General features: G+C 60.5%; 55 protein-coding genes (2 of these 55 only partly in view). 22 read left to right on the forward strand and 33 right to left on the reverse strand.

What is annotated here, in order from left to right:
- Positions 1–985, forward strand: the 3' portion of a protein-coding gene (locus tag DKB71_RS25920) for a sensor histidine kinase (RefSeq protein WP_408598287.1). The gene continues 5 nt to the left of window position 1, outside the view; only the last 985 of its 990 coding nucleotides appear in the window; the start codon falls outside the window, past its left edge; the stop codon is at positions 983–985.
- Between the two features lie 190 nt (positions 986–1,175).
- Here the strand turns inward: DKB71_RS25920 and DKB71_RS25925 are convergent, their stop codons facing one another.
- From DKB71_RS25925 to DKB71_RS25965, 9 genes are all read right to left on the reverse strand, one after another.
- The gene (locus DKB71_RS25925; protein WP_274072933.1) at positions 1,176–2,228 is read right to left on the reverse strand and encodes an AI-2E family transporter; all 1,053 of its coding nucleotides are present in this window, start codon (positions 2,226–2,228) and stop codon (positions 1,176–1,178) included.
- Between the two features lie 70 nt (positions 2,229–2,298).
- Positions 2,299–3,105 (reverse strand): DUF4892 domain-containing protein, encoded by an 807-nt coding sequence (locus DKB71_RS25930; protein WP_408598290.1) that lies wholly within the window; start codon positions 3,103–3,105, stop codon positions 2,299–2,301.
- 118 nt (positions 3,106–3,223) lie between these two features.
- Positions 3,224–4,078, reverse strand: coding sequence for an alpha/beta hydrolase (locus tag DKB71_RS25935; RefSeq protein WP_408598292.1), 855 nt, complete (start codon positions 4,076–4,078; stop codon positions 3,224–3,226).
- Positions 4,075–4,881 (reverse strand): alpha/beta fold hydrolase, encoded by an 807-nt coding sequence (locus DKB71_RS25940; RefSeq protein WP_274072930.1) that lies wholly within the window; start codon positions 4,879–4,881, stop codon positions 4,075–4,077. Before DKB71_RS25940 ends, DKB71_RS25935 begins: the two co-directional genes overlap by 4 nt.
- Positions 4,882–4,994: 113 nt before the next feature.
- A complete protein-coding gene (locus DKB71_RS25945) occupies positions 4,995–5,438 on the reverse strand; it encodes a hotdog fold thioesterase (protein WP_274072929.1) in 444 nt (147 codons plus the stop codon).
- Between the two features lie 32 nt (positions 5,439–5,470).
- Positions 5,471–7,126 (reverse strand): AMP-binding protein, encoded by a 1,656-nt coding sequence (locus DKB71_RS25950; RefSeq protein WP_408598295.1) that lies wholly within the window; start codon positions 7,124–7,126, stop codon positions 5,471–5,473.
- A gap of 134 nt (positions 7,127–7,260) precedes the next feature.
- Positions 7,261–7,716, reverse strand: a complete 456-nt coding sequence (gene sixA / locus DKB71_RS25955) for a phosphohistidine phosphatase SixA (protein ID WP_274072927.1) — start codon at positions 7,714–7,716, stop codon at positions 7,261–7,263.
- Positions 7,713–8,060 carry a DUF4389 domain-containing protein gene (locus DKB71_RS25960; RefSeq protein ID WP_323628078.1) on the reverse strand — a complete coding sequence of 116 codons (348 nt, stop codon included), beginning with the start codon at positions 8,058–8,060 and terminating at the stop codon, positions 7,713–7,715. Before DKB71_RS25960 ends, sixA begins: the two co-directional genes overlap by 4 nt.
- A 29-nt stretch (positions 8,061–8,089) precedes the next feature.
- Positions 8,090–9,115, reverse strand: a complete 1,026-nt coding sequence (locus tag DKB71_RS25965; protein WP_274072925.1) for an NAD(P)H-dependent glycerol-3-phosphate dehydrogenase — start codon at positions 9,113–9,115, stop codon at positions 8,090–8,092.
- Between the two features lie 261 nt (positions 9,116–9,376).
- On the opposite strand from DKB71_RS25965, the gene DKB71_RS25970 reads away from it, so the two are divergent.
- The 5 genes from DKB71_RS25970 (at position 9,377) to DKB71_RS25990 (ending at position 14,790) form a co-directional block, all read left to right on the forward strand.
- Positions 9,377–10,309 (forward strand): ABC transporter substrate-binding protein, encoded by a 933-nt coding sequence (locus DKB71_RS25970; protein WP_408598298.1) that lies wholly within the window; start codon positions 9,377–9,379, stop codon positions 10,307–10,309.
- A complete protein-coding gene (locus DKB71_RS25975; RefSeq protein WP_408598300.1) occupies positions 10,306–12,207 on the forward strand; it encodes an ATP-binding protein in 1,902 nt (633 codons plus the stop codon). Before DKB71_RS25970 ends, DKB71_RS25975 begins: the two co-directional genes overlap by 4 nt.
- Before the next feature lie 247 nt (positions 12,208–12,454).
- Positions 12,455–12,970 (forward strand): 3-hydroxyacyl-[acyl-carrier-protein] dehydratase FabA, encoded by a 516-nt coding sequence (gene fabA, locus DKB71_RS25980; RefSeq protein WP_003179264.1) that lies wholly within the window; start codon positions 12,455–12,457, stop codon positions 12,968–12,970.
- 11 nt (positions 12,971–12,981) lie between these two features.
- Positions 12,982–14,202, forward strand: coding sequence for a beta-ketoacyl-ACP synthase I (gene fabB / locus DKB71_RS25985; protein WP_015096439.1), 1,221 nt, complete (start codon positions 12,982–12,984; stop codon positions 14,200–14,202).
- 399 nt (positions 14,203–14,601) lie between these two features.
- Positions 14,602–14,790: a hypothetical protein gene (locus DKB71_RS25990; RefSeq protein WP_274072922.1), complete on the forward strand. Its 189-nt coding sequence runs from the start codon at positions 14,602–14,604 to the stop codon at positions 14,788–14,790.
- A 109-nt stretch (positions 14,791–14,899) separates the two neighbouring features.
- Here the strand turns inward: DKB71_RS25990 and DKB71_RS25995 are convergent, their stop codons facing one another.
- The 8 genes from DKB71_RS25995 to DKB71_RS26030 all read right to left on the reverse strand — a co-directional run bounded on the left by DKB71_RS25995 (position 14,900) and on the right by DKB71_RS26030 (position 24,435).
- Complete coding sequence (locus tag DKB71_RS25995; protein ID WP_274072921.1) at positions 14,900–15,442, reverse strand: DUF2058 domain-containing protein; 543 nt, start codon at positions 15,440–15,442, stop codon at positions 14,900–14,902.
- A gap of 28 nt (positions 15,443–15,470) precedes the next feature.
- Positions 15,471–16,304, reverse strand: a complete 834-nt coding sequence (mazG, locus tag DKB71_RS26000; protein WP_274072920.1) for a nucleoside triphosphate pyrophosphohydrolase — start codon at positions 16,302–16,304, stop codon at positions 15,471–15,473.
- Positions 16,305–16,436: 132 nt separating this feature from the next.
- The gene (relA, locus tag DKB71_RS26005; RefSeq protein WP_274072919.1) at positions 16,437–18,680 is read right to left on the reverse strand and encodes a GTP diphosphokinase; all 2,244 of its coding nucleotides are present in this window, start codon (positions 18,678–18,680) and stop codon (positions 16,437–16,439) included.
- A gap of 121 nt (positions 18,681–18,801) precedes the next feature.
- Entirely contained in the window at positions 18,802–20,154 is a 1,353-nt protein-coding gene (gene rlmD / locus DKB71_RS26010) for a 23S rRNA (uracil(1939)-C(5))-methyltransferase RlmD (protein WP_408598304.1), read from the reverse strand.
- Positions 20,154–21,056 (reverse strand): cysteine synthase CysM, encoded by a 903-nt coding sequence (cysM, locus tag DKB71_RS26015; protein ID WP_274072917.1) that lies wholly within the window; start codon positions 21,054–21,056, stop codon positions 20,154–20,156. The genes rlmD and cysM overlap by 1 nt, the downstream gene beginning before the upstream one ends.
- Before the next feature lie 103 nt (positions 21,057–21,159).
- Complete coding sequence (locus DKB71_RS26020; RefSeq protein WP_408598306.1) at positions 21,160–22,206, reverse strand: YhcG family protein; 1,047 nt, start codon at positions 22,204–22,206, stop codon at positions 21,160–21,162.
- 116 nt (positions 22,207–22,322) lie between these two features.
- Positions 22,323–23,726, reverse strand: coding sequence for a histidine kinase sensor domain-containing protein (locus tag DKB71_RS26025; RefSeq protein WP_408598308.1), 1,404 nt, complete (start codon positions 23,724–23,726; stop codon positions 22,323–22,325).
- Positions 23,716–24,435, reverse strand: coding sequence for a response regulator transcription factor (locus tag DKB71_RS26030; RefSeq protein WP_323628090.1), 720 nt, complete (start codon positions 24,433–24,435; stop codon positions 23,716–23,718). Before DKB71_RS26030 ends, DKB71_RS26025 begins: the two co-directional genes overlap by 11 nt.
- A gap of 214 nt (positions 24,436–24,649) precedes the next feature.
- Between DKB71_RS26030 and DKB71_RS26035 the strand changes: the two genes are divergently transcribed.
- The 4 genes from DKB71_RS26035 to DKB71_RS26050 all read left to right on the forward strand — a co-directional run bounded on the left by DKB71_RS26035 (position 24,650) and on the right by DKB71_RS26050 (position 29,333).
- Positions 24,650–27,403: a response regulator gene (locus tag DKB71_RS26035; RefSeq protein WP_408598311.1), complete on the forward strand. Its 2,754-nt coding sequence runs from the start codon at positions 24,650–24,652 to the stop codon at positions 27,401–27,403.
- A 21-nt stretch (positions 27,404–27,424) separates the two neighbouring features.
- The gene (locus DKB71_RS26040; RefSeq protein ID WP_408598313.1) at positions 27,425–28,417 is read left to right on the forward strand and encodes a 2-hydroxyacid dehydrogenase; all 993 of its coding nucleotides are present in this window, start codon (positions 27,425–27,427) and stop codon (positions 28,415–28,417) included.
- 77 nt (positions 28,418–28,494) lie between these two features.
- On the forward strand, positions 28,495–28,929 hold the full coding sequence (locus DKB71_RS26045) for a hypothetical protein (RefSeq protein ID WP_408598315.1): 435 nt from the start codon (positions 28,495–28,497) through the stop codon (positions 28,927–28,929).
- Positions 28,929–29,333, forward strand: coding sequence for an META domain-containing protein (locus DKB71_RS26050; RefSeq protein WP_274072911.1), 405 nt, complete (start codon positions 28,929–28,931; stop codon positions 29,331–29,333). The genes DKB71_RS26045 and DKB71_RS26050 overlap by 1 nt, the downstream gene beginning before the upstream one ends.
- A gap of 119 nt (positions 29,334–29,452) precedes the next feature.
- Here DKB71_RS26050 and DKB71_RS26055 read toward each other — a convergent pair whose 3' ends face one another.
- Positions 29,453–29,920, reverse strand: a complete 468-nt coding sequence (locus tag DKB71_RS26055; RefSeq protein WP_274072910.1) for a TlpA disulfide reductase family protein — start codon at positions 29,918–29,920, stop codon at positions 29,453–29,455.
- 114 nt (positions 29,921–30,034) lie between these two features.
- Here DKB71_RS26055 and arsC point away from each other — a divergent pair, with 114 nt between their 5' ends.
- Genes arsC through DKB71_RS26070 form a run of 3 tightly spaced genes read left to right on the forward strand, consistent with a single transcriptional unit; the run spans position 30,035 to position 31,409 of the window.
- Positions 30,035–30,388 carry an arsenate reductase (glutaredoxin) gene (gene arsC, locus DKB71_RS26060; protein WP_274072909.1) on the forward strand — a complete coding sequence of 118 codons (354 nt, stop codon included), beginning with the start codon at positions 30,035–30,037 and terminating at the stop codon, positions 30,386–30,388.
- A complete protein-coding gene (gene wrbA, locus DKB71_RS26065) occupies positions 30,385–30,981 on the forward strand; it encodes an NAD(P)H:quinone oxidoreductase (RefSeq protein WP_273919074.1) in 597 nt (198 codons plus the stop codon). Before arsC ends, wrbA begins: the two co-directional genes overlap by 4 nt.
- Before the next feature lie 2 nt (positions 30,982–30,983).
- Entirely contained in the window at positions 30,984–31,409 is a 426-nt protein-coding gene (locus DKB71_RS26070; protein WP_408598318.1) for a DUF2069 domain-containing protein, read from the forward strand.
- Positions 31,410–31,508: 99 nt separating this feature from the next.
- Here DKB71_RS26070 and DKB71_RS26075 read toward each other — a convergent pair whose 3' ends face one another.
- Both DKB71_RS26075 and ttcA read right to left on the reverse strand, forming a co-directional pair.
- Positions 31,509–32,183: a DNA-3-methyladenine glycosylase I gene (locus tag DKB71_RS26075; protein WP_323608132.1), complete on the reverse strand. Its 675-nt coding sequence runs from the start codon at positions 32,181–32,183 to the stop codon at positions 31,509–31,511.
- A gap of 135 nt (positions 32,184–32,318) precedes the next feature.
- The gene (gene ttcA / locus DKB71_RS26080; protein WP_090324525.1) at positions 32,319–33,143 is read right to left on the reverse strand and encodes a tRNA 2-thiocytidine(32) synthetase TtcA; all 825 of its coding nucleotides are present in this window, start codon (positions 33,141–33,143) and stop codon (positions 32,319–32,321) included.
- A 280-nt stretch (positions 33,144–33,423) separates the two neighbouring features.
- Here ttcA and DKB71_RS26085 point away from each other — a divergent pair, with 280 nt between their 5' ends.
- Positions 33,424–34,026, forward strand: coding sequence for a Yip1 family protein (locus DKB71_RS26085; protein ID WP_046817737.1), 603 nt, complete (start codon positions 33,424–33,426; stop codon positions 34,024–34,026).
- 157 nt (positions 34,027–34,183) lie between these two features.
- Positions 34,184–34,678, forward strand: coding sequence for a SprT family zinc-dependent metalloprotease (locus tag DKB71_RS26090; protein WP_274072906.1), 495 nt, complete (start codon positions 34,184–34,186; stop codon positions 34,676–34,678).
- Positions 34,679–34,784: 106 nt separating this feature from the next.
- Here the strand turns inward: DKB71_RS26090 and DKB71_RS26095 are convergent, their stop codons facing one another.
- Together DKB71_RS26095 and DKB71_RS26100 are read right to left on the reverse strand one after the other, a co-directional pair.
- Entirely contained in the window at positions 34,785–35,966 is a 1,182-nt protein-coding gene (locus DKB71_RS26095) for a CaiB/BaiF CoA transferase family protein (RefSeq protein WP_408598321.1), read from the reverse strand.
- A gap of 142 nt (positions 35,967–36,108) precedes the next feature.
- On the reverse strand, positions 36,109–37,443 hold the full coding sequence (locus DKB71_RS26100) for a dicarboxylate/amino acid:cation symporter (protein ID WP_274072904.1): 1,335 nt from the start codon (positions 37,441–37,443) through the stop codon (positions 36,109–36,111).
- A 337-nt stretch (positions 37,444–37,780) separates the two neighbouring features.
- Here DKB71_RS26100 and DKB71_RS26105 point away from each other — a divergent pair, with 337 nt between their 5' ends.
- On the forward strand, positions 37,781–38,779 hold the full coding sequence (locus DKB71_RS26105; protein ID WP_408598324.1) for an AraC family transcriptional regulator ligand-binding domain-containing protein: 999 nt from the start codon (positions 37,781–37,783) through the stop codon (positions 38,777–38,779).
- 64 nt (positions 38,780–38,843) lie between these two features.
- Here DKB71_RS26105 and DKB71_RS26110 read toward each other — a convergent pair whose 3' ends face one another.
- From DKB71_RS26110 to DKB71_RS26120, 3 genes are all read right to left on the reverse strand, one after another.
- Positions 38,844–40,187 (reverse strand): ATP-binding protein, encoded by a 1,344-nt coding sequence (locus tag DKB71_RS26110; protein ID WP_274072902.1) that lies wholly within the window; start codon positions 40,185–40,187, stop codon positions 38,844–38,846.
- A complete protein-coding gene (locus DKB71_RS26115; protein ID WP_274072901.1) occupies positions 40,184–40,861 on the reverse strand; it encodes a response regulator transcription factor in 678 nt (225 codons plus the stop codon). Before DKB71_RS26115 ends, DKB71_RS26110 begins: the two co-directional genes overlap by 4 nt.
- 118 nt (positions 40,862–40,979) lie before the next feature.
- Positions 40,980–41,582, reverse strand: coding sequence for a hypothetical protein (locus tag DKB71_RS26120; RefSeq protein WP_274072900.1), 603 nt, complete (start codon positions 41,580–41,582; stop codon positions 40,980–40,982).
- Between the two features lie 199 nt (positions 41,583–41,781).
- On the opposite strand from DKB71_RS26120, the gene DKB71_RS26125 reads away from it, so the two are divergent.
- Complete coding sequence (locus DKB71_RS26125) at positions 41,782–42,507, forward strand: 4'-phosphopantetheinyl transferase (RefSeq protein ID WP_408598327.1); 726 nt, start codon at positions 41,782–41,784, stop codon at positions 42,505–42,507.
- A 72-nt stretch (positions 42,508–42,579) separates the two neighbouring features.
- Here DKB71_RS26125 and DKB71_RS26130 read toward each other — a convergent pair whose 3' ends face one another.
- Positions 42,580–44,190 carry an ATP-binding protein gene (locus DKB71_RS26130; RefSeq protein ID WP_274072898.1) on the reverse strand — a complete coding sequence of 537 codons (1,611 nt, stop codon included), beginning with the start codon at positions 44,188–44,190 and terminating at the stop codon, positions 42,580–42,582.
- Positions 44,187–44,909: a response regulator gene (locus DKB71_RS26135; protein WP_274072897.1), complete on the reverse strand. Its 723-nt coding sequence runs from the start codon at positions 44,907–44,909 to the stop codon at positions 44,187–44,189. Before DKB71_RS26135 ends, DKB71_RS26130 begins: the two co-directional genes overlap by 4 nt.
- A 729-nt stretch (positions 44,910–45,638) precedes the next feature.
- On the opposite strand from DKB71_RS26135, the gene DKB71_RS26140 reads away from it, so the two are divergent.
- Positions 45,639–48,533, forward strand: coding sequence for a ribonucleoside-diphosphate reductase subunit alpha (locus tag DKB71_RS26140; RefSeq protein WP_408598330.1), 2,895 nt, complete (start codon positions 45,639–45,641; stop codon positions 48,531–48,533).
- A gap of 186 nt (positions 48,534–48,719) precedes the next feature.
- Here DKB71_RS26140 and flgE read toward each other — a convergent pair whose 3' ends face one another.
- The 6 genes from flgE to DKB71_RS26170 all read right to left on the reverse strand — a co-directional run bounded on the left by flgE (position 48,720) and on the right by DKB71_RS26170 (position 53,826).
- Positions 48,720–50,030: a flagellar hook protein FlgE gene (gene flgE / locus DKB71_RS26145; RefSeq protein WP_323608125.1), complete on the reverse strand. Its 1,311-nt coding sequence runs from the start codon at positions 50,028–50,030 to the stop codon at positions 48,720–48,722.
- 31 nt (positions 50,031–50,061) lie between these two features.
- Complete coding sequence (gene flgD / locus DKB71_RS26150) at positions 50,062–50,781, reverse strand: flagellar hook assembly protein FlgD (protein ID WP_408598332.1); 720 nt, start codon at positions 50,779–50,781, stop codon at positions 50,062–50,064.
- A gap of 15 nt (positions 50,782–50,796) precedes the next feature.
- The gene (flgC, locus tag DKB71_RS26155) at positions 50,797–51,240 is read right to left on the reverse strand and encodes a flagellar basal body rod protein FlgC (RefSeq protein ID WP_042607186.1); all 444 of its coding nucleotides are present in this window, start codon (positions 51,238–51,240) and stop codon (positions 50,797–50,799) included.
- A 3-nt stretch (positions 51,241–51,243) separates the two neighbouring features.
- Positions 51,244–51,651, reverse strand: a complete 408-nt coding sequence (flgB, locus tag DKB71_RS26160; RefSeq protein ID WP_274078104.1) for a flagellar basal body rod protein FlgB — start codon at positions 51,649–51,651, stop codon at positions 51,244–51,246.
- 369 nt (positions 51,652–52,020) lie between these two features.
- Positions 52,021–52,848, reverse strand: coding sequence for a protein-glutamate O-methyltransferase CheR (gene cheR / locus DKB71_RS26165; protein WP_046817752.1), 828 nt, complete (start codon positions 52,846–52,848; stop codon positions 52,021–52,023).
- A 45-nt stretch (positions 52,849–52,893) separates the two neighbouring features.
- Positions 52,894–53,826, reverse strand: a complete 933-nt coding sequence (locus tag DKB71_RS26170; protein ID WP_274078105.1) for a chemotaxis protein CheV — start codon at positions 53,824–53,826, stop codon at positions 52,894–52,896.
- 81 nt (positions 53,827–53,907) lie between these two features.
- Here DKB71_RS26170 and flgA point away from each other — a divergent pair, with 81 nt between their 5' ends.
- The 4 genes from flgA to DKB71_RS26190 form a co-directional block, all read left to right on the forward strand.
- Positions 53,908–54,669: a flagellar basal body P-ring formation chaperone FlgA gene (gene flgA, locus DKB71_RS26175; RefSeq protein WP_408598336.1), complete on the forward strand. Its 762-nt coding sequence runs from the start codon at positions 53,908–53,910 to the stop codon at positions 54,667–54,669.
- A 168-nt stretch (positions 54,670–54,837) separates the two neighbouring features.
- Positions 54,838–55,161, forward strand: a complete 324-nt coding sequence (gene flgM / locus DKB71_RS26180) for a flagellar biosynthesis anti-sigma factor FlgM (protein ID WP_323628103.1) — start codon at positions 54,838–54,840, stop codon at positions 55,159–55,161.
- 48 nt (positions 55,162–55,209) lie between these two features.
- Positions 55,210–55,677 (forward strand): flagellar protein FlgN, encoded by a 468-nt coding sequence (locus DKB71_RS26185; protein ID WP_323628104.1) that lies wholly within the window; start codon positions 55,210–55,212, stop codon positions 55,675–55,677.
- 91 nt (positions 55,678–55,768) lie between these two features.
- Positions 55,769–56,408, forward strand: partial view of a flagellar brake protein gene (locus DKB71_RS26190; RefSeq protein ID WP_274078109.1) — the 5' portion only. 107 nt of this gene lie beyond the right edge of the window; only the first 640 of its 747 coding nucleotides appear in the window; its start codon is at positions 55,769–55,771; its stop codon lies beyond the right edge, outside the window.

Raw genomic sequence — 56,408 nt, forward strand, 5'->3', positions numbered from 1 at the left:
GGCGCGCTTCGATACGTTGTTCGGCCGCCTGTTTGGCGTGCTGCTGATCGCGATTGTCCTGGCGCACCTGCTGGCATTTGCCTGGTTTCACTATTACGGTCCGCCGCCTCCACCGCCCAATCGCCCTCCCCGGCCATGGTTCGGCGGACCGCTGGTGCCGCTGTCGTTTCAGCTGATCTCGCTGATCATTGCCGCCTGGTACGGTGCCAAATTGCTCAGCCGGCCGATTCAGCGCCTGAGCGATGCGGCCGAGCGCTTGAGTGAAGACCTCGACAGTGCGCCGCTGGAGGAGTCCGGCCCGCGGGAAGCGCGGCAAGCGGCGCACACGTTCAATAAAATGCAACGACGCATCATCGAGCAGGTCAAGCAGCGCTCGCGCATGCTCGGCGCGGTATCCCACGACCTGCGCACGCCGTTGTCGCGGCTCAAACTGCGGCTGGAACAGATCGACGACAACAAGCTGCAAGGCCAGATGCGCCAGGATCTGGACGACATGATCAACATGCTCGATGCCACCCTCGGCTACCTGCACGAACAGCGCACCAGCGAGGCGTCACAGTGGATGGATGTGCAGGCGCTGGTCGAGTCCCTGAGCGAAAACGCCCAGGACCAGGGGGCCGACGTCCAGGCCAGCGGTCATTGCGCGCCGCTGCAAGTCCAGCCGATGGCGTTGCGCTCCTGCATCAACAACCTGCTGGACAACGCCTTGCGTTATGCCGGGCCTGCCCGGATCACCCTGCAAGACCATCGCGAACAGCTGGTGATCCGGATCATCGACCATGGCCCAGGTATCGCGGCGGATAAACGTGAAGCGGTATTCGAACCGTTCTATCGCCTGGAAGGGTCACGCAACCGCAACTCCGGTGGCGTCGGTCTGGGCATGACCATCGCTCGCGAGGCGGCGCAACGGCTGGGCGGACAGCTAAGCCTGGAAGAAACGCCCGGCGGCGGGCTGACGGCGATCATCCGCCTGCCCAGAACCTGAATGTTCCACGGCCGACTTGTTGTTTGTTGACCGCTTACATATCCGTTGCTGCGATATCGGCCACTTATGGTTTTGCCCTTACTGTAGGAGCGAGCTTGCTCGCGAAGGACGACAATGATGACGCGGGCTGTCTGAGTGACCACGTTGTCCAGACGTTTTTCGCGAGCAAGCTCGCTCCTACAGATTGAATTCAGCGACGGTCATCGACCCGCGCCTGGCTCTTGCTCCAATCGGTCAACAGGCTATAAGCCACGGCCAGCAAGGTCGGGCCGATAAACAGGCCAATGAAGCCGAACGCGATCAAGCCGCCAAACACCCCAAGCAACACGATCACCAGCGGTAGATTCCCGCCCCGGCTGATCAGGTAAGGCTTGAGCACGTTGTCCACGCCACTGATGATGAACATGCCCCAGATGCCGAGGAACACCGCCATTCCGTAGTCGCCCTTCCAAACCAGCCAGGCAGTGGCCGGAATCCATACCAGCGGCGGCCCCATGGGAATCAGGCTGAGCATGAAGGTCACGATACCGAGCACCAACGCCCCGGGAACACCGGCAATCAGGAAGCCGATCAGCGCCAGCACGGCCTGGGCCGCGGCGGTGCCGATCACACCGTTCACCACCCGTTGCACCGTGCCCGCCACCAGCTCGATGTAATACCCGGCACGGTGGCCGATCAGGCGCTCCAGCAAACCATGGACAAAGGCCGCCAACCGCGGGCCGTCGCGGTAGAAAAAAAACACGAAGACAATGCTCAGGGTCAGCTCGAGAATGCCGCTGCCAATCTGCGCGCTACGCGCCAGCAACCAGTTGCCGACCTGGCCCAGATAAGGCTTGAGCGACACCATCATCGCCGCACCCTGCTGATCGATACTGTTCCAGATGACTACCAGCCGCTCGCCCACCAGGGGAATGCTGCCCAGCCAGGTTGGCGCTTCAGGCAGGCCGTCGACCTGCACATCCTTGATGAACGCCGTGGCGTCGCGCACATGGTCCGCCAGGTTGAACCCGAGCCACACCAGGGGTGCCGCCACCAGCACCATCCAGCCCACGGTCAGCAAGGCTGCCGCCAGGGATTCGCGGCCATTGAGCCAGCGGGTCAGCAGGCGCATCAGTGGCCAACTGGCAAAGGCCAGTACTGCGCCCCAGAACAGGGCCGACCAGAACGGCGCCATCACCCAGAAGCTCGCGCCAAACAGCACCAGGAGCAGGATCTGCACCAACAGCCGATCGTTATTGATCATCACAGTCTCGAAAAAATCATGTCAGCAAAAAGAGTAGGCGAACACGCCCCGCGTGTTCGCCGTATAACGCCTAGCGCAGCAGTTTGATATGCAGGCCGGAACCGTCGACAGCACCGGTTTCCATCCGTGCCGCACGTACGCCCTGCTCGATCAGCGACTGACGCCAGGCTTCGGCATTGGGGCCGGAGACACTGACCCGCAAGGTGGTGTCCAGGTTCAGTCCCCGGGAGATCAAACGCAGCCAGGTGTCATCGGGTGTTTCAGTGAGCTTGGGGAAGTCGAGTTCGCCGGTGCTCTTGAGCTCGCGCAGCAAGGTCGCGGAGGTCGGCAGCAAATCCCCCAGCGGGGCGACGGCGTCGAATTGTTCGACGTGCAGATAGGCTTTGCGATTACCCCGGGTGATGCTGTAAAGCGCCACCAGCGTGTTTTCCCGAGGAGCGGCCAGGCGTAACAGCAGGTACGCCTGCTCATTATCGGCGCCATAGAGCTTGGCGTTGCTGAACACTTCGTTGGCCCACAGGCTGCTTTCGCCGCAATCGCGAGCCTGGCACCAGAACAGCAACTGCGCGTCCTGCTGCTGCAGCGCTTCGCGCGCTGCGGTGAAGGCCTCGGTCGACGAATGCTCCGCCGGCAACTCGTAGGTCACCGACGTGACATTCCCACGGGCACTGACCTGGCTGTCAAAGCGCAACTGGCCGCTGATCTTGCGAATCGAGCCGAGTGGGTAGATCCGCTCCAGCTCTGCCGCAGGGCGATAGTCGACGATCTGCGCATCGGTCATGCGCGGCACGATCGGCAGGTCCTGACTGCCGGGCAGATCGGCGGCTAACGATAGAGGACTGAAACAACAGAGCATCAGCAAACTGAATGAGCGCATGGATAGACTCATCGGATCAGCACGACCTTGTGGCCAATCGGGGGCGCAGCGGTGTAGAGGTCTATCATGGTTGTCTCCCTTTTCAACCCGCCCAGCCTCGACAGTTGCCCCGCGCAAGTCAAGGAATGACGAAGAACCGATTGAAACAGTCTGCGACAAGATCCGCGCCGGGTTCATCATTCAGGTGCAAATGATGGCCGCCTGGCAGCTGTTCACGGCTAAAGGGTAGACGCTCCAGCAACTCATGGTGCTTGGCGAGCATGCCGTCCGCGGCGACCACCAGCTTCGCCGGGCAGGCGATCCGCTGGACGAAGGCCATGGCCTGCTCGGTGGTCAGGCGCAGCGGCGACGGCAGCGTGAGGCGATTGTCGGTGCGCCAGGTGTAGCCGCCCGGCACCGGCATCAGGCCACGCTGGGCCAGCAGCTCGGCGGCTTCGCGACTGACCGCCACCAGGCCTTTCATACGTGCTTCGATGGCGCGGTCGAGGGTGCTGTAGACCGGCTTGCGCTTTTCCCGCAGGTCCAGCTGCGCCTGCAGGGCCATGCCCATGCGTTCGGCAGCGTTTTCGCCTTTGTCCGTGGGAGGAATGACGCCGTCAATCAACGCCAGGTGGGTGACACGCTCCGGAAACGAGCCGGCAATGATCAACGATGCGATGGCGCCCATCGAATGCCCAAGCAACGCAAACCGCTTCAGCCCAAGCTGTTCTGCCACTTGCAGCACATCGTGGGCATAGTCCCACATGGCGTAACCGGCGCCCGGCGGGCGGTGCCCCGAGTGCCCGTGACCGGCCATGTCCAGGGCGATGATGCGCAGGCCTTTGAGCTTCGGTGCCAGGCGGGCGAAGCTGTTGGCGTTGTCCAGCCAGCCATGCAGGGCAATCACCGGCAAACCGTCTTCGGGACCAAACAAGTGCGCCGCCAGCTCGATATGCGGCAGGCTCAGGCGGACTTCTTCGACGGCATGGCTCATGCGCAATCCTGCTGTTGGCGACCGTCCCAGCGGCTGAACAGGTTTTTCAGCAGCGTGGCCGTGTCCTGCGGGCGTTCCAGGGGAAACATGTGACCGCCAGGCATGCACAGTGATTCGCCCTGGGGCATGCGCCCGACCGAACTGGCATGATGGCGCATCACCACACGACTGTTACGCCCGCGCACCACCGCCAGTGGCACTTTCAGCTGCCGGGTGCTGCCAGGACTCGTGTGCGGCACGCCACGGTAGATGCTGATTTCCGTGGCCGGGTCGAAACGCAGGCGCAGCTTGTCGCCAACCTTGTGCAAACCGTGTTGCAGATAAGCGTCGAAGCATTCCGGGTCGAAGCTGCGAAACAGGGTTTTGCCGGCGAAATAACGGCGGGCGCTGTCGAGGTCGGCGAATTCTTCACGACGTCCCAGGGTGCGACCGGCAGGGGTCAGGCGGTCGATGAAACCGAAACGCTTGGCCGCGCGGATGACCCATTGATCGGTGCGGGTCAGCACCGGCGAATCGAGCATCACCACACCGCGATACAACTCCGGGCAACGCAACGCCGCGTGCAAATGCAGTACGCCGCCGAAGGAATGACCGACGCCCCACACCGGCTCCGGCTGTTGCTGCAGGTGGTGGATCAGTTCATCCACCAGGTTGTACCAGTTGTCGTCCGCCGGGAAACGCGGGTCGTGGGCGTGCTGCTCCAGATGCGTCACCTGATATTCGGGCGCCAGCGCCGCGAACAATTTGCCATAGGTACCCGAAGGAAACCCGTTGGCGTGGGCGAAAAATATCTGTTGCGACATACGAGTCGATCCATCAACGAAAACAGAGGTCGATTGTCCGCAAGACCACGTCCCGCAGCAATGACCGTAACTGACAGGAATGATGACAGTCCGGTCAAAGCCATGGTTCTCGATCAACGCGCTGGCGGATTCTCGCCCAAAGGCACCACCGCCATGGTCAGCCGCGACACGCAACTGGCCTTGCCTTCATCACTGGTCAAGCGGATATCCCAGACATGGGTCGTACGCCCGATGTGAATCGCCTTGGCCACCGCCGTCACCCGCCCGCTGCGCAGACCGCGCAAATGGTTGGCGTTGATTTCCAGGCCCACACAATAGAATTTGCTGGTATCGATGCACAGGTAGCTGGCCATGGAACCGACGGATTCAGCCAGCACGACGGAAGCGCCGCCATGCAGCAAGCCATAAGGCTGGTGGGTGCGATGATCGACGACCATGCTCGCCGTCAGGGACTCTTCATCGAAGGCTTCGAAACGAATGTCCAGCACTTCGCCGATGGTGTTTTTCTGGATGGCATTCAACTGTTCGATGTTCGGAGCGGTACGCCACAGACTCATAGCAGATTTTCCTTGTTGATTTTGTTCGTGACTCAATCCTGCCACAGCACCGCTTCGCTGTGCTCGCTCCATTCTTCGAAGCGGGCGCCGTAAGCGGCTTCGATCACGTTGCGCTTGATCTTCAGGGTCGGCGTGAGAAAGCCGTTTTCCACCGCCCAGCTGTCCTTGACCACTACCAGTCGGCGCAAGCGTTCGTGCTTGTCGAGGGCGTTGTTGACCTCTTCCAGTAGTCTTTCCAGGCTTGAATGCAATCCGGCCCGCGCCTCCTGTTGCCCGACGGCCGAGAGCACGCACAGGCCCAGCGGCGCACTCAAGCCATCACCGACCACGCACACCTGCTCGATGCGCGAATGCACCGCCAGGCGGTTTTCGATGGGGGCCGGGGCCACGTACTTGCCTTTGCTGGTCTTGAAGATCTCCTTCAGGCGCCCGGTCAGGCGCAGGTTGCCTTCGGCGTCTTCCTCGCCCTTGTCGCCGGTGCGCAGGAAGCCGTCCTCGGTGAGGGTGTCGGCGGTTTTCTGCGGCTCCTTGAAATAGCCGAGCATGGTCGCGCCGCTACGCACCATGACCTCACCCGATTCGTCGATGCGCACCTCGACGCCCGGGCAAGGCTTGCCGATCCAGCCCGGTTTGTTCTGTCCCGGCAGGCAAATATGCGAGTAACCGCAGCTTTCCGTCATGCCGTAGACCTCCAGCACGTCCAGTCCGAGTTTGCGGTACCACAGCAGCAAGCTCAGCGGCACCGGGGCGGCACCGGACAGGGCTACGCGCAAGGCATCGAGCCCCAACCCGGCGAGGACTTTGTGCCCGACCCGCTTGCCGATAATCGGCAAGCCGAGCAGGAAATCCAGGCGCTTTGCCGGAATCTTGCTGTACACGCCCATCTGGAATTTGGTCCAGATGCGCGGCACGCCAAACAGCGCCGTTGGCCGCGCACGCCGAAGATCAGTCAGGAAGGTATCGAGACTTTCGGCAAAAAAAACGCTTTGCCCCGTATAGATCGAAGCCAATTCAACGAACATCCGTTCGGCAACGTGGCACAACGGCAAATACGACAACAATCGATCCGACTCATTCAGGCCGAACAGTTGCGTGCCGCGCGTGGTGGCGAACCCCAGATTGCCGAAGCTATGCATCACGCCCTTGGGCATGCCGGTGGTACCAGACGTGTAGATGATGGTCGCCAGTTGATCAGCGGCGGGCTTGGGATCGTCCTGGATCGGCGAGCTGCGTTGCAGGTCGGCCCAACTGAAATCGAAGCTGCCAGGCGGGTGCAGCGGCAGGCTGATGGTCGGCAGATCGGGATTGACGCCCCGCGACATGCAAGGCCAGTCGTCGAGCTTGCCGATGAAAGCCAGCGTCGCTTCAGAGTGTTCGAGCACCTGGGCCAACGATTCGGCGGTGAGGTTGGGGTACAACGGCACCGAGACATGCCCGGCCATCCAGATCGCCAGGTCGGCAATGATCCAGTGTGCGCAATTTTTTGAGATCAGGGCGATGTGACTGCCTTGGGGCAGTTCCCGCGACCGCAGCCAATGGGCCGCGCAGCGAGCCTGGTGACCGACGTCCTCCCAGGTCAGGGTCTCGACCTGCCCACCGCCCACTGGCTGGACAAGAAAGCGCTGGCGGGGATGACGGGCCTCGCGCTCGTAGAAGATGTCCAGGGGCAAACGAGAAGCAGCAGGCATGGGACTCGCTCCTTTATTTTGGTCTGGAGCAAGCGTAGTCAACCAAGCAAGTGCTTGGTTAACTTTTTTAGAGAATCAATAGCAAAAGATCGCAGCCGGCGGCAGCTCCTGCAAAAGGCTGCGATCCATTGCTTTTACGGGTGCTTGATACCGTTGAGCTTCATGGAGCCGACCAACAGTTCATCGCCCTTGAGTTCCGCCAGACCGGCAGTGCCGACTCTCTCCGGCGGGTGCCCGGCACCATGTTGCAGGTAACTCAGCAGATTCCCCACCAAGGGGTTGTGACTGACCAGCAGCACGTCGCTGACCGCGACCATCTGTTCGGCCACTTTGTCCGGTTCCGTGTCAGGTGTCAGCCATTCAACAGTGCGGATTTCCGGTTCGAAACCCAACGCGTCTCGCACCAGTTGCGCGGTTTGCTGCGCTCGCAGGTACGGACTGGCGTAGATGGCGGTCAGCGGCTGGCCGATCAAATTTGCAGCGGTGCGCAGCACTTCCTCACGTCCGTGCTCCGTCAATTCCCGCTCCGAATCGTGGGGTTTGGAACCGTGTGGCACGGCTTCCCCATGACGCAATACCCAGAGTTTCATAGTTTGGGTTCCTCATCCCGGGCCGGATGTGGCGCAGGCGCCACGGCGTGGGGCGCTTCACCTTCCGGCGTACGCGGCGTCGGCCAATCGGCGAACGGCCAGGGTTTCTGGTCGCTGTGAAAAGTGCCGAAACGACCGATCTGTGCCAGGAACTGGCTCAGACTGTCGCCGAAGTTCATCAGGCTGGCGCTCGGGGCGCCATAAATCAAACGATAGATCAACTGCACCAGCACCACAGCGCCAAGCATGAACTGCGCCACCTGCCACACCAGCAGGAACACCACCATCCACAGCACTCGAAGCAGAATGGACTCGTATCTGGCTTCTACTTTTTGATCACTCATGTCTCGCTCCGTTCCTGTGAAGTAGTTTTTCAGTTGAAGCCGCTGGTAGAGATAAAGTCGACATCGGTCTTCGGCTCGCCGCGCATCAGCAGCCCGATCACCTGCTCCAGCGTGCGCCCTTCGAACAGAATGGCGTGCAGCCCGGCGACCAACGGCATGTACACGCCAACCTCCTGGGACTTGGCCTTGAGCACCTTGAGCGTGTTCACGCCTTCGGCGACTTCGCCCAGGCGATTGACCGCCTCGTCGAGGCTCAAGCCCTGGCCGAGGGCGAACCCGACCTGATAGTTGCGGCTTTTTGGCGACGAGCAGGTCACGATCAGGTCACCCACGCCCGCAAGGCCCAGAAACGTCATCGGGTTGGCGCCCTGATTCACCGCGAAGCGCGTCATTTCCGCCAGCGCCCGGGTAATCAGCATGCTCTTGGTGTTTTCGCCCATGCCCATCGCCACCGCCATGCCGGCGATGATCGCGTAGACGTTTTTCAACGCCCCACCCAGTTCCACGCCAAAACGGTCGGCGCTGGCATACACACGAAAGGTGCGGCCGTGCAACACCTCCTGGACCTCCTGGCAGAGTTCTTCGTCTTCGCTGGCGACCACCGTGGCGGTCAACGCGTGCTCGGCGATTTCACGGGCCAGGTTCGGACCGGACAACACACCAATGCGTGCCAGTGGCGCAATTTCTTCGAGAATCTGGCTCATCAGCTTGAACGTGTGGGCTTCGATGCCCTTGGTCAGGCTCACCAGCATCTTGCCGCTCAAGCGATCGGCGTGCGGGGCCAGCACCGAGCGCAACGCGCTGGAAGGGAGTGCAACGAAACTCAGCTCGCAGGCCTCCAGGGTGGCCAGCAGATCGTTGACCGGTGTCACGCCGGGCAGAATCTTGATGCCTTTGAGGTAACGCGGGTTCTCGCGATTGACCCGGATGGCCTCGGCCTGTTCGGGGTCCCGCATCCATTGCAGGACTTGATGACCATTTTCTGCCAGCAGGTTAGCCACGGCGGTACCAAAACTTCCGCCTCCCAAGACCGCGATCGGGCGCTGTTCAGTCATATGCAATCCATTAATCCAATACCAGTGGCGATGCCGGCATTATACGGCGCGCCCCCGTGTCGACCAGTCCCTGCTTCAATTACCGACGTGCAGGGGAAGAAGTCCGGCAAAACCGAAGAAAATGCCTACATCGCGACTGGAAAACTCATCGGGCTCGGTTAACATGCGCGCCATCATTCGTTAACAAGAATGCGGCAATTATCAACAATAACTATAAAGAGCGTCGGATGATGTATTTCAGCGCAGAGCTGGCGTTTTAACATGCCCCATCGTCCGTCACGGAAGACGCCAACCCTTGGCCATCTGCTGGCCATGGTCTGCCTGATATTCGGTGGCTGGCTCAACAGCCTGTCGGCCCACGCCGCGGACATTCTCCTGATCGGTGTCGACGACAGCCCCGGCATGCACTCTTTTGCCCAGGCCCTAAGGCAATTGCGACCGGCCGACAGCGTGCGCTTCCAGCCGCTGGCCAGCCTGCCGCCACCGGGCAAGCTGCCAGCGGACACCCGCTTGATCCTGCTCGACCTGCCCAGCCTCGACTGGCGCCTGCAGGACAGCCGCGGCCCGGCGACACTGGTGCTGTGCATCAGCCGCGTGCAGGCACGGCAACATCTGGGGCACGCCCTGCCCGCGCACCTCAGCCTGCTTTGGAGTGATCCGCCACTGGACCGGCAATTGCGCCTCACCCGCGTGCTGCTGCCCCAGGCCAAACGGATTGGCGTGCTGTACGACGGCCATAGCGAGTTCCTGTTGCGGGAACTGCGCCAGGCCGCCCATCCCCTCGGGCTTGAGGTAGTCACCGAGCGCTGGGACAACACCGAGGACAGTCGACCTTTGCAGGCTTTGCTGGACAACAGCGATGCATTACTGGGTCTGGACGACCCTGGCCTGTACAACTCGAAAACCGCGAAGAACCTGTTGCTCAGCAGCTATGCTCGACAACGGGCCTTGATCGGCCCGAATGCAGGGTTCGTCAAGGCCGGGAGCCTGGCCAGTACCTACAGCGATCACGGCGACTGGCTGGCGACTCTCGATGAACTGCTCGACCAGCCGCCCGCCACGTGGCCCCGCTCGCAGTACCCACAGCGCTTCAAAGTCGCGAGCAATGCGCAGGTGTCTCGTTCCCTGGATCTTGAACAGGTCAACGATGCGTCTGTCGCAATGCTGCTGGCAGAAGGAGAACGCCATCCATGACCTTCCGTCGCCGCTGGGACATCAGTACCCGCACCCAGATCATCAGCCTCGGCCCTGCCCTGCTGCTGACGTTGCTGTTGATCAGCTTCTTCACCTTCGTGCGGATCCAGGACCTGCGCCAGGAGCTCAACCATACCGGCCAGTTGATTGCCAACCAATTGGCACCGGCCACCGAATACGGGGTGATTTCGGGCAATAACGAGGTCCTCGAAAGCCTGCTCAAGGCCACACTGGCCACGCCCAACGTGCGGTTCCTGGAGGTGCAGGACAGCGCCAACCGGATTCTGGTGTACGTCGAACAACCCTCGGCCAGCTACCAGCAGCCGCATCAGGTCGAAGTGTTCCAGGCCCCCGTGCGGCTGCAACGCATCGCCCTGCACAATGATTTTTTCCAGGACCGCAAAGCGGCCCCAACGACCCCCGCCGAGGATTACCTGGGCCGGGTGATCGTCGGCCTGTCCAATGATGCATTCAGCCAGCGCCAGCAGGAGATCCTGCTCAAGGCCGGCATCCTGGCGCTGTTCGCCTTGCTGTTTACCTTCCTGGTCGCCCGACGCCTGGCCTCGAGCCTGTCGCAACCGCTGCGCGATATCGGCAATGCAGTCAAGGCGATCCAGGCCGGCGACTATAAAACGCCGCTGCCTATCGTCGACGACACTGAACTCGGCGCCCTGTCGCAACACATCAACAACCTTGCCAGGGGCCTTGAGCAAGCCAGTCACGAACAACATCAGGCCATGGCGCAGCTGATCCAGACCCGCGAGGAAGCGGAAAAAGCCAACAACGCCAAGTCGGACTTCCTCGCCATGATGAGCCACGAACTGCGCACGCCGATGAATGGTGTGCTGGGCATGCTGCAGTTGCTGGAAACCACCGAGATGACCGAAGAGCAGTTCGAATACGCCGCGCTGGCTTCGGAATCCACCGAGCACCTGCTTAAAGTCATCAATGACATTCTGGATTTTTCCCGTATCGAACGCTCGGAACTGGAACTGGAACATATTCCCTTCAACCTCGCGGACCTGATCGCCAGTTGCGCCCAGGCATTCCAGCACAGCGCCGTGCAACGCGGGCTCGATCTGCAGTTGCAGATTCCGTCGGACATGCGCGCGCTGCAGGTTCAGGGCGATCCGACGCGCATCCGGCAAATACTGGTCAATCTGGTCGGCAATGCACTGAAGTTTACCGAGCAGGGCCGGGTCTCCATCGAGCCGCAGTGGCAGTCCCTGGATCACGAACTGCTGTGGTTCACCTGCACGGTACGCGACAGCGGCATTGGCATTCCCCCCGAGAGCCTGGAATTGATGTTCGACGCGTTTCAGCAAGCCGACAGTTCCATTTCAAGACGCTACGGTGGCACTGGCCTTGGCCTGCCGATTGCGCGAACACTCGCCGAACGCATGGGCGGCACCTTGCGCGCCCAGAGCGAACAAGGCCGTGGTTCGATGTTCACCCTGGAAATTCCGCTGGCGTTGTCTCAACAGGCCTTGCCGGCGCGGGTACCGCGCGTATCGACCCACAAGGGCGACGGCGAAGGGCGCAATGTGCTGCTGGTCGAGGACAATCCGGTCAACCAGACGGTGATCGAAGCCATGTTGCGTAGCCTGGGCTTTACTGTCAGCGTCGCCGCCGATGGCGCACAGGCAGTGCGCAGTGCCGAGAGCCTGATTTTCGAAGCCATATTGATGGACTGTCGATTGCCGATCATCGACGGCTATGAGGCCACCCGCCAGATCCGTGAACTGCCCGGCTGCACCGACTTGCCGATCATTGCCCTGACCGCCAACGCCTTGCAGGGGGATCGCGAAGCCTGCTTGTCGGCAGGAATGAACGATTACCTGGCCAAGCCCTTCAAACGAACTGATCTTCAGCAAATTCTGCAGCGATGGGTGCAGTAGTACAGGCCTTTCGAGCATCTGCGACTGGCGTGAAAGGCGAAAGTGCGGCAGTCTTAGGCACCCGTACAAGTCCGAAATTGGGCTTGATTAAAAATTTCAGTGCACAAGTGTACATTCATGTCCTTGGTACTGTGACTTTCACTACAACGCAATAGTCTATGAGTAGGCTGCCGGTTCGAGGCATGAATGCTTCGATCGGCCGGGAAGATTTGCCCCACCTGCCGCATGGGACTATTGAGGAGCTCGCATGACCAAACAAAACGCCTTTACCCGGGAAGACCTGCTGCGCTGCAGTCGCGGTGAGCTGTTCGGCCCAGGTAACGCGCAACTGCCCGCCCCGAACATGCTGATGGTCGATCGCATCACCCTGATCAGCGAAGAAGGTGGCAAGTACGGCAAAGGTGAATTGGTCGCCGAGCTGGATATCACTCCGGACCTGTGGTTCTTCGCCTGCCACTTCGAAGGCGATCCGGTGATGCCGGGCTGCCTGGGCCTCGACGCCATGTGGCAACTGGTCGGCTTCTTCCTGGGCTGGCAAGGCCTGCCGGGCCGCGGTCGCGCCCTGGGATCGGGCGAAGTGAAATTCTTCGGCCAGGTCCTGCCGACCGCCAAGAAAGTCACCTATAACATTCATATCAAGCGTGTCCTCAAAGGCAAGCTGAACCTGGCCATCGCCGACGGTTCGGTGACTGTCGACGGTCGCGAAATCTATACCGCCGAAGGCCTCCGGGTCGGCGTGTTCACCTCCACTGACAACTTCTAAGGGTTATCCGCATGCGCCGCGTCGTTATCACTGGTCTGGGCATTGTTTCGTGCCTGGGCAATGACAAAGAGACCGTCTCCGCTAACCTGCGTGCAAGCCGCCCTGGCATCCGGTTCAACCCGGAATATGCCGAAATGGGTCTGCGTAGCCAGGTTTCCGGCTCCATTGACCTCAACCTTGAAGAACTGATCGATCGCAAGATCTATCGCTTCGTCGGCCACGCGGCAGCTTATGCCTACCTGGCCATGAAAGACGCCATCACTGACTCCGGCCTGACCGAAGAGCAGGTGTCCAACCCGCGTACCGGCCTGATCGCCGGTTCCGGTGGCGCATCGACCCTGAACCAGATGGAAGCGCTGGACATCCTGCGCGAGAAAGGCGTCAAGCGCGTCGGCCCATACCGCGTAACGCGGACCATGAGCAGCACCGTTTCCGCCTGCCTGGCCACGCCGTTCAAGATCAAGGGCCTGAACTACTCCATCGCGTCTGCCTGCGCCACCAGTGCTCACTGCATCGGTACCGCCATGGAACAGATCCAGATGGGCAAGCAGGACATCGTTTTCGCCGGCGGCGGTGAAGAAGAACACTGGAGCCAGTCGTTCCTGTTCGACGCCATGGGCGCCCTGTCCAGCAAGCGCAACGACACCCCGGAACAAGCCTCCCGCGCCTACGACGCCGACCGTGACGGTTTTGTCATCGCTGGCGGTGGCGGCATGGTCGTGGTTGAAGAGCTGGAACACGCCCTGGCCCGCGGCGCAAAAATCTACGCGGAAATCGTTGGCTACGGCGCGACCTCCGACGGCTACGACATGGTTGCCCCAAGCGGCGAAGGCGCGATCCGCTGCATGCAGCAGGCGCTGTCCACCGTCGACACCCCGATCGACTACCTGAACACCCACGGCACTTCGACTCCGGTCGGCGACGTCGCGGAAATGAAAGGTGTGCGTGAAGTGTTCGGCGACAAGGCTCCGGCCATCAGCTCCACCAAGAGCCTGTCGGGTCACTCCCTGGGCGCCGCCGGCGTTCACGAAGCGATCTACTGCATGCTGATGATGGAAGGCAACTTCATTGCCGGCTCCGCCAACATCGACGAGCTGGACCCTGAAGTGGCTGACCTGCCGGTGCTGACCAAGACCCGCGAAAACGCCACCATCAACACCGTGATGAGCAACAGCTTCGGTTTCGGCGGCACCAACGCCACGCTGGTACTGAAGCGCTGGGAAGGCAAGTAATTCCCCGCTGCTGAGCCGCACATGAAAACGCCCCGACTGGTTCGGGGCGTTTTTTTTGCCTTAGGTAAATGGAGCAACTCTGCGCCCTGTGGGAGCGCGCTTGCTCGCGAAGGCGGCGGCACATTCAACATTAATGGCGCCTGACACTCCGTCTTCGCGAGCAAGCCCGCTCCCACAGGGTCAGCGTTTTGCCCACAAGGCTTGGGCATGGAGATGAAGCTTTTGTCATGAAACTTAAGGCCCTGCGACTGAATGTCGCGGTTTCCGTGGGCTGCAGGACTGTTGCTGTTTTTGCAAGAAACCCTTTCCAAACTCAGTCGTTTACTTAGCAAGCTACCAAACTCTATAACAGAGTCCTGCACATGCCTTGCTGCAGATAACAGAGATTGGAGCTAGCAGATGACTGTAAAAGTAACTGAACGCGACGATTCACGTATGTCCCACGAAGGCGTAGCCGCCGGTGTGCGGATCTGGGATGTGTACCAACAAGACCTGCTGGTCGGGATGTTCCACTCCGAAACTGACGCCCACAGTTACAAGGCCGAACTGGAAACCCTGGAGCAGCAACGAGAACTACGCTCCGCCTGAGCAATTGTAGGAGCGAGCTTGCTCGCGATGGACTAAAGAGCGCCGCGTTTAGCCAGTAAACACGCGTTATCGTTAACGACCATCGCGAGCAAGCTCGCTCCCACATCGCTTACCACATCAGATCGTCAGGGATCTGATAGGCCGCGTACGGATCGTCCTCGGCGGCGACTTCTTCGGTCTGCACATTCAGCTGCACGATACGTTGCGGATCGCGCTCCTGGATCTTCAGGGCCGCTTCCCGGGGGATCACTTCATAACCGCCGGCGTGATGCACGATGGCCAGCGAACCGTTGCTCAGCTTGTTGCGCATCAGGCTGTTGACCGAGAGACGCTTGACCTTCTTGTCGTCGACGAAGTTGTAGTAGTCCTCGGTCGTCAGTTTCGGCAGGCGCGTGGCTTCGATCAATTGCTTGACCTGTGCTACGCGGGCTTTCGCCTCGGCCTTTTCCTGCTGCTGACGGTTGAGCTCCTGGTCGCGCTTGACCTTCTCGGCCATCGCTTCCTGAGCCGCACGCTGCTGGGAGTCGTCCAGTTCGATCTGGCCTTTGTGGGCCAGGCGTTGCTGCTTCTGTTTGTCTTTGCTGACCTGCTTGGCCTGCTTCTGGTTGACCAGCCCTGCTTTGAGCAACTGGTCGCGAAGGGAAATGCTCATGGTGCTTATTACTCACTTAGGCAACTGCTCAACCGCAGCTGGGCACATTCTTTTCCTGGCGTTTGGCTTCACCCCACAGGGCGTCCAACTCTTCGAGGGTGCAATCTTCCATGGGACGGTGGGTGTCGCGCAATGCCTGTTCGATAAAACGGAAGCGTCGTTCGAACTTGCCATTGGCGCCACGCAGCGCGGTTTCCGGGTCGACCTTGAGATGCCTGGCCAGATTGACCACGGAAAACAGCAGGTCGCCAATCTCGTCGGCCACGGCCTCTGGATCGTTTTCCGACATGGCCTCGAGGACTTCATCGAGTTCTTCACGGACTTTATCAAGCACCGGCAATGCATCGGGCCAGTCGAAACCGACTTGCCCTGCTCGCTTCTGCAATTTTGCCGAGCGGGACAACGCCGGCAATGCTGCCGGGACATCATCGAGCAAGGACAGCTGTTGCGGTGCACTGGAGCTCTCTGCGCGCTCCTCGGCCTTGATCTCTTCCCAGCGCTGCTTGACCTGTTCCTCACTCAGGCGCGGGACATCCATAGGCGCGTACAGATCACCCGTGGGGAATACGTGTGGATGACGGCGAATCAACTTGCGCGTGATGCCATCGACCACGCCAGCGAACTCGAAGCGTCCTTCCTCCCGGGCCAGCTGGCTGTAATAAACCACCTGGAACAGCAGATCGCCCAACTCACCCTGCAGGTGATCGAAGTCACCGCGCTCGATGGCGTCGGCGACTTCATAGGCTTCCTCGAGGGTGTGCGGGACGATGGTGGCGTAGGTTTGCCTGATGTCCCACGGGCAACCATACTGCGGGTCACGCAGGCGGTTCATCAGGTGCAATAAATCTTCAAGGCTGTACATCAATCCCTCTCATGATAAAGCTCCCCTGTGGGAGCGGGCTTGCTCGCGAAGAGGCCGGCACATTCAAAATTGATGCGTATGGCAAATCGCTTTCGCGAGCAAGCCCGCTCCCACATTGGATTGGCGCTGATCTCAAGGGGTTCGGTTACGCCGGGTTTCGATGATGTTCGGCAGCTGGGAAATCCGCCCAAGCAACCGCCCAAGCGCGTCCAGCCCCGGAATCTCGATGGTCAGGGACATCAGCGCGGTGTTGTCCTCCTTGTTCGAGCGGGTATTGACCGCCAGCACGTTGATCCGCTCGTTGAGCAGCACCTGCGAGACGTCACGCAGCAATCCGGAACGGTCGTAGGCACGGATGACGATGTCCACCGGATAGGTGAGCACCGGTACCGGCCCCCAGCTGACCTGAATGATCCGCTCCGGCTCGCGCCCGCCTAACTGCAGCACCGAGGCACAGTCCTGACGGTGGATGCTCACGCCGCGGCCCTGGGTGATGTAGCCGACGATTGCATCCCCCGGCAGCGGCTGGCAGCAACCGGCCATCTGGGTCATCAGGTTGCCCACGCCCTGGATCTGAATGTCGCCACGCTTGCCTGGCTTGTAGCCGGTAGCCTTGCGTGGAATCAGTTCCAGCTGTTCGTTGCCGCGTTCCGGCTCGACCAGTTGCTGCGCCAGGTTGACCAGTTGCGCCAGGCGCAAATCGCCGGCACCGAGGGCAGCGAACATGTCCTCGGCGGTCTTCATGTTGGCCTTGTCGGCCAGCTTGTCGAAGTCCACCTGCGGCAGGCCGAGGCGATTGAGTTCGCGCTCGAGCAGGGTTTTACCGGCGGCGACGTTCTGGTCGCGCGCCTGCAGCTTGAACCAGTGAACGATCTTCGCCCGCGCCCGCGAGGTGGTGATGTAACCCAGGTTCGGGTTCAGCCAGTCGCGGCTCGGCGTGCCGTGCTTGCTGGTGATGATCTCGACCTGTTCACCGGTTTGCAGGCTGTAGTTGAGCGGCACGATGCGCCCGTTGATCTTGGCGCCGCGGCAGTTGTGACCGATCTCGGTGTGGACGCGGTAGGCGAAGTCCAGTGGCGTCGCGCCCTTGGGCAAATCGATGGCGTGACCGTCCGGGGTAAAGATGTAGACCCGGTCGGGTTCGATATCGACCCGCAGCTGTTCGGCCAACCCGCCAATGTCGCCCAGCTCTTCGTGCCACTCGAGCACCTGACGCAGCCAGGAGATTTTCTCTTCGTAGTGATTGGAGCCGGACTTGACGTCGGTGCCCTTGTAGCGCCAGTGCGCGCATACGCCGAGCTCGGCTTCTTCATGCATGGCGTGGGTGCGGATCTGCACCTCCAGCACCTTGCCCTCGGGCCCGATCACCGCGGTATGCAATGAGCGATAGCCGTTCTCTTTCGGGTTGGCGATGTAGTCGTCGAACTCTTTCGGGATGTGCCGCCACAGGGTGTGGACAATGCCGAGCGCGGTGTAGCAGTCGCGCATTTCCGGCACGAGTACCCGCACGGCGCGCACGTCGTAGATCTGGCTGAACTCCAGGCCCTTGCGCTGCATTTTGCGCCAGATCGAATAGATGTGCTTGGCCCGACCGCTGATGTCGGCATCGACGCCGGTGGCCTGCAATTCGTTCTTCAGCTGACTCATCACGTCGCTGATGAAGCGCTCGCGATCCAGACGCCGCTCGTGCAGCAACTTGGCGATCTGCTTGTATTGGTCAGGCTCGAGGTAACGGAAGGACAAGTCCTCCAGCTCCCACTTGATGTGGCCGATACCCAGGCGGTGGGCCAGTGGCGCGTAGATGTCGAACACCTCGCGAGCCACGCGGTTGCGCTTCTCGTCGTCGGCGGTCTTCACCGCACGGATCGCGCAGGTGCGCTCGGCCAGTTTGATCAGGGCCACGCGCACGTCGTCGACCATGGCCACGAGCATCTTGCGCAGGTTTTCCACCTGGCCCTGGGTGCCCATCACCATGGATTTGCGCGGGCTCAAGCTGTCACTGATCGCCGCCATGCGCTGCACGCCGTCGATCAGTTTGGCGACCACCGGGCCGAAGCGCTGGCTGACCGTGGGCAACGGGATCTGGCCTTCGCGTACGCCCCGGTACAAGACCGCGGCCACCAGCGAATCCTGATCGAGCTTGAGGTCGGCGAGGATCTCGGCGATCTCCAGGCCCGTGCGGAAACTCGAGTTGCCTTCGGTCCACAGATTCTTAGCCGCATTGGCTTGTTGTTCGGCCTCGCGTGCGAACTCGCAGGCTTCTTTCAAGGCTTCGCGATCCAGTGCCAGATCGACACTGACCGCGTGATCGAGCCAAGCCTCGAGATTGATACTGCCGTCGGTGTTGATCGGCTGGTGTGCTCTCACCTGTACCATCTTGCTTACCTTCCCTACGACGCAGATTCAATGCGTCAAATCGCTGACCTTCGTTGCCCATGAGCCCACATCGGGCTGGTACGCGGCTGCACGGGCGGGCCAGTCGGACCAGACGAGCGTCCTAGCTCGCTTCAAATAACGCCATGGCCTCGACATGTGCCGTCTGAGGAAACATATCGAGAATCCCGGCACGTTTTAACCGGTAGCCCTGCTTGATCAATTCGACCGTGTCGCGCGCCAGGGTCGCAGGGTTGCACGACACATACACCAACCGCTCGGCCCCCAGGGACTTGAGCTTGCGCACGACCTCGAAAGCGCCGTCACGCGGTGGGTCCAAGAGTACCGCACAAAAGCCTTCGCCGGCCCATTCGGCATCGGTCAAAGGCTGGGATAAATCGGCCTGAAAAAATTTCGCGTTATGCAGATTGTTGCTGATCGCATTCGCGGCGGCGCGATCGACCATCACCTGCACACCCTCCACCGCCACGACTTCGCGAACGGCTTTGGCCAACGGCAAGGCAAAGTTACCCAAACCACAGAATAGATCGAGAACGCGCTCATCGGCTTGCGGTTTCAACCAGTCCAGCGCCTGGGCGACCATCGCTTCGTTGACCCCGGCATTGACCTGGATGAAATCCCCCGGCCGGTACGCCAGATTCAGATCCCACTGTTCAAGACGATAGCCCAGGGACTGATCGGCCTCGGCCGGATGCGGCTCGCCGTCACCGTGCAACCACAACTGGGCGTGATGGAACGCGCAGAAATCCTTGAGGATGGTCATGTCGCTGTCGGACAACGGCGCCATGTGGCGCAGCAATACCGCCAACGATGAACCGCTGAACAATTCCACGTGACCCAGGGCTTGAGGCTTGCTCAAGCGCCGCAGCATTTCCGGCAAGCGGGCCATGATCGGTTGCAAGGGCTGTACCAGCACCGGGCAATCATCGATGCCGACAATGTCCTGGCTGCCAGCGGCACGGAAACCGACTTCGAGTTTTTTCGCCTTCATGTCCCAACGCACCGCCACCCGGGCGCGACGGCGGTAAGCGAATTCCGGACCGCTCAATGGCGCGGCCCACTCTTCGGGCTCGACGCCTGCGACCTTGGACAATTGCTCGGCGAGCATGCGCTGTTTCAGGGCGAGTTGTTCGTTATGGGGCAGATGCTGCACGCTGCAGCCGCCGCAACGGCCGGCATGGGCACAGGGTGCGGGGCGACGCAGTTCGCTGGCCTTGAACACCCGCTCGGTACGCGCTTCGACCACTTTGCCGTGGGCGCCGAGCACCCGCGCCTCGACCTCTTCACCGGCCAGTGCGCCGATGACGAACCAGGTACGACCCTCGAAAAACGCGATACCACGACCGTCATTGGCCAGGCGCTCGATGCTCAGGCGCTGCTTTTTGCCGGTCGGGACTTGCGGGGCCTTGCTGCCGCCGGTGGGCTGGAAGCGCAGGCCTCTCTCGTGCTTGGCCATCAGTTGGGCGCGTCGAAAATGCCGGTCGACAGATAACGGTCGCCACGGTCGCAGATGATCGCGACGATCACCGCGTTTTCAACTTCTTTGGACAGGCGCAGCATCGCTGCCACCGCCCCGCCCGAGGACACGCCACAGAAGATGCCTTCTTCGCGGGCCAGGCGCCGGGTGACGTCTTCGGCTTCGCTTTGCGCCATGTCGACGATACGGTCGACGCGCTCGGCTTGATAAATTTTCGGCAGGTATTCCTGCGGCCAACGGCGGATGCCGGGAATGGCTGAGCCTTCCATCGGTTGCAGGCCGATGATCTGCACGCTGTCGCTCTGCTCTTTCAAGTAGCGCGAGACGCCCATGATCGTGCCGGTGGTGCCCATGGAGCTGACGAAATGGGTGATGGTGCCTTGGGTCTGGCGCCAGATTTCCGGACCGGTGGTGGTGTAGTGCGCCTCGGGGTTGTCACCGTTGGCGAACTGATCCAGCACCTTGCCACGGCCTTCGGCCTCCATCCGCTGGGCGAGGTCGCGGGCACCTTCCATGCCCTCTTCCTGGCTGACCAGGATAAGCTCGGCGCCATAGGCAGTCATCGCCGCCTTGCGTTCGGCGCTGGAGTTGTCCGGCATGATCAAGATCATCTTGTAACCCTTGATCGCGGCGGCCATGGCCAGCGCAATCCCGGTATTACCGGAAGTCGCTTCGATCAGCGTATCGCCGGCATGAATCTGCCCGCGCAACTCGGCGCGGGTGATCATCGACAGCGCCGGACGGTCCTTGACCGAACCCGCCGGGTTATTCCCTTCGAGCTTGAGCAAAAGGGTATTGCTGGTGGCGCCGGGCAGGCGCTGCAAACGGACCAGCGGAGTGTTGCCGACGCAATCGGCGATGGTTGGGTACTGCAAGGTCATGGCGTATTCGCAATCCAGACTGCGGGGGCGCCTATCATACCGGCAAACCATCCAAGGCCATATCACGCAAAGTGCGGTGCTTATGGCTTGTGGGAATAAGGGTTCACAAAGCAGGACTTGAAGCCGCTTCTTCGCCCTCCCCATGCGCCGTATTCAGTGCATAAAACTCATGCAATTTGGCCTGCAACAACTGTTTATCCGGTAGTTGTACCTGGTACTCGGCGATCAGCGCTGGCGACAGGCTGCGGTTAAGGGCGTATTCGACGACTTCGTCCTCTTTACTGGCGCAGAGCAATACCGCGATTGCAGGGTTTTCATGAGGTTTGCGTTCTTCGCGATCCAGCGCCTCCAGGTAGAAGCCCAACTTGCCCAGATACTCCGGCTCGAAACGGCCGACCTTGAGCTCGATGGCCACCAGGCAGTTGAGACCGCGGTGAAAGAACAACAGGTCCAGTGCGAAATCACGCCCGCCGACTTGTAAGGGATATTCGGAGCCGACAAAGCAGAAATCGCGGCCAAGCTCACTCAAGAACTGCTTGAGGCGCCCCAGCAAGCCCCGATGCAGATCGGTTTCGGCGTGGGCGCCGGGCAAGTCGAGAAATTCGACCATGTAGGCGTCGCGGAATATCTCAAACGCAGAGGGGTGGGTTTGTTTCAAAACTGCGGAGACTTTGGCCGGCTGGGTCACGCTGCGTTCAAACAGCGCTGTCTTGAACTGACGCTCCAGCTCGCGCTTTGACCATTTTTCCTGAACGGCCATTCGCAGGTAAAACTCGCGCTCTTCCGGGTGTTTACTCTGGCCGAAGATGATCACGTTGTGGGACCAGGACAATTGTCGCGCCAGTGGTGCGACTTTTTCTTCTGCGCAGTAAATCTCATAGAACTGGCGCATGCGGAACAAATTCGAGCGAGTGAAGCCACGCAAACCGGGCTGAGTCTGAGCCAGATGCACAGCCAGTTGACCGACCACGGAATCACCCCATTCGGCATTCTCCAGCTTGCGGCTGATATAGGCACCCACCTGCCAGTACAACTCGATCAGTTGAGTGTTCACCGCCTGCACGGCCTGGCGCCTGGCACTTTGAATCAGTGCAAGCACTTCATTGAAACGATCGTCGGTTTTGCTTGCGGGAGCGAAGGGTACGGTCATGCCTGGGTCCTTGTACACGAGTAAAAGCATGAGCTTAAACCGCCAGGGATGCTTGAAATGACCGGTGATGCCCTTTGGGAAATGTCGTACAGAAACTCGGGAACGCTCCCGCAAAATCAGAGCGTTGTAGGAAGGGAGAGCCTGCTCGCGTAGGAGTCATCACTGACAGCTCCATCATCCGCCACCAAGCGCATATTAATCCGCAACCCGCTCCCGGTGTTCTGCGCCCAGAGCTTTCCGCCCTGACGCCGCACCGCATTCCGGGCAATACTCAAGCCCAGGCCAAATCCACCGTCCCCCGGCCGCGAGCCGTCGAGCCGGGTGAAGGGCAGGAAGATTCGCTCTAGATCAGCCTCCGCTACGCCGCCGCCCTGATCCTCCAGCCACAGGTGCCAGTAGTCGCCATCGCGCTGCCCGCCAAGATGGACAATGCCACCCTTGGGCGAATGTCGAATCGCATTACGCAGCATGTTTTCCAGGGCCTGGGCCAGGGTATTGAGGTGGCCGCGCACCCAGCAGGAGGCGTCCACCGAACATTGCAATTGCCCATCTGGCCAGCAACTTTCGTAGCAGGCGTTTTCCGTGAGCATTTCCCACAAGGCCTGGACCTGAATCGCTTCGTCAGGCAATCGCGTGCGTTCCGTGTCGAGCCAGGCCAATTGCAGCGTGTCTTCCACCAGCCGTTGCATGCCGTCGACCTCGCGGCCGATGCGCTCGCGCAACTGCTCCAGGCCCTGCTCGCTTTCACTGGCCACCCGCAGGCGGCTCAACGGCGTGCGCAATTCATGGGACAGGTCGCGTAATAGTTGTTGCTGCAGCGCCACGGTGCTTTGCAGACGTTCGGACATGTGATCGAACGCCCTGCCCAGTTCTCCCAGTTCGTCGGCGCGATTGGTGGTGCGGCGCGACAGTCGCACGTTGAGCTGATCGGCACGCCAGGCGTTGGCTTGTTCGCGCAGGTGATTGAGCGGCACCACCAGCAAGCGGTACAGGCCGACGCACAACAGCAAGGTGAACAACCCGGGAATCACGCCGTTGGTGATCACCCGCCAGAACACCCGATAGCGTCCCGGCACAAAGCGTTGGGGCAGTTCGATCACCAGGCTGCCGACGGAAGGGTCGCCGGGAAACGGCACCCGCATCCACGGCCGGCCTTTCTTGTGGATAGGCCAATCCAGGCCGCGCAGAAACGTCAGGTGTTCAATTTCATCGTCCGTCAGCGCAAAGCTGCTCAAGGACTGCAGGTCACCGCCGATGACGCCAACCCAACTCTTTTCCCTTTGATGCATGGTCTGCAGCCAGTCATCGACCCCCTCGGTCCGGCGCTGTTGCCACGCCTGTTCCGCCTCGGCGGCATAACGCGTCAAGGTGCCTCGGGCCTCGTCCGAGAGGAACTGGTTGCGCTGCTCCATGTAGCGGCCCCAGGACCAGCTCAACCAGATCATCAGCAGACAGAACGCCACCAACAAGCAGGCCAGTTTCCAGAACAGCGAATGCCGGCCCGGCAAGTTACATTTCATCGCCGGCACTCAGGATGTAGCCCTTGCCCCAGACCGTGCGCACCTCGCGCTCGGTATAGCCGATGGCCTTGAGTTTGCGGCGAATCTGGCTGATGTGCATGTCCAGGCTGCGATCGTGGGCGGCATAACCGCGTTGCAGGACCTGCTGATAAAGGAAGGCCTTGCTCAACACTTCATCGACGCTGCGGCTCAGGGTTTCCAGCAGGCGATATTCGCTGCGGGTCAGGCCGGCAGGCTGCTGCCGATAAAATACGTCGCAGCGTTCGTCGTCGAAACGCAGGCTGTCCACCTCGGCCACCAGCGCCACCGGCGTCGGCCGGCGATCGAGCGCTACCCGGCGCAGGATGGCTTCGATACGCACGCGCAACTCGGCCATGCTGAAGGGTTTGGGCAGGTAATCATCGGCCCCCAGTTGAAAGCCGCTGATGCGATCGGCCTCGGCGCCGAGTGCCGACATCAGCAACACCGGGGTGGAATGGCTGCGGCGCAGTTGCGTCAGCGCCGCCAGCCCGTCCAGCCCCGGCAACAGGATGTCCATCAACACCACATCGAAGGCTTGCTCGCGGGCCATGTCCAGGCCTTCCTGGCCATTCTGGCACCAGGTTACCTGAAAGCCGCTACGGCCCAGATGTTCATGGACATAGGCACCGAGTACGAGATCGTCTTCGATGGCGAGGATACGGGGATGGCCAGCGCTGATGGTCGTCATTATTATCTGCAAATAATTCTCAGTTGTTAATTATTCAAGATTGCCTCGCCCGGGGCAACCCGAGGGCTTGCGCAAGACGCAAAAGCCCACGAACAACCGACGAGTGACGACATCAATTACCGAGGATCGCCCGCGTGCAAATCGCTACACTGCGCAAGTGGCGCGTGCCGGACGCATGCGCTGCCCTATAAATAGCCGGTTGCAGGAGAGAGGCGTGCTGACGAAACTGGGAATCAAAGGCCGCGTGCTGTTGCTGACGCTGCTGCCGACCAGCCTGATGGCATTGGTCCTGGGCGGCTATTTCACCTGGATGCAGCAATCGGACCTGCAGACCCAACTCCTGCAGCGCGGCGAAATGATCGCCGAGCAACTGGCGCCGCTGGTGGCGCCCGCCATGGGCCACAACAACAACGAACTGCTGGAACGTATCGCCACCCAGTCCCTGGAACAGCCGGACGTGCGCGCCGTGACCTTCCTTGCCCCGGACCGCACGCCGCTGGCCCACGCCGGGCCGATCATGCTGACCCAGGCGCCCAAGGGCGAAGGTTCGCAAATGCTGCGCCGCAGTGGCAGTGAAGCCACGCGTTACCTGCTGCCGGTGTTCGGCAAACACCGCAACCTGGCCGGCGACGTGATTCCCGATGAAGCCGACCGCCTGCTGGGCTGGGTCGAACTCGAGCTGTCCCACAATGGCATGCTGTTGCGTGGCTACCGCAGCCTGTTCGCCAGCCTGCTGATGATCGGCGCCGGCCTCGGGGGCGCGGCGCTACTGGCCTTGCGCATGGGCCGCACGATCAATCGGCCGCTGACCCAGATCAAACAGGCCGTGGCCCAACTCAAGGACGGTCACCTGGAAACCCGCCTGCCGCCCCTGGGCAGCCAGGAGCTGGATGAATTGGCCTCCGGCATCAATCGCATGGCCGGCACCCTGCAGAATGCCCAGGAAGAACTGCAACACAGCATCGACCAGGCCACCGAGGACGTGCGCCAGAACCTCGAGACCATCGAGATCCAGAACATCGAACTCGACCTGGCGCGCATGGAAGCCCTGGAGGCGAGCCGGATCAAGTCCGAGTTCCTGGCCAACATGAGCCATGAAATTCGCACGCCGCTCAACGGCATCCTCGGCTTCACCCATCTGCTGCAGAAAAGTGAACTGACCCCGCGCCAGCTCGATTACCTGGGCACCATCGAAAAATCTGCCGACAGCCTGCTGGGCATCATCAACGAGATCCTCGACTTTTCGAAGATCGAGGCCGGCAAGCTGGTGCTCGACCATATTCCGTTCAATCTGCGCGACCTGCTGCAGGACACATTGACCATTCTCGCCCCCGCAGCCCACGCCAAACAGCTGGAGCTGATCAGCCTGGTGTATCGCGACACGCCCCTGTCGCTGGTGGGCGATCCGTTGCGGCTCAAGCAGATCCTGACCAACCTGGTCAGCAACGCGATCAAGTTCACCCGCGAGGGCACCATCGTCGCCCGGGCCATGCTCGAGGAAGAACACGAAGACAGCGTGCAACTGCGCATCAGCATCCAGGACACCGGCATCGGCCTGTCGAGCCAGGATGTGCGCGCGTTGTTCCAGGCCTTCAGCCAGGCCGATAACTCGCTATCGCGGCAACCCGGCGGCACCGGCCTGGGGCTGGTGATCTCCAAGCGCCTGATCGAACAAATGGGGGGCGAGATTGGTGTCGATAGCACCCCGGGCGAGGGATCGGAGTTCTGGATCAGCCTGAACCTGCCCAAGGCCCGCGACGATGCCGAAGACCTGCCGAGCGCGCCGCTGCTCGGTCGGCGGATTGCCGTGCTGGAAAACCATGAGCTGGCGCGCCAGGCGTTGCAGCATCAACTGGAAGACTGCGGCCTGGACGTCACCCCGTTCACTACCCTGGAGAGCCTGGCGAACGGCGTCACCGGCGCGCATCAGACCGATCAGGCGATCGAACTCGCGGTGCTCGGGATCACCAGCAACGATATGCCACCGGAACGCCTCAACCAGCACATCTGGGACCTCGAGCACCTGGGCTGCAAAGTGCTGGTGTTGTGCCCCACCACCGAACAGACGCTGTTCCACCTGTCGGTGCCGAACCCCCACAGCCAGCTCCAGGCCAAACCGGCTTGCACCCGCAAACTGCGGCGCGCGCTGTCCGACCTGGTCAACCCGCGGCAGTTGCGCAGCGAAGCCAGCGAGCCGGTGTCCAGCCGCGCGCCGAAGGTGCTGTGCGTCGACGACAACCCGGCCAATCTGCTGCTGGTGCAAACCCTGCTCGAAGACATGGGCGCCAAGGTGCTCGCCGTGGAAAGTGGTTATGCGGCGATCAAGGCGGTGCAGAACGAGACGTTCGACCTGGTGCTGATGGACGTGCAGATGCCCGGCATGGATGGGCGCCAAAGTACCGAGGCGATCCGCCAATGGGAAAGCGAGCGGCATTGCACGCCGCTGCCGATCGTGGCCCTCACGGCGCATGCCATGGCCAACGAAAAACGCGCGTTACTGCAAAGCGGCATGGACGATTACCTGACCAAGCCGATCAGCGAGCGGCAGCTGGCGCAGGTGGTCCTCAAATGGAGCGGGCTGGCACTGCGCAACCACACACCGGACCGCGCAGGCGACAGCCACGGCAGCACCTACGAGTTGCAGGTGCTCGATCACGAAGAAGGCTTGCGCCTCGCCGCCGGCAAGGCCGATCTGGCCGCCGACATGCTGGCAATGCTGCTGGCGTCGCTGGAAGCCGACCGTGAAGCCATCCGCCAGGCCCAGCAAAGCAACGACCACAACGCCCTGATCGAGCGGGTTCATCGCCTGCACGGCGCGACCCGTTATTGCGGCGTACCGCAACTGCGCGCCGCCTGCCAACGCAGTGAAACCCTGCTCAAGCAGAAAGACCCGAAGGCCTTTGGCGCACTTGAAGACCTCGACCGGGCGATCAATCGCCTGGCAGCCCAGGCGCGCATCAACGCCTGATGCACATTCCAGGAGGACCACATGCGCACGATACTTTTCAGCAGCCAGACCTTCGACCGCGACAGCTTTCTAGCCGCCCACCTGCCGCCCGGTATCGAGCTGCACTTTCAGCCGGCACGCCTGAGCCTCGACACCGTGGCGCTGGCAGAGCATCACGAGGTGGTCTGCGCCTTCATCAATGATGACCTCGGCGCCCCGGTGCTCGAACGCCTGGCCGCAGGCGGCACACGCCTGATCGCCCTGCGCTCGGCCGGCTACAACCATGTCGACCTCGCGGCGGCGAAGCGCCTGGGGCTGGCGATCGTGCGCGTCCCGGCCTATTCGCCCCACGCCGTGGCCGAGCATGCCGTCGCCCTGATCCTGGCACTCAACCGCCGCCTGCACCGCGCCTACAACCGCACCCGCGAAGGCGATTTCAGCCTGCACGGGCTGACGGGGTTCGACCTGGTGGGCAAGACCGTCGGCGTGGTCGGCACCGGGCAGATCGGCGCGACTTTCGCGAAAATCATGAACGGGTTCGGCTGCCAGTTGCTGGCCTACGACCCGTTCCCCAATCCCCAGGTCGAAGCCCTTGGCGCCCGCTACCTGGACTTACCGCAGTTGCTGGCCGAGTCGCAGATCATCAGCCTGCACTGTCCGCTCAATGCCCAGAGCAAGCATTTGATCAACCGCCAGACCCTGGCGCACATGCAGCCAGGCGCCATGTTGATCAATACCGGCCGCGGCGGCCTGGTCGACACCCCGGCGCTGATCGATGCCTTGAAGAGCGGCCAACTGGGTTATTTGGGACTGGATGTGTATGAAGAGGAAGCCCAACTGTTCTTCGAAGACCGTTCCGACCTGCCGTTGCAAGACGATGTACTGGCGCGGTTGCTGACCTTCCCCAACGTGATCGTCACGGCCCACCAGGCCTTCCTGACCCGTGAAGCCCTGGGGGCGATTGCCGCGACCACCTTGCAGAACATCGCGGCGTGGTCGGCCGGGTCGCCAGAGAATCAGGTCGAGGGTGATTGAACCTGATCGAAGGTCATATGCCCGCGCCATGCTGCGCTTATGCCCGTGCTAGCATATTGCGCATATTTGGAGGACCCATGGTCGAACACGATTTCCGCTACACCCTGATGAACCCGCAACACACCCTCACCGAATGCCGCGCCCTGGTGCCGGGGCGTTATCAGGTCACCGGCAACGGCGGCTCGATTCGTAATAATGACGTGCTGGTCGTGACCCTCAAGGGCGCCAAGGACTTGTCCATGCGCCTGACCGTCGAAACGGTTCGCCACCTGATCAACCCACCGGGCCAATGGGTCGCGGTGGCCAGTGGCCCGGTGTTCGGCCAACTGGCGATCCATACCTGGCAGGTGAATTGCGACAGCTGCGCCAAAGAACTGAGTTTCGAGTTCGCCGTGGACGCCAAGCTTGGCAACAAGGCTGAAAAGCCTGCCGCCACCGCGCGGATTGCCGAGTTGGGATGGACCACCGTTGGCGAAAAGCACCTGTGCCCCAAATGCCAGGAGCCTGCGTGATGAAACGCCTCGCCCTGACCGCGATGGTCGGTGCCAGCCTGGTGGGCTGCGCCGCCGAACCAGTGCAACTTGAACAAAACCGCAGCTACATCCTGGAGTGGATCGGCGAACGTCCGTTGATGGATTACAGCCACCTGACCATCACCCTGGGTGAAGACGGTCGCGCCTACGGTAACGGCGGCTGCAACCACTGGTTCGCGCCGTACACCCTGGAAGGCCACAAGCTGAGCTTCGGCAAGATCGGCAGCACCCGCAAACTCTGTGCGCCGGCCCTGATGGAGCAGGAAAAGCGCTTCCTCCAGGCACTGGAAGGCGTGCAGCGCTGGGACGTCTCGTCGATCGACCAGATGCGTTTCTGGCCTGCCGAAGGCAAGCCGCTGCGCTGGTGGCTGGAAGAGGGTTGATCCCCCTCTAAACCTGTAGGAGCCGGCTTGCTGGCGATGGCGTCTTTGACCATTTCGCTGGACTGTCGGGCCTCTTCGCTGGCAAGCCAGCTCCTACACGGTTTGTCGTTGCTACCCGCCTAATTTTTCGCCTGTAATGCTTCGAGCTTGGCCACCACCCCCGCGGCCGTCTGCTCGCCCATCAACTGCTCCCGCACCTTGCCCTTGTTATCGATGATGTAGGTCACCGGCAACGCCTCGCTGCGCGGCAATTCGAACAACTCGGAAGGGTCCTGCGCCAGCACGGTGAACTTGATCCCGAGTTTCTCGCTGGCACTTTTCAGCTCTTCGCCCTGCACGTTGTCGAAGTTGACCCCGAACACGCCGATCTTCCTGTCCTTGAGCTGCTCGGCCAGGGTGTTCAGCTCCGGAATCTCGGTGCGGCACGGGCCGCACCATTCTGCCCAGTAATTGATCACCAGCCATTTGCCGTCCAGACGCTCGGCGGCGACCTTCTGTCCGTTCTGATCGATCCCGTAGTCGTTACCGCAGCCCCCCAGCATCAACGCCCCGATAATCGTCAATGCCGCTGCCAGTCGCCTTGTCATGTCGTGTTCCTTGTCAAAAATTGAAAGCGCCTGCGACCCGTCGCCTGCCAAGGTTCAGGATTAGGCGCTGCCCAGTTAGAATAGCCGCCACCTTACGCAAGATGCGACCCGCTCATGACCGATCTGACGCTTTATCACAACCCGCGCTGCTCGAAATCCCGCGGTGCGCTCGAACTGCTGCAAGCCCGCGGCCTGACCCCGACGGTGGTCCGCTACCTGGAAACGCCGCTGGACGCCGCGCAAATCCAGAGCCTGCTGGGCAAACTCGGGATCAGTGCGCGGCAACTGCTGCGCACCGGCGAAGACGAATACAAGACCCTGAACCTGGCCGACAGCAGCCTGAGCGAGGCGCAGTTGATCGCCGCCATCGCCGCCCACCCGAAACTGATGGAGCGACCGATCCTCGAAGTCGGCGACAAGGCCATCATCGGCCGTCCGCCAGAGCAGGTCCTGGAGCTGTTGCCGTGAGTGCGCCGTACATTCTGGTGCTGTATTACAGCCGCAGCGGTTCGACCAATGAAATGGCCCGGCAGATTGCCCGTGGCGTCGAACAGGCCGGCCTTGAAGCCCGACTGCGCACGGTACCGGCGATTTCCACCGAATGCGAAGCCGTGTCCCCGGATATCCCGGACGAAGGCGCGCTCTACGCCAGCCTCGATGACCTGAAGAACTGCGCAGGCCTGGCGCTGGGCAGTCCGACCCGCTTCGGCAACATGGCGGCGCCGCTCAAGTACTTCCTCGACGGCACCAGCAACCTGTGGCTGACCGGCGCCCTGGTCGGCAAGCCTGCCGGTGTGTTCACCTCCACCGCAAGCCTGCATGGCGGGCAGGAAACCACCCTGCTGTCGATGATGCTGCCGTTGTTGCACCACGGCATGCTGATCACCGGCCTGCCCTACAGCGAGTCGGCACTCCTGGAAACCCAGGGCGGCGGCACGCCGTACGGCGCCAGCCATCACGCCGGTGCCGATGGCAAAAGCGGCCTGGATACCCACGAAGTGGCGTTGTGTCGCGCACTCGGTATGCGCTTGGCCAAGACCGCTCAGAAACTGGAGGGTTGAGGGTGGCCAAGAAGCCGAAGGTCCTGCCCGCTATCGAATGGCTTGAACCACGGGTTCGGGTCATGCGCGTCATCAGCCTGCTGTGTTTCCTTGGCCTGGTGGGATTGCTCTGCGTTTATTACCTGATGATCGCCGACCTGCACGGTGCGCGGCCGTGGGTGATTCTGCTGATCGAGCTGGTGCCGTTGTTGCTGCTCGCGCCGGGGATGATTGTCGGCAATGCCCGGGGGCATTCATGGATGTGCTTTGTGGTGAACCTGTATTTCATCAAGGGCGCATTGGCCGCCTATGACCCGAACCGGCAGGTCTTCGGTGTGCTGGAGATGGCCGCAAGCCTGGCGGTGTTCTGTTCGGCACTGTTGTATGTGCGGTGGCGGTATCAGTTGAACCGCAAGTTGGCTGGCGAGGGCGAGATTTCCGTCGCCTGACAGAATGCAATTGCCAGCAGGCTGGCTCCCACAGGGGACTTGTGTCCTGCACAGATCCAATGTGGGAGCCAGCCTGCTGGCGATTGGACCGACTCGGTCTCAATGATTGACGGTGTAAGCCAGCATCATCGAGATCTGGCTCATCGGCCGCCCGCCACTTTCCTCATGCCACTGGTTGAACACTTCCTGCACCAACGCCAGGTCGCGCAAGCTGGTCGGCACCTTGTCGACGATCTTCTGCGCATTCAACGCCGCCACCACGTCATAGCTCGGCACAAAGGTGTCTTTGCCGACCATGCGCAAGAATCGCGGCGCTGACAGGCCGCCCAACTGATGGCCGCGTTTTTTCAGGAAGGTCCAGAGCCCGACGATATCGGTCACTGGCCAATCGGCAATCAGCGCGCCGAAGCTGCCCTTTTCATGGGCCACGTCCAGAATGAACTGCGCATTGCGCGGCACGCTCTTGAGCTTGCCCAGATGACGGATGATCCGCGTGTCCTGCATCAGCCGCTCCAGGTGTTCGGCGCTCATCAGCACGACTTTTTCCGGGTCGAATCTGAAAAACACTTCTTCGAAGGCTGGCCACTTGGCGTCCACCAGGCTGTGCTTGAGCCCGGCGCGGAAGACGCGCAATGCCATGGTCGAGAGGTAGCGGTCATCGCTGATCTTGCGCAATTGCGCCGGGGTCTTGGGCAGGGGCAGATGGGCTTCCAGTTCAGCGGCCGAACCGAAGCGGTTCAGACAGTATTCGTTCAGCCACTTGTAATCGCGCATGCCCTCTCCTGAGGATTAAAACGAAGCAAAAAACCTGTGGGAGCCCAGGGCTTGCTCGCGAATGCGGTGCGTCATTCAACATTGTTGTCGACTGGCACAGCGCCTTCGCGAGCAAGCCCGCTCCCACAATTGTGTTTAGAGGTTGACCACATTGACGAAACGCGAAGCGGCGCTTTCGTCGATCTTGAGGCTGGTGAAGTCAAACAGGTTGCGGTCCGCCAGTTGCGACGGGATCACGTTCTGCAGGCTGCGGAAAATGCTTTCGGTACGGCCGGGGGTCTTGCGCTCCCAATCCTGCAGCATTTCCTTGACCACCTGGCGCTGCAGGTTTTCCTGGGAGCCACAGAGGTTGCACGGGATGATCGGGAACTGCTTGAGGTCCGAGTAGGCCTGAATGTCCTTCTCGTTACAGTAGGCCAACGGGCGGATCACCACGTTGCGCCCGTCATCGGCGCGCAATTTCGGCGGCATGGCCTTGAGCGAACCGTTGAAGAACATATTCAGGAAGAACGTCTCGACGATGTCGTCGCGGTGATGGCCGAGAGCCATCTTGGTCGCGCCGATTTCGTCGGCAAAGGTGTAGAGTGTACCGCGACGCAGGCGCGAGCACAGGGAGCAGGTGGTCTTGCCTTCCGGGATCAGCTCCTTGACCACCGAGTAGGTGTCTTTCTCGACGATGTGGTATTCGATCCCCAGTTCCTTGAGGTAGGCCGGCAGCACATGCTCGGGGAAACCCGGCTGTTTCTGGTCCATGTTCACGGCCACGATCTCGAACTTGATCGGCGCGACCTTCTGCAAGTGCATCAGCACATCAAGCATGGTGTAGCTGTCCTTGCCGCCGGACAGACAGACCATGACCTTGTCACCGTCTTCAATCATGTTGAAATCGGCGACCGCCTCACCGGCCTGTCGGCGAAGGCGCTTTTGCAGTTTGTTCTGGTTGACCGTAAGAGTGCCCATGACGCGAAATCCGTGAGGTGTGACGAAAGGCGCGCATTTTACGCAAAAACCCATCAGGAACGAAGTACCCCGACGGATCGCGCGCCCTACAGATGCAACAGCGATTACCCGGGGGCTTTACAGCGCAATTTGCTCTAAGCCCTACCCCCTGTGGGGTTAAGACCTTCCTATACTGCGTCATAAGGTCGCAATCACATACAGACCTATTACTTACTTGGCCACATTGGCCCGTAGGGCGCTCCACTGGGGGGCGACGGTAAAAACAAGAGGAGTGACTGGCATGATCCATCACGTAGTGGGGCTCTTCACCCACCCTGACCAAGAATGGAAAGAGATTCGTGGCGATCAGGAAGAAAGTATCAGCCACATGTACCTGACCCACACGCTGATCCTGGCGGCGATACCGGCGGTATCGGCCTTTATCGGGACCACGCAGGTGGGCTGGGTCATCGGCAATCGCCCCCCGGTGATGCTGACCGTGGAAAGCGCACTATGGATGACAGTCATGTCGTACCTGGCGATGCTTGGCGGTGTAGCGGTAATGGGTGCGTTCATCCACTGGATGGCCCGCACCTATGACGCCAATCCGAGCCTGGCACGCTGCATCGCGTTCGCAACCTATACCGCTACACCGCTGTTCGTCGGCGGCCTGGCGGCCCTGTACCCCCACCTGTGGCTGGGGATGGTCGTTGGCACTGCGGCCATCTGCTACACGGTCTACCTGCTGTATGTGGGGCTGCCAACCTTCATGAACATTCCATCTGACGAGGGCTTTCTGTTTTCAAGTTCGGTGCTCGCCGTAGGCCTGGTGGTGCTGGTCGCCATCATGGCGTTCACCGTGATTGTCTGGGGACTCGGCGTGGGGCCGGTCTATACCAATTAACACTCACCACAAAAAAATCAGATCTGCCGACACAGGCCGCCGCAAGGCGGCCTTTTAATGCCCGCGCCACAAGAGCGCCGAAGACCATTCGGCGCTTCGCAGATTCGCAAGGCCCCGGGCTTGCGGCATACTGGACTGCTCTGGAGATCCATCAAGCATGCCCGAGCAACTCAATACCCGCGTCGAAGACTGTTTTCAACAAGCCGAATCCTTTTTCAAACGACCTTTCAAACGTCCTGTGGTGAGCTTCAAGCTGCGCGGGCAAAAAGCTGGTGTCGCGCACCTGCACGAGAACCTGCTGCGTTTCAATCCGCAGCTATACCGGGAAAACACCGAAGATTTTCTCAAGCAGACCGTCGCCCACGAGGTCGCGCACCTGATCGCCCATCAACTGTTCGGTGACCGCATCCAGCCCCATGGCGAAGAGTGGCAACTGATCATGCGCGGCGTGTACGAATTGCCCCCCAACCGTTGCCACACCTACGACGTCAAACGCCGCAGCGTGACCCGCTACATCTACAAGTGCCCGTGCGCCGACAGCGATTTCCCGTTCTCGGCGCAGCGTCATGGTTTGGTGCGGCAGGGGCGGCGGTATTTGTGTCGGCGGTGTCGCAACACCTTGGTGTTCAGTGGGGAAATGCGCATCGAGTGAGTCGGATTTGTGGTGTCTGGGTCGACCTCTTCGCCAGCAGGCTGGCTCCCACAGGGGAAGATCCATTGTGGGAGCCAGCCTGCTGGCGATGGCGGCCTGACAGGCGCTAGAGAATTACCTTGGCACGCCGAAGTTCCTCAATCCGCTCTACACCAAACCCCAACTCCCCCAACACCTGATCGGTATGCTGCCCCAGCGCCGCGCCAATATGCCTGGGCTCCGGCAACCCGCTTGAAAACTTCAATGGACAAGCCATCTGCGCCTGACTCGAACCATCCCCCCGCGGCACTTCAGCCACCAGTTCCCGCGCCTGCAACTGCGGATGCCGCACCGCCTCACCCAGGCTCAAGACCGGCTCGACACACGCATCGAGCTCGGCGAACAGCGCGCACAACTCGGCAAAGTCATGCTTTTCGAACTCAGTCTTCAACGCCTCCTTGAGCTGGCGTTGTTGTGCAGGCTGCGCAGATAACCCCAGGCTCGCCCACTCCTCCAGCCCCAGCGCCACACACAACTGTTTCATGAACCCCGGTTCCAGGCTGCCCACCGACAACCAGCGCCCATCCCGGGAGCGGTAGTAGTCATAAAAGCTGCCGCCATTGAGCACCTGGTCTTCCCGACCCGGTTCGATCCCACAAGCCAGGTACCCGGCACCCGCCATGGCGTTCAGGCTGAACGCGCAATCGGTCATGCTCACGTCCAGATGCTGGCCATGCCCGGTGTGCTGTCGTGCGATCACGGCCGCCAGCAGGCCGATGACCCCGTGCAGCGAGCCACCGGCGATGTCTGCCACCTGCATGCCCAGCGGCAGCGGGCCACTGTCGGCGCGGCCGCTGTAGCTCGCAAGCCCGGCCAGGGCAAGGTAGTTGATGTCATGGCCGGCGCGGTCCTTGCAGGGGCCGGTCTGGCCGTAACCGGTGATCGAAACATAGATCAGCCGGGGATTGATCGCTTTCAGGGCCTCATAGCCCAGCCCCAATCGCTCCATGACGCCGGGGCGGAACTGCTCCAGCACGATGTCGTAGTCCTGCAGCAATTGCGTGATCACTTCCAGCGCTTCGGGCTGCTTGAGATCCAGAGCCAGGCTGCGTTTGTTGCGATTGAGGTAGGCATGGCTGGCCGAAACGCCCTGATCGTGGGGCGGCAGCACGCGCAGCAGGTCCATGCGGGTCGGCGATTCGATGCGCAGCACCTCGGCGCCCATGTCCGCCAGCAATAGCGAAGCGAACGGACCCGGCAGCAGTGTCGAGAAATCCAGAACCTTGAGTGATGCCAGTGGACCGAGCATGAGAATTCTCCCTGGATGATGCCCCAGCCTAGGCAGCCAAGCGCTTTGCAGCAATCACCTTATGCGCCACATGCAATGACCGTTGTGCTCAAATCCCGGGCATGAAAAAACCCGCCGAAGCGGGTTTTTCATTCAACAAGGCTTACCTGGCGTTGGTCGGGGCTACCTCTTCGACGTGGCCCAGAACATCGTCTTTAGGCTCGTCGGCAATGCCGCGACCGCCAGACGCCAGCTCGGATTGCAGCACGTCGGTGTCCAGCTCCTTGACCCACTTCGCCACGACGATGGTGGCAACGGCGTTACCGACCAGGTTGGTCAGTGCACGGGCTTCGGACATGAAGCGGTCGATACCCAGGATCAGCGCCAGGCCGGCAACCGGCAGGTGGCCGACGGCGGACAGGGTCGCCGCCAGTACGATGAAGCCCGAACCGGTAACGCCCGCAGCCCCCTTGGAAGACAGCAGCAACACCACCAGCAAGGTGATCTGGTGGGTGATGTCCATGTGGGTGTCGGTGGCCTGGGCAATGAACACAGCCGCCATGGTCAGGTAGATCGCCGTACCGTCGAGGTTGAACGAGTAGCCGGTCGGGATCACCAGGCCAACCACGGACTTCTGCGCCCCCAGACGCTCCATCTTGATCAGCATGCGCGGCAGCACCGACTCCGAAGAGGAAGTACCCAGCACGATCAACAGTTCTTCACGGATGTAGCGAATCATCTTCAGCACGCTGAAGCCGTGCAGGCGGGCAATCGAACCCAGCACGATCAGGATGAACAGCAGGCAAGTGATGTAGAAGCAGGCCATCAGTTGGCCCAGTTGCACCAGCGAGCCGACACCGTAGGCACCAATGGTGAAGGCCATGGCACCGAAGGCACCGATCGGCGCGAGCTTCATGATCATGTTGATGATGTTGAACATCACGTGGGCGAAACGATCGATGAAGTCCAGCAGCGGCTTGCCGTAGGCACCCAGGCGATGCAGGGCGAAACCGAAGATCACCGAGAACATCAGCACTTGCAGGATGTCGCCCGTGGCGAACGCGCCGACGATGGTGGACGGAATCACATTGAGCAGGAAGCCGATGACGCTTTGGTCAGCGCCAGCAGCGACATACTGGGCAACCTTGGAGGCATCCAGGGTGGTCACGTCGATGTGCATGCCGTTACCCGGCTGGACGATGTTGACCACCACCAGGCCCACCAGCAGTGCGATGGTCGAAACGATCTCGAAGTACAGCAACGCGTAACCGCCGGTCTTGCCGACCGACTTCATGTCCTGCATGCCAGCGATACCGCTGACGACGGTACAGAAGATGATCGGCGCGATGATCATCTTGATCAGCTTGATGAACCCGTCACCCAGCGGTTTTACGGCCACACCGAGCTGTGGATAGAAGTGACCGAGCAAAATACCGATGACAATTGCAACGATCACCTGGAAATACAGGGATTTGTACAGTGGCTGACGAGTCGTCATTGCAAAGTTCCTCAAGAGTGCGCGGCGAGAACATCCGACTGTTGCCCACCCCAACTCAATTGCGAACCCTCCTGCACTGGAGGGATTTGTTTTTTCGAGCTGCGCGACGGCAGCATCTGCTGGCTCTATCGCAAGGCCCGTGCCACCTTGTGCGAAAAGCCTGCAAGCCTTTTGGCATCAAGGGCTGCAGGTTTTTCCGGAGGACCGCGCGGCGGTTGCGCAGTGGCGGATTTCCGCCCAGCCGTCGAATCACATCCTGTAATCTGGCGGATATCCGCCTTGTTCATGCCCATGCAGCGCGGCTACCATCCGTCGTTCTATGGACGGACTTGCCTCTATGCGCGAACGCACCATTGCCAGTCATTTCGCCCGTGCCGCCCTCGGTGGCGCGCAACGGCGTGGCTACGACTATTCAAGACTGTTAGAGCAATTGGGGATCAGCCCCGAGTTGCTCGACGAGCCTCGGGCACGCATCCCTCCAGAACAGTTCACCCGGCTAATCCAGGCGCTGTGGCTCGCACTGGACGACGAGTATCTGGGTTTCGGCCGAGGCATCAGCAAGCCCGGCAGCTTCGCGATGATGTGTCATGCCGTGATCCATTGCCGCAATCTGGATAAGGCACTGCATCGCGGATTATTGTTTTATAGCCTTTTCCCGGACGCCCCGCGCCTGACGCTGACCCGCGTAGACGAAATGATTCGACTGAGTCTGGACGATTCGCAACTCTGGGACCCGGAACATTTCCTCAGCGAATGTCTATTGGTGATCTGGCATCGCTTCGCCAGCTGGTTGATCGGCCAGCGTATTCGACTGGAGCACGCCACGTTCAGCTACCCGCGACCGGAACATGGCGCCGAGTACGAGCTGCTGTTCTCGTGCCCGCTCGAGTTTTCGGCACAACAGAGCAGCCTGCTGTTCCACGGCCGCTACCTGAACATGCCACTGCTACAGGACGAACGCACGCTCAAGCAGTTCCTTGAACGCTCGCCTGCCGATCTGTTATCGCGCCCGGACGACGGCCATAGCCTGAGCAGCCAGTTGCGACGCCTGCTCAGTCGCGACCGCTCCCCCTGGCCGGACCTGGAGGCCGTGGCTGAGCACCTGCATATCAGCCCGCAAACGCTGCGTCGGCATCTGCGTGAAGAAAACACCAGTTTTCAGGAACTCAAGGACCAGCTACGCCGCGACATTGCCATTTATCACCTGGGCCGCAACGACTTGCCCTTGCAACAGATCGCCGAGCAATTGGGGTTTTCCGAGCCCTCGGCGTTTCACCGGGCATTCAAGAAGTGGACCGGGCTGACGCCGGGGGCTTACCGGGCCAGGGGTTTGTAGGAGCCGGCTTGCTGGCGATAGCGTCTGTACGATCGCCATCGCCAGCAAGCCGGCTCCTACAAGATCACGCCAGCGGAAAATGAATACGGAAGGCGGCACCGCCCAAGGGCGAGTCCCCCAGGGTGAGTTTTGCGCTATAGCTTTCGATGATGTCCTTGACCACCGCCAGGCCAATACCCTGTCCTGGATGCTGACGGTCCAGGCGTTCACCGCGCTGCAGGATCCGCGTGCGCTGATCGAGCGGGACGCCTGGGCCATCGTCTTCCACGCATATCTCGATACCATCGAGGGTATGCATGCTGATGCGCACTTCGCTCAGGCACAGTCGATACGCGTTCTCCAGAAGATTGCCGAGCATTTCCAGCAAGGCGCCCTGCTCGATAGGGACCAGACACTGCGGCGGCAAATCGAAGGTAACCTGTACCTGTTTGTCGCGATAGACCTTGTCCAGCGTATCGCAAAGGCTCTGCAACACCGGCTGCAGGCGTACCTGATGGCGCACCAGTCCGCTCTTGCGCAGGCTGGCGCGTTGCAATTGGTAACCGATCTGTTGGCTCATGCGCTCGATCTGGGTCTGCAGCACCCAGGCCTGATCCCTCTCCTCAGGGCGTTGCGCCATGCCTTCGCTGACCCCCTGCAATACCGCCAATGGGGTTTTCAGGCTATGGGCCAGATCGTCGAGGGAATCGCGATAACGGCTACGCTGTTCGCGCTCGCTGTGGAGCAAACGGTTGAGAGAGCCGGTCAGGCGCAGCAGTTCACGTGGGTGTTGCTCGCTCAGGCTTTCACGGGTGCCGCTTTCGATCTCGTCCAGTTCCTGGCTCAGCCGGCGCAACGCCTGCAACCCCCAGGACAAGCCGCCCCACAGCAATGCCAGAAGCACCAGTAATGCCGCGCCGAAACCCAGGTAAAGGTTTTCCCGCAGACCGCCGAGCGTAGCATCGTATTCACGCGCCGGTTGCAACGCGACGAAGCTGAACGCCGCGTTTTTGCCGCCGAGCAGTTTGACCTCAACGTCATAGACGAAGAATTCCTGGCCAGTGTCCTGGCGAATCCTGGCAAATTCATTACCGCGCCCGTCGTAACGCGGCTTGTAATTGATGTTCTTTACCAGGGTGTCTTTCGAGCGCCAGACCAACTGGCCTTCGCGGTTATAGATGTAACCGAGCAAGTTGCCATCGGCCAGGTTGAAGCGCTCGTCGGGCAACTGTTCTGGCATCAGCAAGCGGTCGTCCTCGACCCGTGCAGCAGAGATCAACGTGGTGACGTCCGACGCCAGTCGCTGCTCGATGGCGTCCTGCAGCGCCAGGCTGAACGCTCCCTGCATCGCCGGCAGCAACGCCAGCATGAACAATACTGCGAGGATCGTGGCGGCGAGCATCAGGCGAACGCGAAGAGAACCGATCAAGTGCAACGCTCAGTGAACAGATAGCCCAGGCCACGCACCGTTTCGATTGGCTTGAAACCGGACGGACCTTCAAGTTTTCGACGCAGACGGCCGACCAGCACTTCGATCACGTTCGGGTCGCGCTCGTCATCGTCCGGGTAAAGCTGCTCCATCAAACGGTCCTTGGGGACCACCTGCTGATGATGGCGCATCAGATACTCGAGAATCCGGTACTCATACGCGGTCAATGCCAGTGGTTGCTCCTCAAGGGACGCCTGCTTGCGATTGAGGTCCAGCAGCAGCGGCCCGGCAACGATCGTTGACTGGGTAAATCCGCTGGAGCGGCGCAACAAGGCATTCAGCCGAGCTTCCAGTTCTTCAAACTGAAAGGGCTTGACCACATAGTCATCGGCACCGGCAGCAAGGCCTTCAACCTTGTCCTGCCAGTTACCGCGTGCGGTGAGGATCAGGATCGGGAAGGTCTTGCCTTGCGAGCGCAACTGACGGATCAGATCCAGCCCGCCCATGCCCGGCAACCCGAGATCGATCACCGCCAGGTCGTGGTTGAACTGCTCGGTCTGATACAGCGCATCGACGGCGTTGGCCACGGACTCGACCACATGGCCGCTGTCCGTCAGGCGGGTTTGCAAGTGATGACGCAACAGCGCTTCATCCTCGACAACCAGCAATTTCATGTCGCTCTCCCAGGCAAATCAAATACCCCGGAGGCACGATCGACGCACCTCCATGACTAACAGGCTGCGCCGGAACAATCTCCTGGATTGATCCGGCGCAGCCTGTTGCACACGCTTTTCAGAAAGCATAGTTGGCTGAAAGGTAGGTCTGTGCGCTGCTATTCAAACTCAGCGATCCCTGCTTGCTACCACCTTGTGCGCTCATTTCGGTGCTGGCGTTGCTGCGCAGGTAACGGTACCCCAGTTCAACTGAAGTGTTTTGCGAAACCTGTTGCAGAATGCCTGCCTGTGCGCCAATGGTGTAACCGAAGTTAGTGTCGCGACTGAAACCTGATGACTCCTGGGTCAATTTGGTCAACCCGGCGGAGGCACCGCCGAATAGCCTGGTGTCAGCACCCAAGGGATGGAACAGATCGTAGCTGCCCAACAGGTTCTCCTGACGCAGTTTAATGCCATTGTGCGAGCCCGACACGTTATCGTACGTGGCGTAGTAACGGCCTTGGCTGTTTTGCTGCCCCACACGCAAGCCCCAGGTGTGGTCCTTGGCAATCACGCCGTCGGCGTTCGGACGGTTGAGATTATCGTTCAAGGCGCTGGACTTTTTGATCTTGTCGCTGGTCTGCCCATAAGTAAGGCTGGCGAAATTGTCGTTGGCACCGAATGCGGCAGTGCTCGCGCCGAAAACGGTGAATGCCAGCAGCAGTTTTTTGATTCCAGTCATGGGTGAAGCTCCTCATAAGTTCGTGCTTGAGTTCGTGTTGTTTTGGCTACGGAGCAAGACTACTCACGCCGCCCTGAACTCACCCTGAACGCGCGCTTAACCTGAGCTGAACCATATCCACCCAGCTGTTTTGATGATTTTCCAGCAGCAAATCCCCCAGGACTACCCAGCATCAAGGCAACCCGGCAAAATGCCCGACATGAATCCTGTCCCCGCCCTGCCCGTCTTCTGCACGCCCCTCGACGCCCATTGGCCGCTGCCGCTGGTGCTGCCCGATGCGGTGCTGTTGAGTACCCACTTCGATACGTCGCAACTGCTCAGCGATGATTTCCAGCGCAGCGCCATCGAGGCGCCCGCGAGCATTCAGCGCTCGGTCGCCAAACGCCAGGCAGAATTTCTCGCCGGGCGGATCTGCGCCCGCGCAGCCCTGCAACAACTGGAAGGCCTGAACTTCAGCCCGGCCATCGGTGATGACCGGGCGCCTGTCTGGCCTGCGCACATTACCGGTTCGATCACCCACAGCACCGGTCGGGCCGCGGCGATCGTGGCGAAGAAAAGCCATTGGCGCGGGTTGGGGATGGACATGGAAAACCTGCTCAATGCCGAACGTGCCGAACGCCTGGCCGCGGAAATCCTCACCCCGGCGGAACTGCAGCGCATGGCCGCCGGTCATCGCGATCAGCTCGCGTTGCTGGTCACCCTGACGTTTTCAGTGAAGGAGAGCCTGTTCAAGGCGCTCTACCCGATCGTGCGGCAACGTTTCTACTTTGAACACGCCGAGGTGCTGGAGTGGACCGAGTCAGGTGAGGTGCGGTTGCGGTTGCTGACGGACCTGTCCGGTGAATGGCGTAACGGCACCGAACTGGAGGCGCAGTTCGGGGTCAAGGATGGGCAGTTGTTGAGTCTGGTCAGTATCAAGGCCTGAAAGATATTTGCTGTTTGTCAGGCCCTCTTCGCTGGCAATCCAGCTCCTACAGGGGATTTGGGGCGCGGGGTCTCAGCGTTTCTCCTGATTGCGCGGCCAGCTCAGGCTGAAACATGCGCCGCCCAGGCTTTTGCTCTTGCCGATCAACGCCCGACCGTCGTGCCAATGGATGATCCGCCGCACGATCGACAATCCCAAGCCATGGCCGCCCGAGGCCCGGGTGCGGCTGTCGTCGAGGCGCAGGAATGGCGTGAAAATTTTCTCCCAGGCCATTTCCGGCACACCCGGCCCGTCATCTTCGACATCCACCCGACAACGTTGCTGCCCCACCTGATAGCTGATGGTGACTCGCGATTGAGCGTGGCGCATGGCATTGGTCACCAGATTCTGCAGCGCCCGGTGCAGGTAGCGCGGCTCGGCCTCGACCCAGGCGTCGTCGCAGTCGGCGGCCGACAGGCACAACCCTCGCTGCACCGTGACCTCGGCGCGCAAGGGCGCCAGCTCATCGATCACCTGATTGACCAAGGCATCCAGATCGATACGCTGAAAATTCAGGGCTGGCGAGCCTTGCTCCAGCCGCGCGTAAGTCAGCATCTCGTCGACCAGGCGGTCGAGGTCCTCGATATCGTGGTCCATGCCTTCGCAGTATTTTTCCAGGTCTTGCGGGGTCTTGGCCGAGCCGATCATTTCCAGGCCAAACCGCAGGCGGGCCACCGGCGTGCGCAATTCGTGGGACACGGCACGCACCAGCTCTCGCTGAATGGCCAGCAGCTGTTGCAGGTGCTCGGCCATGCCGTTGAACGCCGACGCCAGTCGCCCTACCGAGTCTGCACCCCGCGCCGGCACACGGGTTTCCAGGCTGCCCTTGGCGATCCGCGTGGCCGCCGCTTCCAGCCCGCGCAAGCGGCGCTCCAGTTGCCGCACCAGCAGGTAGACGATCAAGCCGATCAGGCTCAGCCCCAGTGCGGCAATCAGCACCAGCCACTCCGGCGGATAAGGATTCATCTGGTACAACGGGCCGATTTCCAGCACCCAGGGCGTGCCGACCATGCCGGCGAATACCCGGATCGAATCGCCCTCCTTGCCCAGCGCCATCACGGTGTCGCCCTCGGACACCCGACGGCTCTGGTCTTCGTCCATGTCGGCGTCTTCGACCGTGACCAGGCGCAAATCGAAGCCAAACCCCTTGTCCTGTTTCAATTGCGCCAGACGCACCGGTTGCTCGCCCACCGGGTAGCGCACCAGTTCGTCTGCCAGCAGATAGATAGTCGCCCGGGCGAGTTGTTCGCTGATCTGCTGGACCTCACCGGTGAGAACAAGCTGCTCCTGGTCGCTGACCAGTCGATAAACCCTGGCCGCATGCGGGCCGGTCTGCTCCACCAGGGCCTGGCCGCGCAATACCCGGGTGCGCTGGGTGAGGTCGAGGTCGGTCTGGGCAAAGGTTTTCAGCGCCAGCGGAATCCCCAGCAGCCGCTCCCACACCAACAGGGCCCGGCGGCGTTCGGTCTGGTTCATCGGTTGCAGGTTGTCGGCCATCAGCGAAAACGTGCCGTGGGCCAGGCGTTCGCGGTACTGCTCGCCGCGCACCTCATTGAGCAGGTGCAAAGCCAGCACACCGAGCACCGCCACCAGTATCAGCGCGGCACACATGCCGCCGTAGATCCGCAGGAAGATCGAGTTCACAGGGTCGGGTCTACGCAGGCCTCGGGGACAAACAGGTAGCCTTTGCTGCGCACGGTCTTGATCAGCCGCGGATGGTCCGGGTCATCACCGATCTTCGGGCGGATGCGCGAGATGCGCACGTCAATGGAGCGGTCCTGGCCGTCATAGCCGATGCCGCGCAACGCGGTGAAGATTTCTTCCCGGGACAGGATGCGCCCCGCGTTGGCCACTAGCAGCCAAAGCAAGTCGAACTCGGCGCTGGTCAGTTCGATGCCGTTGTCGTGCAGCCAGGCTTCGCGCAATGCGTTATCCACCACCAGCGGGCCGAACTGCAGGCGCCGTTGTTTTTCCGGGACGACCTCCGGCGCTTCACTGCGGCGCAGCAAGGCCTGGATGCGCGCCAGCAGCAAACGCGGGCGTACCGGCTTGCACACGTAGTCGTCGGCCCCCAGGTCCAGGCCGAGGATCTGGTCGGTGTCGTCGGTGCGCGCGGTGAGCATCAGGATCGGGCCGTCATACCGGTCGCGAACCTTGCGGCATATGCTCAGGCCGTCTTCGCCCGGCAGCATCAGGTCGAGAATCACCAGGTCCGGCTGTTCCTTGATGATGCGGGCCGCCGCCAGGGCACCATTGCCTTCGATCGACACATTCAGGCCATTGGCTTGCAGGTAATCGCGCGTCAGTTCGGCCAGACGCTGATCGTCCTCCACAATCAATACCTGCCAGGCTTCTTGCTCCACCGGTGACCTCTACTTGCCAGAACGCTCATAAGGAAGGATCCGCCCGTCTTTTTGTAATGATAGGGGTGGATAAATTGCATACATGCTGACCGATTGTATAAACGTCGCCCACGCAGAACACAAGCCGGTAAATGCGTTCGGACAGCCAGGTTTTTTGTGATAGGGTTCGCGCCCTTAAAAACCTGATCAGTCATTTTCGCCCGTTAAAAATCACTGAAAAAAGCTTCAATCCAGCTAGGTCGCGGCCTACACGCCGGTTCCCTCTTTCACACACAATTTACGCACAGTTTATCCACAGGCAGCACGTTGCATTCGCCCCCCAAAACGCATTATCTTGTAGCCAGCGCGTTATAAAATCCCTACATGTAGGGTTTTAAGCTAAAAACCAAACACAAACCGGACAGCAATTTCAAGCGCTTTTCATGCGTCTTTCCGGTTGAACCAAACGTATTTTTCGAAGACCAAACCGCGCGTGCGGATGGCTACTGTATTTCGACCCAAAATGGTGAAAACGGTACGGGTGTTGCAGTCATTACTGACACCTGGAAAGGAATGCGGTATCGAGCAAAGGCTCGCACCTGAACTTCGGCACGGACGGCCTCATTAGCCTTTTTCCTACTGTCCCGAAGTTGTTATGCCCGACACCCACGTCGGTTGTAGTGCTTCAGGACAGAACGGTGGGCACCGTAAAGGTGCCCAAACAAACATAGAGAATGTGGAGACACCCCCATGCAAACCGACACAACTCGCGAGAACCCGCAGGGTACCTTGCCGCAGGCCGCTGATTCGAATTCGGATCTGTCCGCCACCGCGCCTGGTCAATTGCGCGTGATCAAGCGTAACGGCACTGTCGTTCCTTACACCGATGACAAGATCACCGTCGCCATCACCAAAGCGTTTCTCGCAGTTGAGGGCGGCACCGCTGCCGCTTCGTCGCGCATCCACGACACCGTGGCGCGCCTGACCGAACAGGTCACTGCCACCTTCAAGCGTCGCATGCCATCGGGCGGCACCATCCACATCGAAGAAATCCAGGACCAGGTCGAACTGGCCCTGATGCGTGCCGGCGAGCAGAAAGTGGCCCGCGACTACGTGATCTACCGTGACGGTCGCTCGAAAGAACGCGCCGCCCACGCTCCGGTCGAAGCCGCGGTCGACGCTCACCCGTCGATCCGCATCACCCGCGCCGACGGCAGCCTGGCACCGCTGGACATGGGCCGTTTGAACACCATCGTCACCGAAGCGTGCGAAGGCCTGGAAGAAGTCGACGGCGACCTGATCCAGCGCGAAACCCTGAAGAACCTGTACGACGGCGTGGCCCTGACCGACGTCAACACCGCCCTGGTGATGACCGCCCGTACCCTGGTCGAGCGTGAGCCGAACTACTCGTTCGTGACCGCCCGCCTGCTGATGGACACCCTGCGTGCCGAAGGCCTGGGCTTCCTCGGCGTCGCCGAGAGCGCAACCCACCACGAGATGGTCGACCTGTACGCCAAGGCCCTGCCTGCCTACATCGCCAAGGGTATCGAATTCGAATTGCTGAACCCGGTCCTGGCCGACTTCGACCTGGAAAAACTGGGCAAGGCGATCAACCACGAGCGCGACCAGCAGTTCACTTACCTGGGCCTGCAAACCCTGTACGACCGTTACTTCATCCACAAGGATGGCGTGCGTTTCGAACTGCCGCAGATCTTCTTCATGCGCGTGGCCATGGGCCTGGCGATCGAAGAGAAACAGAAAGAAGACCGTGCGATCGAGTTCTACAACCTGTTGTCGTCCTTTGACTACATGTCTTCGACCCCGACCCTGTTCAACGCCGGTACCCTGCGTCCACAGCTGTCGAGCTGCTACCTGACCACCGTGCCGGATGACCTGTCGGGCATCTACCACGCGATCCACGACAACGCCATGCTGTCGAAATTCGCTGGCGGCCTGGGCAACGACTGGACGCCGGTGCGTGCACTGGGTTCGTACATCAAGGGCACCAACGGCAAGTCCCAGGGCGTTGTACCGTTCCTGAAAGTGGTGAACGACACCGCCGTTGCCGTCAACCAGGGTGGCAAGCGCAAAGGCGCTGTGTGTGCCTACCTGGAAACCTGGCACATGGACATCGAAGAGTTCATCGAACTGCGCAAGAACACCGGTGATGACCGCCGTCGTACCCACGACATGAACACCGCCAACTGGATCCCTGACCTGTTCATGAAGCGTGTCTTCGATGACGGCAAGTGGACCCTGTTCTCGCCATCCGAAGTACCGGACCTGCACGACCTGACCGGCAAGGCTTTCGAAGAGCGCTACGAGTACTACGAAGCGCTGACCGAGTACCCGGGCAAGGTCAAGCTGTTCAAGACCATCCAGGCCAAGGACCTGTGGCGCAAGATGCTGTCCATGCTGTTCGAAACCGGCCACCCATGGCTGACCTTCAAGGACCCGTGCAACCTGCGCAGCCCGCAGCAGCACGTCGGCGTGGTCCACAGCTCGAACCTGTGCACCGAGATCACCTTGAACACCAACAAGGACGAGATCGCCGTTTGCAACCTGGGCTCGATCAACCTGCCGAACCACATCGTGGGTGGCAAGCTGGACACCGCCAAGCTGCAACGCACCGTGAACACCGCCGTGCGCATGCTCGATAACGTGATCGACATCAACTACTACTCGGTGCCACAAGCGAAGAACTCCAACTTCAAGCACCGTCCGGTCGGCCTGGGCATCATGGGCTTCCAGGACGCCTTGTACCTGCAGCACATTCCTTACGGTTCCGACGCAGCCGTCGAGTTCGCCGACAAGTCGATGGAAGCGGTCAGCTACTACGCGATCCAGGCATCCTGCGACCTGGCTGACGAGCGTGGCGCCTACGAGACGTTCCAGGGTTCGCTGTGGTCCAAGGGCATCCTGCCACTGGATTCGCAACAAATCCTGATCGAAGCCCGTGGCCAGAAGTACATCGATGTCGACCTGAAGGAATCCCTGGACTGGGCACCGGTTCGCGCCCGTGTACAGAAAGGTATCCGTAACTCGAACATCATGGCCATCGCACCGACCGCGACCATCGCCAACATCACTGGCGTTTCGCAGTCGATCGAACCGACCTACCAGAACCTGTATGTGAAATCGAACCTGTCGGGCGAATTCACCGTGATCAACCCGTACCTGGTTCGCGACCTGAAAGCTCGCGGTCTGTGGGACTCGGTCATGATCAACGACCTGAAGTACTACGACGGTTCGGTGCAGCAGATCGAGCGCATCCCGCAAGAACTCAAGGAGCTCTACGCGACTGCCTTCGAAGTGGACACCAAGTGGATCGTTGACGCGGCCAGCCGTCGTCAGAAGTGGATCGACCAGGCTCAGTCGCTGAACCTGTACATCGCCGGTGCTTCGGGCAAGAAGCTGGACGTGACCTACCGCATGGCCTGGTACCGTGGTCTGAAAACCACTTACTACCTCCGTGCCCTGGCCGCGACCAGCACCGAGAAGTCGACCATCAACACCGGCAAGCTGAACGCTGTTTCCAGCGGCGGCAACCATGGTGATGATTCGGTCCTGGCAGCTCCAGCAGGTCCAGCTCCAGTGCCGAAGGCTTGCGCCATCGACGAGCCGGATTGCGAAGCTTGCCAATAAGCTGAACCGGTAACACAAAACCCCCGACAGGCCCCTGGCTTGTCGGGGGTTTTCTTTTGCCCATGAAAAAGATCGCAGCCTCGATCCCTGTAGGAGCTGTCTCGCGAAGCGAGGCTGCGATCTTTTGATCCAAAAAAAAACCCCTCTTGCGAGGGGCTCCTTGTGCAGGCTTTCAACCAACCCGCATCAAGCCATCTGAATGATGGTCTGCATGATGGTGCTCTGGGTCGAGATGGTCTTGGCGTTCGCCTGGTAGTTGCTCTGCGCCTTGATCAGGTCGACCAGTTCGTTGGTCACGTTGACGTTGGACTCCTCCAGGGAGTTGGAGTGGATTTCACCCAAACTCCCGGTTTGCGGAGCATCGTAGCCCGGAATACCCGAACTGTAGGTTTCTTTCCAACTGCTGCCGCCCACTGGCTGCAGACCTTGCTCGTTGGTGAAACTGGCCAATGCGAACTGACCGATCGGCTTGGTCTGGTAGTTACTGAAGTTGGCCAGCATGACGCCGCTGCCGTCGATGGTCAGGTTGGTGATCTCGCCAGTGGCGTAGCCGTTTTGTGCCGGAATGGAACGCGCGGTATCGGCGTTGAACTGGGAGGTACTGCCCATGGCGATGGTCAGGCCCGCCGGGTCGGCGGATGCGCCGTTGGCTGCCCAGACACCATTGGTCACTTTGCCCGGAACCCAGTTGGTGATCTTCAGATCAGGGCTGACGACTGGAGGAGTACCCGGAGTGGTAACCGAAACCAGCTTGCCGCTGGTATCGAACGCCATGACGGAAGCCACCGGAGGGGTCGTCTTCGGGTCGCTGCCATCAGGATTTCGACCATCAATCAGGGTGTAGGTGCTCCAGGTATTCGGACCAGTCTTGACCATGTACTGGTCCATCGAATGCTGGTTGCCCTGGGTGTCGAAAACCGGGGTAGTGAACTGCTTGCTGTAGGATGCCGTCTTGCTCGGGTCGAACGGGTTTGCCACGACGTCTATCACATCGGACGTAGAGTTCAAGTTGATCGTCGACGATACGGTCGTGGTGGCTTTCGGCGCCAGGTTCGACGTATCGATACGCAGGTCGGTCAACACGCCGTTGATGATCTTGCCGTCGGCATCCACACCGTAGCCCTGCACTCGCGCCGAATAATCGGTGTTGGTGACGTAGCCGTCCTTGTCGACCTTGAACGTACCGGCACGGGTATAGGATAACGAACCGTTGTTGTTCAGTACGAAAAAGCCCGAACCGTTGATGCCCACGTCCAGCACGCTGCCAGTGCCGCTGCTGACATCGCCCTGGGTAAATTGCTGGGAAACGTTGGCCAGGCGCACACCGCTGCCGACGGTCTTGTTACCCGTGCCCAGTTTGGTGGACGAGTACACGTCCGAAAATTCCGCACGGGACGATTTGAATCCGACGGTTGCGACGTTGGCGATGTTGTTGCCGGTTACGTCCAGTTGCTTGTTGGCGGCATAGAGACCGCTAAGGCCGATGTTGAAAGACATAGTCCACTCCGTTGTGCCGGGTTAGTCGGCTCTATATACCAATGGTTTGCACTTTGGACAGGGCGATACTGCCCAGCCCAGCCAGATTGAGCATCAATTCACCGCCGGTCTGGCTGAGAGTCACGCTGGTGACGGTTGCTGGCAGGTTGGTGATCAGCGCAACGCTCTGTTCATCGATGGTGGTCGCTGCGGCAAAGGTGTAAGTCCCCACCGGGGCCACGTTACCGGCATCGTCCTTGCCATCCCAGGTGAAGCTGGCATCGCCGGCTTTCTGATCAGTCAGCTCGATAGTGCGAACGACCTTGCCATCCTTGTCGGTAACTTTCACCGTGGCCGAGGCTACGGATTGAGGCAACACGACCGCCCCGGTCATGCCCTTCGTTGTATCGACCACTGCCTTGTCGCCCGGCGCAATGACCGAACGGCCAACCAGCGACGAAGCTTGCAATGCCTGTGATGAGCCGAAGGCGCCAGCAATGCCGCTCACGGTACCGTTGAGCGTGGTGATGCCTTCAAGGCTACTGAATTGTGCCAACTGCGCCACGAACTCGCCGTTGTCCTGCGGTTCCAGCGGATTCTGGTTTTTCAATTGCGTGACCAGCAATTGCAGGAACGCATCCTTGCCCAAGGCCTTTTTACCCGAAGCGCTACCCGCCGCTGACGCCAGACTATCGTCTGTCTTGGTCTTTACCGCGGAGTTGGCCAGGATATCGTTGATATTCAAACCACTGGTGGTATCGGTAACACTCATCTGAGTCGCCCCTTATCACTGACCGAGGGTCAGGACCTTCTGCATCATGGTCTTGGCGGTATTCATCATTTCGGCGTTGGTCTGGAACGAACGGCTCGCGGAAATCATGTCAGCCATTTCTTCCACCACGTTGACGTTCGGGTAGTAGACGTAGCCCTTGGCATCGGCGGCCGGATGGTTCGGCTCATAGCGTGCTTCAAGGTTGCTCTGGTCTTCGACCACGCCCAGCACCTGAACGCCTTGACCAGCCGCGTCCTGGTTCTGGAACAGCGAATCGCTGCCGCCAGCCTGGCCGCCCTGGAACATGGTGGCGAACACCGGGTGACGCGCACGGTAGGTCTGGTCGATGCTCGAGGAGACCGTCTCGGCGTTGGCGATGTTCGAGGCCACGGTGTTCAAGCGCGTGGTCTGGGCACTCATGCCGCTACCGGCAATGTTGAAAACACTGGACAGGGACATGACTTACTCTCCGCGCAGGGCTGACACCAGCCCTTTGAATTTGCTGTTGAGCAGGGTGAAGCTGGCCTGGAAGTTGACCGAGTTTTCCGCGTAGTTCGACTGTTCCAGCTGGGCGTCCACGGTGTTCTGGTCGATCGACGGTTGCATCGGCGTGCGGTACATCAGCGACTCGTCGCCATTGCCCAGGCCCTGGGCTTCGATATGACGGTTGTTGGTCATGTTCAGGGCGAAGGTGCCGTTTTTGGCCTTGTCGTTCTGCGCCTCGAGTACTTTCGAGAACTCCAGGTCCCGCGCCTTGTAGTTCGGGGTGTCGGCGTTGGCAATGTTGTTGGCCAGGACTTCGGCACGCTGGGCGCGGAAGCCCAGAGCCTTTTCGTGAATACCGAGCGCTTTATCGAAGCTGATGCTCATGTCGGGAAACCTTTGGGTGACCTGATTTTTCGTAGGATGGACATAGCAAGCGTCATGCCAATCCAGAAAACCCCGTAAACCGGGGCTTTGCGGGCATTGGCCCCGGCGGCAACGACAGAAAAGCGGCAACCGGCTTCCGCTGGATGCCGCTTTTCTGCCGCTTGCCTCTGCTTACGAAGACGCCAACCTACCCTGTGGGAGCGAGCTTGCTCGCGATGACGGTGTGACAGTTTGCATTGATGTCGACTGACATGACGCCATCGCGAGCAAGCTCGCTCCCACAGAGGTCATGCGGTGCCTGTGAGAAATCATCAGGCACAAAAAACGGGAGGCCCTGAGGACTCCCGTTATTTTTGCAACACCAACGATTCATTTCGCCTGGTAAATAATCCCCGGGCTGCACTGGACCATCTGGTAATGATCCGGCAATCCGTTCAACGCTTCTGAAGCACCGAGGAACAGATAACCGCCCGGCTTCAACGTGCTGTGAATACGCAACAGGATGTCCTTCTTCACTTCGGCGGAGAAGTAGATCAGCACGTTGCGACAGAACACGATGTCGAACTTGCCAAGGCTCGCGTAGCTGTCCAGCAGGTTGAACGAACGAAACTCGACCCGGCTCTTGATTGGCGCCTTGATCGCCCAGCGCCCCGGCCCTTTCGGGTCGAAATAACGCTGCAGGCGCTCGGGAGACAGGCCGCGACCTATGGCCAGGCTGTCGTACTCGCCCGTCTTGCAGTTGTTCAACATGGTGCCCGACAGGTCGGTGGCCACAATCTGCACGCCCATCCTCAACTGCCCTGGATTGAACCGCTCGAACTCATCAATGGACATCGACAGCGAATACGGTTCCTGGCCCGATGAGCACGCCGCCGACCAGATCCGCAGACGCTGGCCGGGACTGGCCTTGATCGCTTCAGGCAGCACCTTGTTCTTCAATACTTCAAACGGATAGGTGTCCCGAAACCACAAGGTTTCGTTGGTCGTCATCGCATCCACGACCATCTCGCGCAATCCGCTGCGCGGCTGGGTCTGGATGCGCTGGACCAGTTCACCCAGGGACTTGATGCCCTGCTGCTCCATCAGTTTGTTGAGACGGCTGGAGACCAGATACTGCTTGTTTTCACCGAGCAAAATGCCACAGGCTTTTTCCAGGAACACCCGGAACTGTTCGAAATCCAAATTACCCGTAGACAATGCTGCCGCCTCTAAAATCGTGTGACTGCCGGGGGCCGAACGCCCCTAGCTGATGTCTGCTGCCTTGATCCGGTCGACTACCCGGGATGCCAGGTCATCAGGACGGAACTTGGCCAGGAAGTCATCGGCACCGACCTTCCTGACCATCGCCTGATTGAACACACCTGACAACGAAGTATGCAGGATGATATGAAGCTTTTGCATGCGCGGGTCGTTGCGGATCTCGGCCGTGAGGGTGTACCCGTCCATTTCCGGCATCTCGATGTCGGAAATCATCATCAGGAATTCCTCTTCCGGCCGCTTGCCCTCGTCGACCAGTTTGCGCAGGTAATCCAGCGCTTGCCGGCCGTCGTTCAACGCCACCACTTCAACACCGACCGTTTGCAGGCAACGGGTGACCTGCTTGCGCGCCACCGACGAGTCATCGACCGTCAGCACGCGCAAGGAGAGCGCCTTGTGCTGGGTCTCGACATCCACCACCCCGGCGGAAATCGCTTCCGGGGTCGGCGCAACTTCTGCCAGCACCTTCTCGACGTCGATGATTTCGACCAACTGGTTGTCGACCCGAGTCACCGCCGTCAGGTAGTGGTCGCGCCCCGTGCCCTTGGGTGGCGGATGAATCTCCTCCCAATTCATGTTGACGATGCGTTCCACCGAGCGCACCAGGAATCCCTGGGTCTTGGTGTTGTACTCCGTGATGATCACGAAAGGGTTGCCCTTGTCCTTCAAGCCACCGGAACCGGTCGCCATCGCCAGATCAAGGATCGGAATGGTCGCCCCCCGAATATTCGCCACGCCACACACGACAGGACTGGACTTGGGCATCAACGTCAGCTTGGGGCATTGCAACACCTCCCGCACCTTGAACACGTTGATCCCATACAGCTGCTGGCCGTCGAGACGGAACAACAGCAACTCAAGGCGATTCTGCCCCACCAGTTGCGTGCGCTGGTTTACCGAATCCATTACACCAGCCATGCCTGACTCCTACGCCAACGCCAAGTGTTGTTGCGACGCGCCTTCTGCACTAAACGGCACGGCGCTTGCTTTTTATCTGTCATGAACACAGAACCGACATTTTTCCGCCGCCTGACCACCCCCTGCCGCCAATGGCTCGGGGTGTTGTCGGCTGTTTGCCTGTTCAACGCTGGCAGCCCTGCCCTTGCTGACGCGGTTACCTTGCCTGACATGCTTATCGGCGTCACCCAGGGCTTTCTTGAATTCACCGTAGAGGACTATCTGGCGACGAGTCAAACCCAGGGTCGCTACGAAATCCAGGTGAACCCGCTCGATCCGCGCCTGCGCATGCCCATGTGCGACAAGGAATTGACAGCCACCCTGGAGAGTCCGGCCAAGCCTTTGGGCCGCGTAACGGTCAAGGTTCGCTGTGAAGGAACATCCCCCTGGACCGTGTTCGTACCCGCTCAAGTACGCCTGTTTCGCGAGGTCGTCACCACCACCCGGCCCCTGCGTCGTGCCGGCATTGTCGAACCGCAGGACGTCATGCTGCGTGAGCGCGATATCAGCCTGCTCAACCAGGGTTACCTGACGGACGTGGACCAGGCCATCGGGCAACGACTTACCCGACCAATGGTCAATGATCAGGTCATCAGCCTGGTGCACATCGAACAGGCGGAAGTCATACGCAAGGGCGACCAGGTGGTGATTACCGCCCGCAGCGGTACGCTCAGCGTGCGCATGCCCGGCGAGGCATTGGCCGGTGGCGGCCTGAGCGAACAGATTCGAGTCAAGAACCTCAATTCCAAACGGGTCATCAAGGCGCAGATCATCGCGCCGGGCCAGGTGGAAGTGTCCATGTAGGGCTTACTGTGGGTGAAGAAGTGGCGCCGACCTCGACGCTTCCCTAAACTGTGTGCCAGGCACGGCAAGCGCTGGCGCGCGCAAGCTCATTTTGATAAATGAGCCTAAAGTTTTTCAGGGAACGGCCGAAAACATGGCAAGCGTCCAAATTCCCAGAGGTTTTTTACCATGGTCATCGATTTCAGCCGATTGAACAGCTCCCCGTCACTCACGGGCAGTACACGTACCACCGCCAAGGAAACTGCCGAAACCGGCAAGTCTGCCGAGCCCAATACCCCGGCCGAACAGGCCAATACCGTCAAAAGCGGCGAATCGGTACATCTGAGCAATGAGGCGCAACAGTTGCAGAAGATCACAGATACGCTGCGCGATCAGCCTGCCGTCGACAAGTCCCGAGTGGCCGAGTTGAAAGCAGCCATCGCCGATGGCAGCTATAAAGTCGACAGCAACCGTGTAGCTAGCAAACTGCTCAACTTCGAAGCCCAGCGCTAAGCCTCGGCCCGCGCCAGGCTTTTGGACGCTTAAACCCCAAGGCCAGCCATGCACGACACTAATTTACTGCAACTGATCACCGACGACCTTGCTCCAGCGCAACGCTTGCTGGAGTTACTGCGCACCGAATCCCTCGCCTTGCATGGCCGCGACATGCAGTTGCTGGAAGAGATTCTGGCGCAGAAGCAGGCAATGATCATCGAGCTCGAACAGCATGGCCGCAAACGCAGTGAGCTTCTCGCCAGTCTCAACCTGCCCGCCAACCGCAGCGGCCTGGAACAACTGGCCAGCCAATCGAGCGTTGGCGAAGCGCTGCTGGCGCAAAGTGATGTGCTGACCGACCTTCTGGCTCAATGCCACGCCGCCAACGCCAACAATGGACAGTCGATCCTGGTACAGCAGGCCGCCACGGCCACCCAGCTGAGAATCCTTAATGGCGGTGAACAACCCGCGCTCTATGACGCCAGCGGATCATTCTCCAGGCTTGTGAAACCACGTCCGCTCAGTCAGGCTTGAGCCTGTCGATAAGCACGCTCTATCAAGACGCGAAACATGCTGGCAAAATGCCGCACGCCGTAGTCAAAATTTGTCTGGAGATTGATTAACCGTGTCCAATGCCTTAAACGCGGAAGATGCGCCGCAGCCACCCAAGGTGCTCAGCACGCCCCTGGAAATCTCCGGCAATTTGCGCCAGCTGCTAGACAGCCATGACCCGCTGATCATCACGTTCCACGAGCGCAGCCAGCGCTTCCAGAGTTATCTGGTGGACCTGGACCGCGAACGCAACATGATTGCCCTGGACGAAATGATTCCCCGAGATGGCGAACGCTTCCTGCTGGCCGGCGAACCTTTCAAGGTCGAAGGATTTCATGAAGGCGTGCGCATCGCATGGGAAAGCAATGGCCCGCTGACCATCGACGAATCCAACGGCAGCCGTTGCTACCGTGGCACCCTGCCCGATGAGGTCGTTTACCACCAGCGCCGCAATGCCTTCCGGGCCGCGTTGAAACTGGCCCAACTGGTCAACGTCAATCTGGACGGTGAAAAACTCAAGGCATCGATCAGTGGCAAGCTGCTGGACATTTCCGCCACTGGCTGCAAGTTGCGCTTCGAGGGCGACATCACCGGCAGCCTGCAACTGGGTCAGGTCTACGACCGATTCAACGCCGACCTGCCCTTCGGTAAAATGACCGCGCCGGTCGAACTGCGCTACCTGCACTTCGAAGAAAAGATCAACACCACCTTTG

It is taken from the genome of Pseudomonas sp. PLMAX (assembly GCF_046042685.1).
GTDB classification, from domain to species: Bacteria; Pseudomonadota; Gammaproteobacteria; order Pseudomonadales; family Pseudomonadaceae; genus Aquipseudomonas; species Aquipseudomonas putida_AE.

Bases quoted from the DNA above. Each gene is read 5' to 3' on its own strand.
- DKB71_RS25925 (WP_274072933.1), bottom strand. From the start codon at position 2,228: ATGATCAATAACGATCGGCTGTTGGTGCAGATCCTGCTCCTGGTGCTG.
- DKB71_RS25930 (WP_408598290.1), bottom strand. From the start codon at position 3,105: ATGCGCTCATTCAGTTTGCTGATGCTCTGTTGTTTCAGTCCTCTATCG.
- DKB71_RS25935 (WP_408598292.1), bottom strand. From the start codon at position 4,078: ATGAGCCATGCCGTCGAAGAAGTCCGCCTGAGCCTGCCGCATATCGAG.
- DKB71_RS25940 (WP_274072930.1), bottom strand. From the start codon at position 4,881: ATGTCGCAACAGATATTTTTCGCCCACGCCAACGGGTTTCCTTCGGGT.
- DKB71_RS25945 (WP_274072929.1), bottom strand. From the start codon at position 5,438: ATGAGTCTGTGGCGTACCGCTCCGAACATCGAACAGTTGAATGCCATC.
- DKB71_RS25950 (WP_408598295.1), bottom strand. From the start codon at position 7,126: ATGCCTGCTGCTTCTCGTTTGCCCCTGGACATCTTCTACGAGCGCGAG.
- sixA (WP_274072927.1), bottom strand. From the start codon at position 7,716: ATGAAACTCTGGGTATTGCGTCATGGGGAAGCCGTGCCACACGGTTCC.
- DKB71_RS25960 (WP_323628078.1), bottom strand. From the start codon at position 8,060: ATGAGTGATCAAAAAGTAGAAGCCAGATACGAGTCCATTCTGCTTCGA.
- DKB71_RS25965 (WP_274072925.1), bottom strand. From the start codon at position 9,115: ATGACTGAACAGCGCCCGATCGCGGTCTTGGGAGGCGGAAGTTTTGGT.
- DKB71_RS25970 (WP_408598298.1), top strand. From the start codon at position 9,377: ATGCCCCATCGTCCGTCACGGAAGACGCCAACCCTTGGCCATCTGCTG.
- DKB71_RS25975 (WP_408598300.1), top strand. From the start codon at position 10,306: ATGACCTTCCGTCGCCGCTGGGACATCAGTACCCGCACCCAGATCATC.
- fabA (WP_003179264.1), top strand. From the start codon at position 12,455: ATGACCAAACAAAACGCCTTTACCCGGGAAGACCTGCTGCGCTGCAGT.
- fabB (WP_015096439.1), top strand. From the start codon at position 12,982: ATGCGCCGCGTCGTTATCACTGGTCTGGGCATTGTTTCGTGCCTGGGC.
- DKB71_RS25990 (WP_274072922.1), top strand. From the start codon at position 14,602: ATGACTGTAAAAGTAACTGAACGCGACGATTCACGTATGTCCCACGAA.
- DKB71_RS25995 (WP_274072921.1), bottom strand. From the start codon at position 15,442: ATGAGCATTTCCCTTCGCGACCAGTTGCTCAAAGCAGGGCTGGTCAAC.
- mazG (WP_274072920.1), bottom strand. From the start codon at position 16,304: ATGTACAGCCTTGAAGATTTATTGCACCTGATGAACCGCCTGCGTGAC.
- relA (WP_274072919.1), bottom strand. From the start codon at position 18,680: ATGGTACAGGTGAGAGCACACCAGCCGATCAACACCGACGGCAGTATC.
- rlmD (WP_408598304.1), bottom strand. From the start codon at position 20,154: ATGGCCAAGCACGAGAGAGGCCTGCGCTTCCAGCCCACCGGCGGCAGC.
- cysM (WP_274072917.1), bottom strand. From the start codon at position 21,056: ATGACCTTGCAGTACCCAACCATCGCCGATTGCGTCGGCAACACTCCG.
- DKB71_RS26020 (WP_408598306.1), bottom strand. From the start codon at position 22,206: ATGACCGTACCCTTCGCTCCCGCAAGCAAAACCGACGATCGTTTCAAT.
- DKB71_RS26025 (WP_408598308.1), bottom strand. From the start codon at position 23,726: ATGAAATGTAACTTGCCGGGCCGGCATTCGCTGTTCTGGAAACTGGCC.
- DKB71_RS26030 (WP_323628090.1), bottom strand. From the start codon at position 24,435: ATGACGACCATCAGCGCTGGCCATCCCCGTATCCTCGCCATCGAAGAC.
- DKB71_RS26040 (WP_408598313.1), top strand. From the start codon at position 27,425: ATGCGCACGATACTTTTCAGCAGCCAGACCTTCGACCGCGACAGCTTT.
- DKB71_RS26045 (WP_408598315.1), top strand. From the start codon at position 28,495: ATGGTCGAACACGATTTCCGCTACACCCTGATGAACCCGCAACACACC.
- DKB71_RS26050 (WP_274072911.1), top strand. From the start codon at position 28,929: ATGAAACGCCTCGCCCTGACCGCGATGGTCGGTGCCAGCCTGGTGGGC.
- DKB71_RS26055 (WP_274072910.1), bottom strand. From the start codon at position 29,920: ATGACAAGGCGACTGGCAGCGGCATTGACGATTATCGGGGCGTTGATG.
- arsC (WP_274072909.1), top strand. From the start codon at position 30,035: ATGACCGATCTGACGCTTTATCACAACCCGCGCTGCTCGAAATCCCGC.
- DKB71_RS26075 (WP_323608132.1), bottom strand. From the start codon at position 32,183: ATGCGCGATTACAAGTGGCTGAACGAATACTGTCTGAACCGCTTCGGT.
- ttcA (WP_090324525.1), bottom strand. From the start codon at position 33,143: ATGGGCACTCTTACGGTCAACCAGAACAAACTGCAAAAGCGCCTTCGC.
- DKB71_RS26085 (WP_046817737.1), top strand. From the start codon at position 33,424: ATGATCCATCACGTAGTGGGGCTCTTCACCCACCCTGACCAAGAATGG.
- DKB71_RS26090 (WP_274072906.1), top strand. From the start codon at position 34,184: ATGCCCGAGCAACTCAATACCCGCGTCGAAGACTGTTTTCAACAAGCC.
- DKB71_RS26095 (WP_408598321.1), bottom strand. From the start codon at position 35,966: ATGCTCGGTCCACTGGCATCACTCAAGGTTCTGGATTTCTCGACACTG.
- DKB71_RS26100 (WP_274072904.1), bottom strand. From the start codon at position 37,443: ATGACGACTCGTCAGCCACTGTACAAATCCCTGTATTTCCAGGTGATC.
- DKB71_RS26105 (WP_408598324.1), top strand. From the start codon at position 37,781: ATGCGCGAACGCACCATTGCCAGTCATTTCGCCCGTGCCGCCCTCGGT.
- DKB71_RS26115 (WP_274072901.1), bottom strand. From the start codon at position 40,861: ATGAAATTGCTGGTTGTCGAGGATGAAGCGCTGTTGCGTCATCACTTG.
- DKB71_RS26120 (WP_274072900.1), bottom strand. From the start codon at position 41,582: ATGACTGGAATCAAAAAACTGCTGCTGGCATTCACCGTTTTCGGCGCG.
- DKB71_RS26125 (WP_408598327.1), top strand. From the start codon at position 41,782: ATGAATCCTGTCCCCGCCCTGCCCGTCTTCTGCACGCCCCTCGACGCC.
- DKB71_RS26140 (WP_408598330.1), top strand. From the start codon at position 45,639: ATGCAAACCGACACAACTCGCGAGAACCCGCAGGGTACCTTGCCGCAG.
- flgE (WP_323608125.1), bottom strand. From the start codon at position 50,030: ATGTCTTTCAACATCGGCCTTAGCGGTCTCTATGCCGCCAACAAGCAA.
- flgD (WP_408598332.1), bottom strand. From the start codon at position 50,781: ATGAGTGTTACCGATACCACCAGTGGTTTGAATATCAACGATATCCTG.
- flgC (WP_042607186.1), bottom strand. From the start codon at position 51,240: ATGTCCCTGTCCAGTGTTTTCAACATTGCCGGTAGCGGCATGAGTGCC.
- flgB (WP_274078104.1), bottom strand. From the start codon at position 51,651: ATGAGCATCAGCTTCGATAAAGCGCTCGGTATTCACGAAAAGGCTCTG.
- DKB71_RS26170 (WP_274078105.1), bottom strand. From the start codon at position 53,826: ATGGCTGGTGTAATGGATTCGGTAAACCAGCGCACGCAACTGGTGGGG.
- flgA (WP_408598336.1), top strand. From the start codon at position 53,908: ATGAACACAGAACCGACATTTTTCCGCCGCCTGACCACCCCCTGCCGC.
- flgM (WP_323628103.1), top strand. From the start codon at position 54,838: ATGGTCATCGATTTCAGCCGATTGAACAGCTCCCCGTCACTCACGGGC.
- DKB71_RS26185 (WP_323628104.1), top strand. From the start codon at position 55,210: ATGCACGACACTAATTTACTGCAACTGATCACCGACGACCTTGCTCCA.